This is a genomic window from Modestobacter sp. DSM 44400, assembly GCF_900107175.1.
Classification (GTDB): Bacteria; Actinomycetota; Actinomycetes; order Mycobacteriales; family Geodermatophilaceae; genus Modestobacter.
The window spans coordinates 1-57,199 of the sequence record NZ_FNOZ01000012.1; the positions used below are offsets into that span (position 1 = coordinate 1).

General features: G+C 72.1%; 51 protein-coding genes and 1 riboswitch. Of the genes, 31 read left to right on the forward strand and 20 right to left on the reverse strand.

Features of this window, described 5'->3' with window-relative positions; translation table 11 throughout:
• The 6 genes from BLW04_RS09830 to BLW04_RS09855 form a co-directional block, all read left to right on the forward strand.
• On the forward strand, positions 1–322 hold a 322-nt coding region (locus tag BLW04_RS09830), incomplete at its 5' end, for a transposase (RefSeq protein WP_139306795.1).
• Between the two features lie 18 nt (positions 323–340).
• The gene (locus BLW04_RS09835; RefSeq protein ID WP_254781233.1) at positions 341–661 is read left to right on the forward strand and encodes a beta-ketoacyl-[acyl-carrier-protein] synthase family protein; all 321 of its coding nucleotides are present in this window, start codon (positions 341–343) and stop codon (positions 659–661) included.
• The gene (locus tag BLW04_RS09840; RefSeq protein ID WP_091539490.1) at positions 661–2,448 is read left to right on the forward strand and encodes a feruloyl-CoA synthase; all 1,788 of its coding nucleotides are present in this window, start codon (positions 661–663) and stop codon (positions 2,446–2,448) included. Before BLW04_RS09835 ends, BLW04_RS09840 begins: the two co-directional genes overlap by 1 nt.
• A 3-nt stretch (positions 2,449–2,451) precedes the next feature.
• Complete coding sequence (locus BLW04_RS09845) at positions 2,452–3,990, forward strand: AMP-binding protein (RefSeq protein WP_091539495.1); 1,539 nt, start codon at positions 2,452–2,454, stop codon at positions 3,988–3,990.
• Positions 3,990–4,763, forward strand: coding sequence for a TIGR03084 family metal-binding protein (locus BLW04_RS09850; RefSeq protein WP_091539498.1), 774 nt, complete (start codon positions 3,990–3,992; stop codon positions 4,761–4,763). Before BLW04_RS09845 ends, BLW04_RS09850 begins: the two co-directional genes overlap by 1 nt.
• Before the next feature lie 324 nt (positions 4,764–5,087).
• Positions 5,088–5,783: an ISAs1 family transposase gene (locus BLW04_RS09855; protein WP_139306796.1), complete on the forward strand. Its 696-nt coding sequence runs from the start codon at positions 5,088–5,090 to the stop codon at positions 5,781–5,783.
• 208 nt (positions 5,784–5,991) lie between these two features.
• Here the strand turns inward: BLW04_RS09855 and ligD are convergent, their stop codons facing one another.
• From ligD to treZ, 6 genes are all read right to left on the reverse strand, one after another.
• Complete coding sequence (ligD, locus tag BLW04_RS09860) at positions 5,992–7,059, reverse strand: non-homologous end-joining DNA ligase (RefSeq protein WP_091539505.1); 1,068 nt, start codon at positions 7,057–7,059, stop codon at positions 5,992–5,994.
• Between the two features lie 40 nt (positions 7,060–7,099).
• Positions 7,100–8,671 (reverse strand): alpha/beta hydrolase, encoded by a 1,572-nt coding sequence (locus BLW04_RS09865; RefSeq protein ID WP_091539508.1) that lies wholly within the window; start codon positions 8,669–8,671, stop codon positions 7,100–7,102.
• Between the two features lie 45 nt (positions 8,672–8,716).
• A complete protein-coding gene (locus BLW04_RS09870) occupies positions 8,717–9,802 on the reverse strand; it encodes an ATP-dependent DNA ligase (RefSeq protein WP_091539512.1) in 1,086 nt (361 codons plus the stop codon).
• Between the two features lie 30 nt (positions 9,803–9,832).
• Complete coding sequence (locus BLW04_RS09875) at positions 9,833–10,336, reverse strand: GNAT family N-acetyltransferase (RefSeq protein ID WP_139306797.1); 504 nt, start codon at positions 10,334–10,336, stop codon at positions 9,833–9,835.
• Between the two features lie 268 nt (positions 10,337–10,604).
• Positions 10,605–11,354 carry a dihydrofolate reductase family protein gene (locus tag BLW04_RS09885; RefSeq protein ID WP_091539519.1) on the reverse strand — a complete coding sequence of 250 codons (750 nt, stop codon included), beginning with the start codon at positions 11,352–11,354 and terminating at the stop codon, positions 10,605–10,607.
• Positions 11,355–11,356: 2 nt separating this feature from the next.
• Positions 11,357–13,111, reverse strand: a complete 1,755-nt coding sequence (gene treZ, locus BLW04_RS09890) for a malto-oligosyltrehalose trehalohydrolase (protein ID WP_091539522.1) — start codon at positions 13,109–13,111, stop codon at positions 11,357–11,359.
• Positions 13,112–13,293: 182 nt separating this feature from the next.
• Here treZ and BLW04_RS09895 point away from each other — a divergent pair, with 182 nt between their 5' ends.
• Together BLW04_RS09895 and BLW04_RS09900 are read left to right on the forward strand one after the other, a co-directional pair.
• On the forward strand, positions 13,294–13,824 hold the full coding sequence (locus tag BLW04_RS09895) for a hypothetical protein (protein WP_139306798.1): 531 nt from the start codon (positions 13,294–13,296) through the stop codon (positions 13,822–13,824).
• 252 nt (positions 13,825–14,076) lie between these two features.
• Positions 14,077–14,481, forward strand: coding sequence for an FtsX-like permease family protein (locus BLW04_RS09900; RefSeq protein WP_091539530.1), 405 nt, complete (start codon positions 14,077–14,079; stop codon positions 14,479–14,481).
• A 43-nt stretch (positions 14,482–14,524) separates the two neighbouring features.
• Here the strand turns inward: BLW04_RS09900 and BLW04_RS09905 are convergent, their stop codons facing one another.
• Positions 14,525–15,103: a LysM peptidoglycan-binding domain-containing protein gene (locus BLW04_RS09905; RefSeq protein ID WP_091539531.1), complete on the reverse strand. Its 579-nt coding sequence runs from the start codon at positions 15,101–15,103 to the stop codon at positions 14,525–14,527.
• Between the two features lie 3 nt (positions 15,104–15,106).
• Positions 15,107–15,267, reverse strand: a riboswitch (cyclic di-AMP (ydaO/yuaA leader).
• A 231-nt stretch (positions 15,268–15,498) separates the two neighbouring features.
• On the opposite strand from BLW04_RS09905, the gene BLW04_RS09910 reads away from it, so the two are divergent.
• Positions 15,499–16,434, forward strand: coding sequence for a phosphotransferase (locus tag BLW04_RS09910; RefSeq protein WP_091539755.1), 936 nt, complete (start codon positions 15,499–15,501; stop codon positions 16,432–16,434).
• 47 nt (positions 16,435–16,481) lie between these two features.
• On the opposite strand, the gene treY is transcribed toward BLW04_RS09910, so the two are convergent.
• Both treY and glgX read right to left on the reverse strand, forming a co-directional pair.
• Positions 16,482–18,836, reverse strand: a complete 2,355-nt coding sequence (treY, locus tag BLW04_RS09915) for a malto-oligosyltrehalose synthase (protein ID WP_091539533.1) — start codon at positions 18,834–18,836, stop codon at positions 16,482–16,484.
• Complete coding sequence (glgX, locus tag BLW04_RS09920; protein ID WP_091539537.1) at positions 18,833–20,944, reverse strand: glycogen debranching protein GlgX; 2,112 nt, start codon at positions 20,942–20,944, stop codon at positions 18,833–18,835. Before glgX ends, treY begins: the two co-directional genes overlap by 4 nt.
• A gap of 252 nt (positions 20,945–21,196) precedes the next feature.
• On the opposite strand from glgX, the gene uvrB reads away from it, so the two are divergent.
• Entirely contained in the window at positions 21,197–23,323 is a 2,127-nt protein-coding gene (uvrB, locus tag BLW04_RS09925; protein WP_091539540.1) for an excinuclease ABC subunit UvrB, read from the forward strand.
• 261 nt (positions 23,324–23,584) lie between these two features.
• Entirely contained in the window at positions 23,585–24,601 is a 1,017-nt protein-coding gene (locus BLW04_RS09930; RefSeq protein ID WP_091539544.1) for a TerC family protein, read from the forward strand.
• A gap of 12 nt (positions 24,602–24,613) precedes the next feature.
• On the opposite strand, the gene BLW04_RS09935 is transcribed toward BLW04_RS09930, so the two are convergent.
• Positions 24,614–25,588 carry a TerC/Alx family metal homeostasis membrane protein gene (locus tag BLW04_RS09935; RefSeq protein ID WP_091539547.1) on the reverse strand — a complete coding sequence of 325 codons (975 nt, stop codon included), beginning with the start codon at positions 25,586–25,588 and terminating at the stop codon, positions 24,614–24,616.
• A gap of 395 nt (positions 25,589–25,983) precedes the next feature.
• Here BLW04_RS09935 and BLW04_RS09940 point away from each other — a divergent pair, with 395 nt between their 5' ends.
• Positions 25,984–27,042, forward strand: coding sequence for a TerC family protein (locus BLW04_RS09940; protein ID WP_254781235.1), 1,059 nt, complete (start codon positions 25,984–25,986; stop codon positions 27,040–27,042).
• Here BLW04_RS09940 and BLW04_RS09945 read toward each other — a convergent pair.
• Positions 27,026–28,270, reverse strand: a complete 1,245-nt coding sequence (locus BLW04_RS09945; protein ID WP_091539552.1) for a metal-dependent hydrolase family protein — start codon at positions 28,268–28,270, stop codon at positions 27,026–27,028. The two genes, BLW04_RS09940 and BLW04_RS09945, sit on opposite strands and share 17 nt — an antisense overlap.
• A gap of 75 nt (positions 28,271–28,345) precedes the next feature.
• Here BLW04_RS09945 and BLW04_RS09950 point away from each other — a divergent pair, with 75 nt between their 5' ends.
• The 5 genes from BLW04_RS09950 (at position 28,346) to BLW04_RS26635 (ending at position 33,690) form a co-directional block, all read left to right on the forward strand.
• Positions 28,346–30,454, forward strand: coding sequence for an alpha/beta hydrolase family protein (locus BLW04_RS09950; protein WP_091539560.1), 2,109 nt, complete (start codon positions 28,346–28,348; stop codon positions 30,452–30,454).
• Positions 30,451–31,458, forward strand: a complete 1,008-nt coding sequence (locus BLW04_RS09955) for a DUF2891 domain-containing protein (protein WP_091539562.1) — start codon at positions 30,451–30,453, stop codon at positions 31,456–31,458. The genes BLW04_RS09950 and BLW04_RS09955 overlap by 4 nt, the downstream gene beginning before the upstream one ends.
• 24 nt (positions 31,459–31,482) lie before the next feature.
• Positions 31,483–32,496 (forward strand): acetamidase/formamidase family protein, encoded by a 1,014-nt coding sequence (locus BLW04_RS09960; RefSeq protein ID WP_091539566.1) that lies wholly within the window; start codon positions 31,483–31,485, stop codon positions 32,494–32,496.
• A gap of 21 nt (positions 32,497–32,517) precedes the next feature.
• Entirely contained in the window at positions 32,518–33,267 is a 750-nt protein-coding gene (locus BLW04_RS09965) for an SDR family NAD(P)-dependent oxidoreductase (RefSeq protein ID WP_091539570.1), read from the forward strand.
• A 267-nt stretch (positions 33,268–33,534) separates the two neighbouring features.
• The gene (locus tag BLW04_RS26635; protein WP_175483984.1) at positions 33,535–33,690 is read left to right on the forward strand and encodes a hypothetical protein; all 156 of its coding nucleotides are present in this window, start codon (positions 33,535–33,537) and stop codon (positions 33,688–33,690) included.
• A 111-nt stretch (positions 33,691–33,801) separates the two neighbouring features.
• Here BLW04_RS26635 and BLW04_RS09970 read toward each other — a convergent pair whose 3' ends face one another.
• Together BLW04_RS09970 and BLW04_RS09975 are read right to left on the reverse strand one after the other, a co-directional pair.
• Positions 33,802–34,761, reverse strand: coding sequence for a class I SAM-dependent methyltransferase (locus BLW04_RS09970; protein ID WP_217630964.1), 960 nt, complete (start codon positions 34,759–34,761; stop codon positions 33,802–33,804).
• Between the two features lies 1 nt (position 34,762).
• Positions 34,763–35,026, reverse strand: coding sequence for a hypothetical protein (locus tag BLW04_RS09975; protein ID WP_091539574.1), 264 nt, complete (start codon positions 35,024–35,026; stop codon positions 34,763–34,765).
• 49 nt (positions 35,027–35,075) lie between these two features.
• Between BLW04_RS09975 and BLW04_RS09980 the strand changes: the two genes are divergently transcribed.
• Positions 35,076–35,381: a hypothetical protein gene (locus BLW04_RS09980; protein WP_091539576.1), complete on the forward strand. Its 306-nt coding sequence runs from the start codon at positions 35,076–35,078 to the stop codon at positions 35,379–35,381.
• 481 nt (positions 35,382–35,862) lie between these two features.
• Here the strand turns inward: BLW04_RS09980 and BLW04_RS27515 are convergent, their stop codons facing one another.
• Complete coding sequence (locus tag BLW04_RS27515) at positions 35,863–36,225, reverse strand: hypothetical protein (protein WP_217630965.1); 363 nt, start codon at positions 36,223–36,225, stop codon at positions 35,863–35,865.
• Between the two features lie 336 nt (positions 36,226–36,561).
• Positions 36,562–37,377, reverse strand: coding sequence for a PP2C family protein-serine/threonine phosphatase (locus BLW04_RS09990; RefSeq protein WP_091539580.1), 816 nt, complete (start codon positions 37,375–37,377; stop codon positions 36,562–36,564).
• Here BLW04_RS09990 and BLW04_RS09995 point away from each other — a divergent pair.
• Positions 37,376–37,549 (forward strand): DUF1059 domain-containing protein, encoded by a 174-nt coding sequence (locus BLW04_RS09995; protein ID WP_091539583.1) that lies wholly within the window; start codon positions 37,376–37,378, stop codon positions 37,547–37,549. The genes BLW04_RS09990 and BLW04_RS09995 overlap by 2 nt on opposite strands.
• A 266-nt stretch (positions 37,550–37,815) precedes the next feature.
• Here the strand turns inward: BLW04_RS09995 and BLW04_RS10000 are convergent, their stop codons facing one another.
• A complete protein-coding gene (locus BLW04_RS10000) occupies positions 37,816–38,478 on the reverse strand; it encodes an MBL fold metallo-hydrolase (protein ID WP_091539588.1) in 663 nt (220 codons plus the stop codon).
• Positions 38,479–38,526: 48 nt separating this feature from the next.
• Here BLW04_RS10000 and BLW04_RS10005 point away from each other — a divergent pair, with 48 nt between their 5' ends.
• Together BLW04_RS10005 and uvrA are read left to right on the forward strand one after the other, a co-directional pair.
• Positions 38,527–39,966: an amidase gene (locus BLW04_RS10005; RefSeq protein WP_091539592.1), complete on the forward strand. Its 1,440-nt coding sequence runs from the start codon at positions 38,527–38,529 to the stop codon at positions 39,964–39,966.
• A 107-nt stretch (positions 39,967–40,073) separates the two neighbouring features.
• On the forward strand, positions 40,074–42,965 hold the full coding sequence (gene uvrA, locus BLW04_RS10010; RefSeq protein ID WP_091539595.1) for an excinuclease ABC subunit UvrA: 2,892 nt from the start codon (positions 40,074–40,076) through the stop codon (positions 42,963–42,965).
• Positions 42,966–43,162: 197 nt separating this feature from the next.
• On the opposite strand, the gene BLW04_RS10015 is transcribed toward uvrA, so the two are convergent.
• Positions 43,163–43,738 carry a GNAT family N-acetyltransferase gene (locus BLW04_RS10015; protein WP_091539599.1) on the reverse strand — a complete coding sequence of 192 codons (576 nt, stop codon included), beginning with the start codon at positions 43,736–43,738 and terminating at the stop codon, positions 43,163–43,165.
• Between the two features lie 14 nt (positions 43,739–43,752).
• Entirely contained in the window at positions 43,753–43,935 is a 183-nt protein-coding gene (locus tag BLW04_RS10020) for a hypothetical protein (protein ID WP_139306799.1), read from the reverse strand.
• 252 nt (positions 43,936–44,187) lie between these two features.
• On the opposite strand from BLW04_RS10020, the gene uvrC reads away from it, so the two are divergent.
• The 10 genes from uvrC to BLW04_RS10070 all read left to right on the forward strand — a co-directional run bounded on the left by uvrC (position 44,188) and on the right by BLW04_RS10070 (position 55,177).
• Complete coding sequence (uvrC, locus tag BLW04_RS10025; RefSeq protein WP_091539607.1) at positions 44,188–46,188, forward strand: excinuclease ABC subunit UvrC; 2,001 nt, start codon at positions 44,188–44,190, stop codon at positions 46,186–46,188.
• A complete protein-coding gene (gene rapZ / locus BLW04_RS10030; RefSeq protein ID WP_254781237.1) occupies positions 46,185–47,093 on the forward strand; it encodes an RNase adapter RapZ in 909 nt (302 codons plus the stop codon). Before uvrC ends, rapZ begins: the two co-directional genes overlap by 4 nt.
• Positions 47,093–48,136: a gluconeogenesis factor YvcK family protein gene (gene yvcK, locus BLW04_RS10035; RefSeq protein WP_254781239.1), complete on the forward strand. Its 1,044-nt coding sequence runs from the start codon at positions 47,093–47,095 to the stop codon at positions 48,134–48,136. The genes rapZ and yvcK overlap by 1 nt, the downstream gene beginning before the upstream one ends.
• A 163-nt stretch (positions 48,137–48,299) precedes the next feature.
• Complete coding sequence (gene whiA / locus BLW04_RS10040) at positions 48,300–49,280, forward strand: DNA-binding protein WhiA (RefSeq protein ID WP_091539611.1); 981 nt, start codon at positions 48,300–48,302, stop codon at positions 49,278–49,280.
• A gap of 88 nt (positions 49,281–49,368) precedes the next feature.
• Positions 49,369–50,373, forward strand: coding sequence for a type I glyceraldehyde-3-phosphate dehydrogenase (gene gap, locus BLW04_RS10045; protein ID WP_091539615.1), 1,005 nt, complete (start codon positions 49,369–49,371; stop codon positions 50,371–50,373).
• A gap of 8 nt (positions 50,374–50,381) precedes the next feature.
• Complete coding sequence (gene pgk, locus BLW04_RS10050; protein WP_091539769.1) at positions 50,382–51,581, forward strand: phosphoglycerate kinase; 1,200 nt, start codon at positions 50,382–50,384, stop codon at positions 51,579–51,581.
• A gap of 11 nt (positions 51,582–51,592) precedes the next feature.
• The gene (gene tpiA / locus BLW04_RS10055; protein WP_091539618.1) at positions 51,593–52,408 is read left to right on the forward strand and encodes a triose-phosphate isomerase; all 816 of its coding nucleotides are present in this window, start codon (positions 51,593–51,595) and stop codon (positions 52,406–52,408) included.
• 38 nt (positions 52,409–52,446) lie between these two features.
• Complete coding sequence (locus tag BLW04_RS10060) at positions 52,447–54,201, forward strand: ABC transporter substrate-binding protein (protein WP_254781241.1); 1,755 nt, start codon at positions 52,447–52,449, stop codon at positions 54,199–54,201.
• Between the two features lie 251 nt (positions 54,202–54,452).
• Complete coding sequence (secG, locus tag BLW04_RS10065) at positions 54,453–54,683, forward strand: preprotein translocase subunit SecG (protein ID WP_091539622.1); 231 nt, start codon at positions 54,453–54,455, stop codon at positions 54,681–54,683.
• Positions 54,684–54,835: 152 nt separating this feature from the next.
• A complete protein-coding gene (locus BLW04_RS10070; RefSeq protein ID WP_091539776.1) occupies positions 54,836–55,177 on the forward strand; it encodes an RNA polymerase-binding protein RbpA in 342 nt (113 codons plus the stop codon).
• 66 nt (positions 55,178–55,243) lie between these two features.
• Here the strand turns inward: BLW04_RS10070 and pgl are convergent, their stop codons facing one another.
• Positions 55,244–56,026 carry a 6-phosphogluconolactonase gene (gene pgl, locus BLW04_RS10075; RefSeq protein ID WP_217630966.1) on the reverse strand — a complete coding sequence of 261 codons (783 nt, stop codon included), beginning with the start codon at positions 56,024–56,026 and terminating at the stop codon, positions 55,244–55,246.
• Positions 56,023–57,165 (reverse strand): glucose-6-phosphate dehydrogenase assembly protein OpcA, encoded by a 1,143-nt coding sequence (locus BLW04_RS10080; RefSeq protein WP_091539626.1) that lies wholly within the window; start codon positions 57,163–57,165, stop codon positions 56,023–56,025. The genes pgl and BLW04_RS10080 overlap by 4 nt, the downstream gene beginning before the upstream one ends.
• Positions 57,166–57,199: the final 34 nt, after the last annotated feature.

The following is a 57,199-nucleotide window of genomic DNA, read 5'->3' on the forward strand; positions in this document are numbered from 1 at the left end:
CGACACCGGCGCGTTCCGGCTGCTGGCGGACAAGGCGTACTCCCATCCCAGTACGCGGGCGCACCTGCGGGCGAAGAAGATCGCTCACACGATTCCCGAACGCAGCGACCAGATCGCACGCCGCAAGGCCAAGGGCTCGGCCGGTGGGCGACCACCGGCCTGCGATGCCGAGCTCTACAAGGACCGCAACACCGTCGAACGCGGGTTCGGCCGGCTCAAGCAGTGGCGCGCTATCGCCACCCGCTACGACAAATACGCCACCACCTACCTCGGCGGTGTCCTCCTCGGCTGCATGATCATCCATCACCGCGTCCGCAGTTAGCAGACACGCTCTAGCCGGATGCCGCAGGCGCCGGTGCCCGCCGCACTGTCGGCACTGGCGGCGGCGGGCCGCTCGATCGCCGACGTGCAGGCAATCACCACGCACAACCCGTTCGCGGTCAACGATCTGTACTTCGCCCGCGAGACCGGGATCAAGGCCGAGGACATGAACGCGTTCGGCTGCAGCCTGATCTTCGGGCATCCCCAGGGCCCGACCGGCCTCCGATCCATCGCCGAACTGATCGAGACGCTGCGCCTGCGCGGCGGCGGGGCCGGGCTGTTCACCGGCTGCGCCGCGGGCGACACCGGTGCCGCCATCGTCCTGGAGGTCACGGACTGATGACCGGCGACACCTTCGCCCCACCGTCGATCGAGGCCGAGGGGCTGCCCGACGGCCGGCTGCTGCTGCGCTCGACAGAGCGGCTGGCCCCGCACCCGGTCAGCGTCGTGCACTCCTTCCGGGCCGGAAGCGAGGCGCATCCGGATCGGCTGCTGATCGCCGAGCGGGTGGACGGGGAATGGGCCCGGCTCACCTGGGGAGAGGTCCGCGAGCAGGCCGACCGCCTGGCCCAGGGCCTGCTCGACCGCGGGCTGGCCGACCGGCCGGTCCTGGTGCTCTCGGGCAACAGCCGGCTGCACCTGGTGGTGATGTTGGCCGCGATGACGGTGGGCGCCCCCGTCGTCCCCACCAGCGTCGCGTACTCGTTGCAGAGCGCTGATCACGCCAAGCTGCAGGCGATGGTCGAACTGGTCGACCCCGGCCTGGTCGTCGCGGAGAACGCCTCCTTCGCCCGCGCGGTCGCTGCTCTGCGCGAGGACCGGACGGTGCTCAGCCGGGACGGCGACCTCCCCGGTTCGATCGCCGCCGCGGAGTTCGGTGCCGACCCGACCGAGGAGGTGGACCGCCGCTGCGCCTCTCTCGGGCGGGAGGACGTCGCCAAGATCCTCTTCACGTCGGGATCGACCGGCACCCCGAAGGGCGTGCTGACCACCCACGGCATGCTCTCGGCCAACCAGCAGCAGATGCGGCAGGTCTGGCCGTTCCTCTCGGTGGAGCCACCGGTGCTGCTGGACTGGTTGCCCTGGAGCCACACCTTCGGTGGCAACCACGACCTCAACATGGTGCTGGTCAACGGCGGCACGCTGTGGATCGACGACGGCCGCCCGGCGCCCGGGCTGGTTGAGCGGACGGTGCGCAATCTGGCCGATGCACGCCCGACGGTGTACCTCAACGTGCCCGCCGGCTACGCCGCCCTCCTGCCGCACCTGGAGCGGGGCCCTGCAGCGGCGCGGGCCTTCCTGTCCCGGTTGCGGCTGGGCTTCTTCGCCGCGGCCGCCCTCCCCCAGGAGCTGTGGGACCGCCTCGGGAAGCTCGCCGCCGACCACGGTTCCGGGATGCAGATGACCACCTCGTGGGGGCTGACCGAGACCTCCCCGGCGGCGACGTCCGCGCACTTCCCGATCACCCGCAGCGACGTCCTGGGCGTCCCGCTGCCCGGGCTGGAGCTGGCGGTCGTACCCGTCGGGGAGAAGACGGAGGTGCGGGTACGAGGTGCCAACGTGACGCCCGGCTATCACCGCCGTCCCGACCTGACGGCGGGGGCCTTCGACGAATACGGGTTCTTCCGCACCGGAGACGCCGTGGTCCTCGCCGACCCCGACGACGTCGCCGCCGGCCTGCTGTTCCGCGGCCGCATCGCGGAGGACTTCAAGCTGATGACCGGCACGTTCGTCAGCGTCGGCACACTGCGGCCCAAGCTGCTCTCGGCCTCCCGTGGGTTGCTCACCGACGCCGTCATCTGCGGGCAGGACCGCGAATTCGTCACCGCGATGGTGTGGCTGCACCCCGAGCACACCGGCCGCGTGGACGCCGACGGCGTGCCCGAGGCGTCGCTGCGCGCGGAGCTCGTTGCGACCCTGGGGCGACTGGCGGCCGAGGGGGGCGGCTCTTCTCACTGCGTGGAGCGGCTGCTCGTACTCACCGAGCCGGCGCAGCTCGACGCCGGCGAGATCACCGACAAGGGGTACGTCAACCAGGCAGCCGTCCGGGACCGACGGGCCGCCCTGGTCGCTCTCCTCTCCGTCGAGCCGACGCCACCGCGGGTGGTCGTGAGGGCGGTGGACTGAGACATGGGGCAGCAGGTGGTCTCCTGGATCGAGCACCACGCCCGTCGTACCCCTGACAGCGTCGCCCTGGTGGACCTGCACCGCGGGCGCTCGGCCCGATACGCGGAGCTGGCTGGCCGGGTGAGCGCACTCGCCCGGTCGCTGGCCGATCGGCACGGTGTGCGGCCCGGTGACAGGGTCGCGGTGCTCTCCCGTAATGACACCCGCGTGTTCGAGGTCGTCTACGCCTGCGCGCTGCTCGGCGCCGTGGTGGTGCCCCTCAACTGGCGGCTGTCGGCCAACGAGCTGGCCGCCATCGGCGGCGACGCCGAGCCCGCGGTCCTCGTGTCCGAGAGCGCGTCGGCCGCGGTGGCCGCCGGGGTGGCGGCCGCGGCCGGCATCCCGTCGACCGTCGTCTGGGCCAGCGAGGACGGCGAGGACGACGGGTACGAGGAGCTGGCCACTGCTCCCGTGCCGGAGGGGTGGGCGCCGGAGCCGGTCGACGAGGACGCGATCTGGATGATCATCTACACGTCCGGCACGACGGGTCTGCCGAAGGGTGTACAGGCCACTCATCGTGGAGTCCTCGCGAGCATGCTCGGCATCCTGGTGGCGCACAGGGTGGGGGCGGACTCTCGCTGTCTGACGGTGCTGCCGACCTTCCACGTCGCCGGCCTGAACCTGTTCGCCAATCCCGTGCTGTTCGCCGGCGGCACCGTGCTGGTCGCGCGCGTGTTCGATCCGGCGCAGGCCGTTGGTCTGCTCACCGACGGCGCCGCGCCGGTGACCCACTTCTGCGGGGTGCCCGCGAACTACCAGTTCATGGACCAGTTGCCGACGTTCGACGACACACCGCTGCCGCCGTTCGTCGCCGCCATCGGCGGCGCTCCGGTGCCGTCGGCACTCGTGGAGACATGGGCGCGGCGGGGCGTTGCCCTCACCACCGTCTACGGCATCACCGAGGCCGGCGCCTGCGTGACGGCCGTGCCGCCGGGCCAGGAGGTGAGCCACAACGGCACGATCGGCTTGCCGCTTCTCTACGCGCGTTGCCGGGTGTACACCGCCGAGGATCGGCCGGCTGCTCCGGGGGAGACGGGGGAGCTGCAGCTGTCCGGGCCGCTGGTGACATCGGGCTACTGGCGCAACCCCGCCGCCACTGCTGAGGCGTTCACCGGCGACGGTTGGCTGCGCACCGGTGACGCGGCCTCCGTGACCGACGACGGCCACCTGGTCCTGGTCGACAGGTGGAAGGACATGTACATCTCCGGCGGGGAGAACGTGTACCCGGCCGAGGTGGAGAACGCCCTGCACGCCCACCCGGCCATCAACCAGGCCGCCGTCGTGGGGGCGCCGCACCCACGCTGGGGTGAGGCAGGTGTCGCCTTCGTCGTCCTCGTCCGGGATGCCGAGGCCGCACCGGACGAATTGCGGACCTGGTGCCGTGAGCGGCTGGCCGCCTACAAGGTGCCCGTCCGGGTCGTCGTCGTCGACGAGTTGCCACGCAACGCGACGGGCAAGGTGCTCAAGGGGCCGCTGCGGAACTCTGCCAGGAGCGGGACCTGATGCCTGTCGACATGGCAGCGCTGATCGACGACCTCGCAGCCGAGTCAACGGAGCTCGACGCCGTGCTCGCGACCCTGCAGCCCGCCGACTGGAAGCGCCCCACACCCGCCGTCGGCTGGTCGGTCCAGGACCAGGTCACCCACCTGGCGTTCTTCGACGAGGCCGCGGTGACCGCAGCGACCGAGCCCGACCGCTTCCGGGAGGAGATCGCCCGACCGGGCGCCGGGGGCGGCGACGTTGCCGACTGCGTGGCGGCGCGGTACCGGTCGATGCCGCCGGGCGAGGCGATGGCCTGGTTCAGCGCGGCCCGGCGCCGCTACCTCGAGATCTTCGTCGGCCTGGACCCGACCACGCCCCTGCCCTGGTACGGGCCTCCGATGAGCGCGGCCTCGTCGGTGACCGCACGGCTGATGGAGACCTGGGCGCACGGCCAGGACGTGTTCGATGCCCTCGCCAGGGCCCGTCGGCCCACGGCGCGGTTGCGGCACATCGCCCACCTCGGGGTGCGGACCCTCGGCTGGAGCTTCCAGGTCAACGGTCGTCCCAGACCCGACGTCCCGGTCCGCGTGGAGCTGACCGCCCCTGAGGGAGGCACTTGGACGTGGGGGCCTGCGGACGCCCCCGACCGGGTCTCGGGCCCAGCCGAGGACTTTTGCCTGCTCGTCACCCAGCGGCGCAACCGCGACCGCACGGCGCTGCGCGCCCGCGGCCCGGTCGCCAACGCCTGGCTGGACCTGGCGCAGGCCTTCGCTGGACCTGCTGGCGGTCGTTGACCACCCGAACAGGGACAACCTGAACCGGCGCGGTCTCTGCGCCGGTCACTGGCCGCCGTCCCCATCCGGAACCTCCCAAGGCATGCCGTAAGTGGAACGGAACATCTTCGAGAGGTGTGAGGCGCCCACCTGTGTCAACGGTTGAGCCCGCAGCTCACCGCGACTCCTTCGCGGCGAGCGGAACTGGCCGCAGGGGTTCTGACCGACAGGGCTTCCCGGCGTGACGCCGCCTCCTCTCCCGGAGCCGAGTGTCCCCGTGCCGGGTCTCATGGAGGCTCTCAATCCACCTGAGGATGAGAGTCATGGCGGCACACCGCCGACGCCCTGCACACCCAGCGCGAGCATGCGACCTACCTGCACGGCCGCGGCGCGCACTACCTGTTCACCGTGAAGCGGAACCAGCCGACCCTGCACGCCGCGCTCGCCGGGTTGCCCTCGTCGGCAGTCGATCGGCAGGTGAGCAAGCAGTTCGGGCACGGTCGGGGCGAGCCCCGTTCGATCGCCGTCCTTGACGTCGCTGGCGCCCCCGGCATCGACGGCCTGTTCCCGTACGCCGCCCAGGTGATGCGCGTGATCCGCCCCCGCACGCACACCGCGACCGGCAAGCGCTCCCCGGAGGTCGTCTATGCGATCACGTCCCTGGACCACCGCCGGGCCGACCCCGGCCTGCTGGCCGGCTGGCTGGAGGGCCACTGGGGAATCGAGAACCGCGTGCATCACGTGCGCGATGTGACCCGGGGTGAGGACGGATCCCCGACTCGCACCGGCGACACGGCGCAGCATACGTCCGCAGGGGACAGAACATGCACGTCGCAACGGGACGTCCGCCCCGGCTGGCCTCGGCACGGGTGCCGTGACTGGATGGTCGTTCGCGCCCCGCGGATGGTGTCAGGCACCGGGTTTGATGAAGGCCTGGAACTCCCGGTCGGCGGGTCGCTGATCGGGGGCGGTGCGGTTGTTGATCTCGTACTCCACCGGCGGGACCGGCCCGAGCTCGCCGGTGGAGGCGTCGGTGGCTGAACCAGTCGATGTGCTCGGCCACGGCTCGGGGCCTGTTGCCCCGAGGCGCTTCGGTGCCCGCGAGTTGACCCTCCTCTACCCGAGGGCGAGTGAGCCCACCGGCTGCGCCGAGATCGTTCACGACGGTGTGGCAATGACCGGGCCTTCAGCGCGCCTGGGAGGTCGCCCGGAGAAGAAGGCCTTCAAGTGATCGCCTGATGTGGCCCCGTCAGGAGTCTTCGCTTATCACCCTCCTGGCTCGGCTCGGCTGCACCCTCATCGGCTCTCCCGGCATCTTCGGGTAGTCCGGGGGATAGGGCATCTCGCCCAGCCCGAGGTCGTGCTCCTGCCGCTCGGCCAACTCGATCAGCGGCTCGATGCCGAAGGCGTGGTCGGCCAGGCCGGCGTGCTTGTCACCGACCGCGGCGAAGCGAGCCGGCATGGTGCGGACGTCGAAGTCGAATGGCGTCACGTCAGGCAGCTCGTCCCAGTCCAGCGGGGCGGAGACGGGCGCGTGTGGCTTGGGCCGGATGGAGTACGCCGAGGCGATCGTGCGGTCCCGGGCCATCTGGTTGTAGTCGATGAAGATCTTCTCGCCGCGCTCTTCCTTCCACCAGTTCATGGTCACCCGGTCGGGGATGCGCCGTTCCAGTTCCCGTCCGAACGCGATCACCGCGCGCCGCACCTCGGGGAACGTCCACCGCGGCTGGATCGGCACGTACACGTGCACCCCGCGGCCGCCGGAGGTCTTCGGCCACCCCTCCATGCCCAACTCGTGCAGCAGCTCCCGCACGTGCGGCGCCACCGAGACGGCGTCAGAGAAGTCGGTGCCCGGCTGCGGGTCCAGGTCGATGCGGATCTGGTCAGGCTGCTCGACGTCGGACTTCGACACCGGCCACGGGTGGAACGTCAGCGTGCCGAGGTTGGCCGCCCAGGCAACGACGGCGACCGAGTCCGGCGCGATCTCGTCCGCCGTCCGCCCGCTGGGAAAGGTGATGTGCGCGGTCTGCACCCAGTCGGGGGCGTTCTTGGGTACCCGTTTCTGGTAGAACGCGTCCCCGGTATTGTCGACCCGGGTCGAGATCCGGGCTCCCTCGAACACCCCCCTGGGCCAGCGCTCCAGCGTCGTCGGCCGGTCCCGCAGGGCGAACAGGATGCCCTCACCGACGGAGATGAAGTACTCGACGACGTCGATCTTGCGGATGCCCCGGTCGCCGAAGTACGGCTTACCCGGGCTGCTGACGCGCACGTCGTGCCCATCGACCTGCAGCACCACGGCGTCCTTGCTGCTGGTCATGTGGGCTCCGTTCGTCCGAGCTGACCGGCCGGCTGCGCGGTCAGGCGGGGCAGGTGAGCCCGTCCAACGGCGCAACCAGGTCGATCAGGTACGCGTCGACCGCCGCGGTCACGCAGTCGGTCTTGGGATAGGCAGTGTGCCCGGTGCCCTGCCAGGTGAGCAGCACCCCGCTCGTGAGGTCCTGGGCCATGTCCACCGCGCCGGGCAGCGGCGTCACCGGGTCGCCCTGCGTCCCGACCACCAGGATAGGGGCGCTGCCCTCGGCGTCCCGGTCGGGCAGTGGAGTGCGCGGGGCGTCCCAGACCGAGCAGGTGTACAGGCTGGTCGCGGCGCCGGCGCCGAACAGCGGGTACTTCACGTTCCAGTCGGCCACCAGGCCGCGGACCGTCGCGGCGCTGAACTCCTCATCGGTGTCAGCGCAGTTCACCGTCACGTTCGCGTCGATCACGTTGCTGTACGTGCCGTCCTCGTTCCGCCCCGTGTAGGTGTCGGCGAGGGTGAGGATGCCGGCGGAGTCGCCGTTGCGGGCGCTGGCCAGCGACTGGGCCAGCTGCGGCCACGCGCCGGGCTGGTACAGCGCCGACTGGACGCCGGTGAGCACCAGTCCCGGGGTTGCCTGCCGGGTCTCCCCGGCCCGGCTGCTGGGGATGGGCCTGGTCGCAGCCTGGGCCAGCACGTCGTTCAGGAACTGCCGCGGGTCTCCACCGACCGGGCAGCCGCCGACCAGGCCGGTGCAGTTGGCGGCGAACGCATCGAAGGCCGCCTCGAAGCCCTGCGCCCGCGACTCGGCCGCGGCCTGCTCGTCGGCGTCGGGGTCGACCGCTCCGTCGAGCACCAGGGCCCGCACGCGGTCCGGGAACAGCTCGGCGTAGGTGGAGCCCAGCGTGGTCCCGTAGGAGTAGCCGAGGTAGGTCAGCTGCTCGTCGCCGAGCGCCTGCCGGACGCGGTCCAAGTCCCGGGCGGTGGCAACGGTGCTGAAGGCGCCCAGCGCGTCCTGGTACTTCTCGCTGCACCCGTCGGCCAGGTCCTGCGCCTGGGTGAAGACGGCGTCGAGCTGTGCGGGGGTGGTGGGCCGCGGCTCCGCGGCGGTGATCGCGTCCTTCTGCTGGTCGGAGATGCACTCGACCGGCGTCGACAGGCCAACCCCGCGCGGGTCGACCCCGACCACATCGAAGTGCTGCAGGACGTCGACCGGCAGCGTCAGTGCCGACTGGATCGCCGCGTCGGTGGCCGAGATGCCCGGACCGCCGGGATTGACCATCAGCGACCCCCGGCGGTCGGTCTGCCCGGCGAGCACGGCCCGGACCAGGAACAGCTGCAGCGTGGGCCCGGCGGGGTCGTCGTAGCTGACCGGCACCGTCGTCGTCCCGCAGGAGAAGGTGAGCGCACGGTCCGAGCCCGGGCGGTTCGCGATGATCGGCTGGATCTGACCGTTGCAGTCGGTCCAGTCGATGACGTCGGCCGCGGGCGCGGTCGTGCCGCTGGCCGAGGTCGAGCTGGCCGCGGGCTCGGAGTCGTCGGCGGAGGTGCAGCCGGCGAGGGCCAGGACGGCGGACAGGAGGCCGGCCAGAGCCAGGCTGACGGGAGTGGGGCGGCGACGGTGCAACATCATGATCACTCCAGGGTAGGAGGCGGTGCCGCCGCCCGCCCGGGGCGCTCAGCCCCCGAGGACCTCGGCGAGGTCGTACTTCACCGGCACGTCGAGCTGGTCGTAGGTGCAGGAGCGGGCGTCCCGGTCGGGCCGCCAGCGCTGGAAGTGGCCGGTGTGCCGCAGCCGGCTGCCCTCCAGCTGGTCGTACTTGACCTCCACCACGAGCTCGGGCCGCAGCGGCACCCAGGAAAGGTCCTTGCCGGCGTTCCAGCGGCTCGTGGCGCCGGGCATGCGGTGCTCGCCCGCACCCTCGGCCCCGGTAGAGGTGTCGGCGTTCGCCCAGTCCTGCCACGGGTGCCCGGACAGCGCGCTGGCCCGGTAGGCGGCCAGCTCCTCGACCAGCTCGGCCCGGCGCTTCATGGTGAACGAGGCCGCGACGCCGATGTGCTGGAGTGTGCCGGCGTCGTCGTAGAGGCCCAGCAGCAGCGACCCGACCACCGGGCCGCTCTTGTGCCAGCGGAACCCGGCGACTACGCAGTCGGCCGTGCGCACGTGCTTGACCTTGGTCATCAGCCGCTGGTCGGGGGCGTAGAGCAGGTCGGCCCGCTTGGCGATCACGCCGTCCAGCCCGGCGCCCTCGAACTCGGCGAACCAGCGCTGGGCCAGCTCAGCGTCCTGAGTGACGGTGGTGACATATACCGGCGCCCGGGCGCCGGCCAGCGCCTGCCGCAGCCGCGCCTGCCGCTCGCCGAACGGTGTGCTCAGCAGCGACTCATCGCTCAGGGCGAGCAGGTCGAAGGCGACGAAGGACGCCGGTGTCTCCGCGGCAAGCTTGCTGACCCGGGAGGCGGCGGGGTGGATGCGCTGCAGCAGCGATTCGAAGTCCAGCCGGTCACCCCGCGGGACGATGATCTCCCCGTCGACCACGCAGCGCTCGGGGAGCTGTGCCTTCGCTGCCTCGACCACATCGGGGAAGTAGCGGGTGAGCGGGCGCTCGTTGCGGCTGCCCAGCTCGACCTCGTCGCCGTCGCGGAAGACGATGCAGCGGAAACCGTCCCACTTGGGCTCGTAGTAGAGGCCGTCGCCGGTGGGCAGGCTGGCCGCGGGCTTGGCCAGCATCGGTTTGACCGGCGGGAGCACGGGCAGGTCCATGAGCTCAGTCAAGCAGCAGGTGCCGACAGGTCACAGCTGCAGCAGCCCGGCCTGCGTCGGCCGGAAGCCGCAGGCGTCGAGGTAGAAGGACGCCAGGTCGTCGTCGAAGTCGACGTGCAGCCACTCGCACCCGGCCGCCCGCGCACCGTCGCGGGCCGCCGCCACGATCTGCCGGCCGATCCCGAGGTGGCGGGCATCGGCGGCCACCATCACGTCCTGCAGCCAGGCGTGCACCAGCCCGTCCCACACCACGTTGACGAACCCGACGAGCCGGCCGGTGTCGCCCACGGTGACGTTGCGTGCGGTGACGTCGCGTGCGGTGACGTCGCGTGCGGTGACGTCGCGTGCGGTGACGTCGCGTGCGGTGACGTCGCGTGCGGTGACGTCGCGTGCGGTGACCCAGCCCAGACTGTGGTCGGCGACCAGCCGGCGCCAGTCCCATTCAGAGACGTCGAAGAGCCGGGTGCCGAAGGCCTCTGCGTGCAGCAGGTTGACCTCGTCGCTGGTGAATACGCCGCGCCACGTGATGTCCATCGGCGCATCCTCGCCGGGGGCGCGAGCCACCGGCGGCAGACACGGCGATGCCGCACGGCGAGCCGGGGACGGTCCAGGCAAACACCAGGCACCCGGCTGGACCCACACCCTGCGACTCGACGGCACCCTCACCGTGACCACCCGCACCGGACTCACCGCCTCCACCCGAGCACCACGCCTGGACGACCGGAAGGACCCCCGGCCGGACGAGGCCGTGCCCTTCTGAGGGCGGTTCGGCCGCCAAGGAGGGCGTAGTGGAAGGGGTCAGTCAGCCGGCTGACAGGCGGTAGCGGGTGAACAGGTAACCGTCCTCCTCGAGCACCTGGACCAGCCGGCCGGAGACGGGGACCGGCAGCGCATCGGCGCCCAGCATCCCGGGGGCCCCGCCGGCCAGCAGCGGTGCGATCGACAGGTCGAGCTCGTCGACGACCCCGGCGCCCAGGGCCGCGGAGAACAGCGACGGGCCTCCCTCGCAGAGCAGCTGGGACAAGCCGCGCTCGGCGAGGGCATCCACGGCGGCGCCCAGGTCCACGTCGTCGTCCCCGCAGACGAGCACCTGCACACCCGCATCAGTGAGCGCGGCCCGGTGGCCGGCGTCCGCGGCGGCGCAGGTGACCAGCACGGTGGGGGAGACCGCATCGGTCACCAGCTGGTCGGCCGGGGCCAGCGACGCCCGCCGCGAGACCACGACGACCGGCGCGGTGGACACTCGCCCCAGCCCGGCCCGCAGCCGGCCCACCGCGGAATCGGCGAGCACCGGCCGGTAGCCCTCTGCCGCGGCGGTCCCGTGCCCGACCAGGACCGCGTCGGCCAGCGCCCGCAACACGCGGAAGACCCGCCGGTCGCCGTCCGAGCCCAGCCCGCCGCTCCGCCCGGCGACGCTCGTCGCGCCGTCCAGCGCCGCGACGAAGTTCACCCGCAGGTGCCGCCCGGCCGGCACCCGGTACGCCTCGGCCAGGGCCGCGTCGTCCAGCCCAGCGTCATCGACCGGGCCCGGGCCGGGCAGGAGCCGCCGCACCGTCAGCGGGTCGCGACGATGGCGGCGCTCTCCGCCGGCACGGTGATCGTCTCCCCGTCCAGCGTGGGCACCTCGCCGGTGGCGAACAGCACCTCCGACGCCGGAACGTCGAGGTCCACCTCACGCGGCTGGTCGGACAGGTTGGCCACCACACGCAGCGACCCGCGGGTGACGACCAGCCAGCGGTCGGCGTCGTCCCAGCTGACTGCCATCCCGGACAGGTCGGGGTCCACCAGGTCGGGGTGCGCGTGCCGCAGCGCGATCAACGCCTTGTACACCGCGAACAGCTGTGCGTGCGGCTCCTCGGCGAGCTCGGCCCAGTCCAGCTTGGAGCGGGCGAAGGTCTCCGGGTCCTGCGGGTCGGGCACGACTGCGGCGTCCCAGCCGTGCTCGGCGAACTCACCGATCCGGCCCTCGGCGGTGGCCTTGCCCAGCTCCGGCTCGGGGTGGCTGGTGAAGAACTGCCACGGCGTCGAGGCGCCCCACTCCTCGCCCATGAACAGCATCGGGGTGAACGGGGCGGTCAGCACCAGGGTGGCGCCGACGGCCAGCAGTCCAGGGGACAGCGAGGCGGAGATCCGGTCCCCCACGGCCCGGTTGCCGATCTGGTCGTGGTTCTGCAGGTAGCCCACGAATTTCCAGCCCGGCAGCATCGCGGTGTCCACCGGCCGGCCGTGGTGCCGCCGGCGGAAGCTGGACCAGTCGCCGGCGTGGAAGAAGGCGCCGGTCAGCGTCTTGGCCACCGCGCCGATCCCGGCGGCGGCGAAGTCGGCGTAGTAGCCCTGCCCCTCGCCGGTGAGCGTGGTGTGCAGCGCGTGGTGGAAGTCGTCGCTCCACTGCGCGTCCAGGCCCCTGCCGCCGGCCACCCGGGGGGTGACCATGCCCGGGTCGTTGAGGTCGCTCTCGGCGATCAGCGTCAGCGGCCGGCCCTCGGCGACCGACAGCTTCTCCACCTCTGCGGCCATCTCCTCCAGCAGGTGGGTGGCGCGCTCGTCGACCAGCGCGTGCACGGCGTCCAGCCGGAGCCCGTCGACGTGCATGTCGCGCAGCCACATCAGCACGTTGTCCAGGATGTAGCGGCGGACCTCGTCGGAGTCGGGCCCCGACAGGTTGATCGAGTTGCCCCAGCTGTTGGCGCCCCCGTCGGTGAAGATCGGGAAAAACTCCGGCAGGTAGTTCCCCGACGGCCCGAGGTGGTTGTAGACGACGTCCTGGATCACCCCGATGCCGCGCTGATGGCAGGCGTCGACGAACCTCTGGTAGCCCGCCGGCCCGCCGTACGTCTCCTGCACCGCGTACCAGGCGACCCCGTCGTAGCCCCAGTTGTGCGTGCCGTTGAAGCCGTTGACCGGCAGCAGCTCCACGAAGTCGACCCCCAGCTCCACCAGGTGGTCCAGGTTCCGGAGCGCCGAGTCGAAGGTGCCGTCGCGGGTGAAGGTGCCCACGTGCAGCTCGTAGACCACGCCGCCGGCCAGCCGGCGCCCGGTCCAAGCCCCGTCGCCCCAGACGTACGCCGCGGGGTCGAAGCGGCGGGAGAGCCCGTGCACCCCGTCGGGCTGCCGGCGCGACCGCGGGTCGGGCCGGGCGGCCTCGGTGTCATCGAGCAGGAAGCCGTAGTCGGCCTCCGGCCCGGCCGCGACCTCGGCGCACCACCAGCCGGCGTCGTCCCGCTGCATGTCGTGTACCGCGCCGTCGACGGTCAGACGCACCCGCTCCGGGAGGGGGGCCCAGACGGCGAACTCGACGGGGTCGGACATGCGGGGGCCTCCGGGGCGCTGCGGAAAGGGGGGACGGACGGGCGCTGCAGATCATGCCCGCGCGCCCGCCGATCAACCGTCGTGGTGGACACGCCGGGGGGAACTCCCCACGGAGGGCTCCGGACCACTACTTGGCCGCCGCCGGCAGCGGCCGGGCCTGGCCGGAAGGGGGCGCTGGCATCGTGGTCCGGAGCCTGGTCCTGCCTGTCCTGCGACTGCTCGTGTGGGCGGTGATCGCGGTCGCCCTGGTCGTGCTCGCCTTCCGTGGCGGCGGGGGAGGTGATCAGCCCCAGGACGACGTCGCGCAGCCGGCCCCGGTCTCGCTGGAGAGTCCCCAGGTGTCCGTCTCCCGGGGCACCGTGCAGAACGCCGTCACGGTCACCGGCACCGTCGTGGCCGACTCCGCCGTCCCGGTCAAGGCCACGGCCGCCGGAAAGGTGAAGAAGCTGCCTGTCGCCCGGGGCGCGGCGGTCACCGCCGGGCAGGGTCTGCTGCAGGTCACCGTGACCACCGAGCGCGAGCCCATCACCACCACCGACGCCGACGGCAACCCGGTGGTCGCCCCGCGGAACCCGCTGGTCACGACGGTTACCGTCAACGTGCCCGCCGGGGCACGCTCACCGCCCCGGACGCGCTCGTCGACCAGGTGGTCGCGGTCGGGGACGCCGTCGGCTCCGTTTCCCCGGGCACCCTGTCGGCGACGGCGCCGCTGAGCCAGGCCGACCAGTTCCGGCTGCTGACCGCGCCGGCCACCGCCGACGTCACCGTGCAGGGCGGCCCGGCCCCGTTCGGCTGCACCGGGCTCACGCTGGGCGCCGCGCCGTCGACGGGCAACGGCACCGACCCGGCCGCCGACCCGAACGCCAGCACCGCGACCGGCGGAACCACGGCCCGCTGCGCCGTCCCGCCGGGCACACCCAGGTGTTCGCCGGGATGTCTCGCCCGGGCTGGCCGAGACCCTGGACATGCTGCGGCTGGTGGTGCGCGGCGCCGGCGCCGTGGTGCTGCTCGGCGGGCTGGGCGCGTTCAACGTAGGGATGATGGCGGTTCGTCAGCGGATCCGGAGGATCGGCATCCGGCGCAGCTTCGGCGCCACCTCGGCCCGGGTCTTCGGTGCGATCATGCTGGAGAGCGTGGTGGCCACGGTGCTCGCCGGCCTGGCGGCGGTCGCGCTGGCGGTGGTCGTGGTGCGCAACCTCCCGCTGGCCGACTGGCTCAACAATGGGGTGCCGATCGCCGACGCACCCGGCTTTCCGGTGCAGGCCGCCGTCGAGGGGCTCGTGGCGGCCGCCGGCGTCGGCGCACTGGCCGGCCTGCTGCCCGCGCTGCTGGCGGTACGGGTGCAGGTGATCGACGCGATCCGGTTCTGATCGGGGGCAGCCGCGGCGCGGCGGCCGCGGCTGCCCCGACACGTCAGAGGACCAGCTGTTCGCCGACGTAGATCACGTTCGGGTCGGCGACAACGCTGCGGTTGTTGTCGTACAGCGCCTGCCAGCCACCGACCACGCCCTGCGCGGCGGCGATCTTCGCCAGCGTGTCGCCCGACTGGACCGTGTAAGAGCCGCCGGTGGCCGGTGCCGGTGCCGGTGCCGGCGCGGGTGCCGGTGCCGGTGCCGGGGTGCTGGTCGAGCCGGCGGTCAGGTACTGACCACAGACCGGCCACGCCCCGACGCCCTGGCCGACGAGGACCCGCTCGGCGATGTCGACCTGCTGGGCGGGCGTGGCCAGGTCCGCGCGCGGCGCGTAGCTGCCGCCGCCGTAGCCGAGCCACGTGGATGAGCTGAACTGCAGCCCGCCGTAGTAGCTGTTGCCGGTGTTGATGCTCCAGTTGCCGCCGGACTCGCACTGCGCGACGCCCGACCAGTCGTGCGTCGGTGCCGCCGAGGCCGGGGCGGCGAAGACGCCGATCCCGACGGCTGCGGCGCCCAGGGCGACCGCCCCGCCCCGCACGGTGCGGCGGGCGCGGGCGTGCTTGAGGGACTTCTTGTACATGGGTGATCCTCCGATCACCGCCTGCGAGGTGAGCTGTCGGGTTCGGGCGAATCGGTGCCCGGCCGCCCGTGCTCGGGAGCACGGCGCGGCTTCACCCCAAGACGCGCATGCGCGTCGGGAACGTGGGTCCCCCGCCCCCGTCCTGGATGGGTCGGAGTCAGGCAGCCGGCGGACGGGGTTGGGCGGTCCGGTGCGTCGCGCCCGGCCGGTATGGCCCGAGCGCTCCTCCAGGGTGAGTGAGACCGGGCAGTTCCGCTTGCCCGCCCGGGAGCCCGCGTGCATATGCCCAGGACGCCGTGCGACAGGCCGGGCCGAAGGCGTCCACCTGTGGCTTTCCGACGACCGTGCGTGAGCACCGGCGGCGGCACGACGACGACCGATGCCAGACTTCCGACATGCCGAGCGCCCGCGAGTGGACCGCCGAGCGCACCGTCTCGGCACGACGAGCCGCAGAGCTCATCAGCCACGCCTTTCCGCAGCTGCGCGGCGCTCCCGTCGCGGCGCTGTCCGAAGGGTGGGACAACACCGTCCACGTGGTCTCGGGGAAGTGGGTGTTCCGCTTTCCCCGGCGCGCGAGCGCGCTCCCCGGCTTCCAGCGTGAACTCGTGGTGCTGCCGCGGGTGGCGCACCTCCTTCCGCGGCCGGTCCCGGTTCCGGAGTTGGTCGGCATGGACGACGACCCGGAGTGCCCGTGGCCCTTCACGGGTTCGCGGTTGTTGCCCGGCACTGATGTCGCCGAAGCGGCCCTGTCGGAGGATGCCCGGGTGCCGGCCGCCGCCGGGGCGGGAGCCTTCCTTCGGGTGCTGCACGCGCCGGCCACCTGGGCGGCGGTCCGCGAGGGGCTCGTCGCCGAGGTTCCCGTGGATCCGCTCCAGCGCGGCTGGCCGGGTGCGCGGATGGACCGCACCCGGGAGTCGCTGCGGCGGCTGGTGGACGACGGGGTATGGGCGGCCGATGTCGGCGTGGCAGCGCTGCTGGCCGAGGCGGCGCGTCTCGGAGCGCCGTCCGGGGAGCCGGTGCTGGTGCACGGCGACCTGCACGTGCGCCACCTGCTGGTCGACGGAGCCGGCGACGTGGCGGGGGTGATCGACTGGGGGGACGTGTGCCTCGCTGACCCGGCCGTGGACCTGGCGCTGGGCTACGCCGCCTTCAGCGGGTCGGCCCGGACCGCCTTCCTCGCCGCGTACGGCGACGTGGATGCCGAGCGGGAGCTCCGCGCCCGCGCACTGGCGATACGGCTGAGCGCGCTGCTGGCCGACTACGCGGCCGGTGACTCCCGGCCCGTTCTGCTCGCCGAGGCGCTCGCCGGCCTGCGCCGCGCGGTCGCCTGACCGCGACGGTGGCGGTGCCGCCCGTCGCCGGGCGGCACCGCCGTCGTTCAGTCGCGGACGAGGAGGGCCACCGGCAGCTGGGCGAGCAGCTCGGCCAGCGGCGCACCGGCGGCGTCGGAGACGACCCGGGTGCCGGTGAACAGGTCCCGCCAGGCACCGGTGGGCAGCTGTAGCGCGGTGTCGCCCCAGCCGGTCACGGCCAGCCGGACCGGCAGCCGCGTCGCCACGGTCACCACCCCACCGCGGTCGAAGGCCACGACCGAGTCGGCGGCACTGCCGGAGGCCTCGACCGGCGTGTAGCCCGCGAAGGCCTCAGGGACGTCGCGGCGATGCCGCAGCACCCGGGAGACGACGAGCAGCTTCGCGGCGCCCGTGTCGTCCACCGGCGGCACCCAGCCCTCGTCGAGCCGGGACAGCTGCGACCGGCGGAGGTCGTAGTCGACCGGGCGGCGGTTGTCCGGATCGACCAGCGACAGGTCCCACAACTCGGTGCCCTGGTACACGTCCGGAACGCCGGGCATGGTCAGCTGCAGCAGCTTCTGGGACAGCGAGTTCGACCGACCGAACGGCGCGATCCGGGCCACGAAGTCCTCGATCTCCGCCGCCGTCGTCGGGTCGTCGTACGCCCCGTCGGCCAGCGCGTGCAGCTCGTTCTCGAACTCCTGCACCGGGTCGGTCCAGGTCGTCGAGGTCCCGGCTTCCCGGGCGGCCTTCTCCACGTAGGCGTGCGCCCGCTCCCGCGACAATGGCCACGCGCCGACCAGGTTCTGCCACACCAGGTGGGCCAGCGACCGGTCGCCCAGCGGGTGCCGCGCCAGCAGACCGCGGACCAGCTGCGCCCACTCGCTGGGCAGCTCCGCCAGCACGGCCAGCCGGGCGCGGACGTCCTCGCTGCGCTTGGTGTCGTGCGTCGACAACGTTGTCATCGACTGCGGCAGCCGTTCGGCCCGGATCTGCTGCGCCTCGTGGAAAGCCGCCACCGTCGTCCCGAACCGGGCCGGGTCGCCGCCCACCTCGTTGAGCGCGACGAACCGCGCCCAGCGGTAGTAGGCGCTGTCCTCCACGCCCTTGGCCATCACCGGGCCGGAGGTCTGCTCGAACCGGGTGGCGAGCTCCGTGCCCGCCGTCGCCAGCAGCGGGTGCAGTGCGTCGACCGCGGCGGTCAGGTCGGGACGGCGCTCGCGGACGGCGGCCACCGTGGCGTCCAGGTGCTCCCGGCCGTCGGGCAGGTAGCTCCGGTAGACCGGGAAGCTGGCGAGCAGCTCGGCCAGCCCCTCCACGACCTGCTCGGCGGGCACCCCCGGCAGCTCGCCGACGATGCGGGTCAGCCGGGCGACCTCCGCGCCGAGGATGCCGTCGGTCACCTCGCGCTTGCACATCCGCACGAGCTGCGCGTAATCGACCCGGTGGCCGGCCAGCTCGGTGTCCAGCGCGGTGACTGCGGGCTCGCCGGCGGGGTCGACCAGGACGTCGTCGACCTCGGTGAGGGCGTCGTATCCCGTCGTCCCGGCGGTCTGCCAGCTATCGGGGAGCACCTCCCCGGGCTCGAGGATCTTCTCCACGACCGTCCACCGGCCGCCCGTCGCACCGGCCAGCCGGTCGAGGTAGCCCTTGGGGTCGGCGAGGCCGTCGGGGTGGTCGATGCGCAGCGCGTCGACCGCCCCGGACTCGACCAGCTGCACGATCAGGGCGTGCGTGGCGGCGAAGACCACCGGATCCTCGGCGCGCAGCCCGGCCAGGGTGTTGATCGCGAAGAACCGACGGTAGTTCAGCTCGGAGTCCGCGCGCCGCCAGTCGACCAGCTCGTAGTGCTGTCGGGCGTGCACGGCGACCGGGTCGTCGCCGGCCTGCGCGGTACCGGGTGCCACCGGGAACCGGTTGTCGTAGTACTGCAGCTCGGACTCGCCGTCGGCCGTGACCAGCTCCAGCTTCGCCAGATCGTCGGCCGACCCGAGCACCGGCAGTCGGACCTTCCCGAAGCCCGCGTCCCAGTCGACGTCGAAGGCATCGGCGTGCGCGCTGTCCCGGCCTCGCTTCAGCAGGTCCCACCACCAGCCCGATTCGTGCGCGTCGGCGACGCCCATGTGGTTGGGCACCAGGTCGAGCACCAGGCCGAGGCCGTGCTCGTGCAGCGCGGCGACGAAGCGGTCGAAGCCGGCCCGGCCGCCCCGCGGCTCGTCGATGTGCGCGTGGTCGGTGGTGTCGTACCCGTGGGTGCTCCCGGCCGCCGAGCGCAGTAGCGGGGAGGAGTACGCGTGGGTCACCCCGAGGTCGGCGAGGTAGTCGGCCACGGCCGCCGCGTCGTCGAGGGTGAAGTCGGCGGTGACCTGCAGGCGGTACGTGCTGGCGGGCGTCCCCCGGCGGCGGTCGCCGCCGGGGGAACCTGCGGTGGACTCGGTCATGAGGCCGCGCAGAGCACGACCATGGCGCGGGCGCGCAGCGTGATCGTCTCGCTCGCCTTCACCTCGGTCGGTTCCACCTCATCGAAGTCGGCCGTGTCGACGAGCACGGTCCATCCCTCGGCGTACTCCGCTGGCGGCACGGTGAACTCGATGTCCTCGTGCCAGGCGTTGAACGCCAGGTAGAAGCAGTCGTCGACGACGGGCACGCCGCGCTCGTCGGTCGAGCGGATGCCGTGTCCGTTGAGGTACACGCCGATCGACTTGGCGAAGGCGGCGTCCCAGTCGTCCTCGGTCATCAGCTCGCCGGCGTGGGTGAACCAGGCGACGTCCTGTACCGGGTCCCCTTCCGCGCGGCGTACCGGGCGGCCGTGGAAGAACCGGCGCCGCCGGAACGTCGGGTGGTCGGTGCGCAGTTTGGTCACCAGCTTGGTGAACTCGAGCAGGCCCTCGTCGATGTTCTCCCAGTCGATCCAGGTGAGCGGGGAGTCCTGGCAGTAGCCGTTGTTGTTGCCACCCTGGCTGCGGCCCAGCTCGTCGCCGTGCAGCAGCATGGGCGTGCCCTGAGAGAGCATCAGCGTGGTGATGAAGTTGCGGCGCTGCTGCGCGCGCAGCGCGAGGACCTGCGGGTCGTCGGTCTCGCCCTCCACCCCGCAGTTCCAGCTGCTGTTGTGGCTCTCGCCGTCGTTGTTGCCCTCACCGTTGGCCTCGTTGTGCTTCTCGTTGTAGGAGACCAGGTCGTTGAGGGTGAAGCCGTCGTGGGCGGTGACGAAGTTGATGCTGGCCACCGGCCGGCGCCCGGAGTGCTGGTACAGGTCGGGAGACCCGGTGAGCCGGCTGGCGAACTCGCCGATGGTGGCGTCCTCGCCGCGCCAGAAGTCGCGCACGGTGTCGCGGTACGTGCCGTTCCACTCGGTCCACAGCGCCGGGAAGTTGCCGACCTGGTAGCCACCCTCGCCGATGTCCCAGGGCTCGGCGATCAGCTTCACCTGGCTCACCACCGGATCCTGGTGCACGAGGTCGAAGAACGCGGACAGCCGGTCGACCGAGTGCAGCTCACGGGCGAGGGTCGAGGCGAGGTCGAACCGGAAGCCGTCGACGTGCATCTCGGTGATCCAGTAGCGCAGCGAGTCCATGATCAGCTGCAGCGACTGCGGCTGCCGGGCGTTCAGCGAGTTCCCGGTGCCGGTGTAGTCCATGTAGAACTGCTTGTCGTCCTCGACGAGGCGGTAGTACGCCTGGTTGTCGATGCCCTTGAACGACAGCGTCGGGCCCATGTGGTTGCCCTCGGCGGTGTGGTTGTAGACCACGTCGAGGATTACCTCGATCCCCGCGTCGTGCAGGGTCTTGACCATGCCCTTGAACTCCTGCACGTGCTGTCCGCCGTCGGTGTTGCTGGCGTACTCGTTGTGTGGTGCGAAGAAGCCGATGGTGTTGTAGCCCCAGTAGTTGCGCAGGCCCTTCTGCTGCAGGGTGTCGTCCTGCACGAACTGGTGCACCGGCATGAGCTCGATGGCGGTGATGCCCAACTCGAGCAGGTAGTCGACGACGGCCGGGTGGGCGATGCCGGCGTAGGTGCCGCGTAGCTCCTCGGGCACCCGGGGGTGGGTCATCGTCAGGCCCTTGACGTGGGCCTCGTAAATGACGCTCTTGTGGTAGGGGGTGCGCGGCGGTCGGTCGTGGCCCCAGTCGAAGTAAGGATTCACGACGACGGACTTCGGCATGTGCGCCGCCGAGTCGTCGTCGTTGCGCTCCTGGGTCTCGAAGTCGTAGCCGAAGACGGACGGGTCCCAGTCGATGTCGCCCTCGATCGCCTTGCTGTACGGGTCCAGCAGCAGCTTGTTGGGGTTGCAGCGCTGTCCCTCCGCGGGGTTGTACGGGCCGTGCACCCGGAAGCCGTAGCGCTGGCCGGGCTGCACGCCGGGGATGAAGGCGTGCCAGACGAAGGCGTCCATCTCGGGGAGCCGGATGCGCTCCTCGTTGCCGGCCTCGTCGAACAGGCACAGCTCGATCTTCTCGGCCACCTCGCTGAAGATCGCGAAGTTCGTGCCGGTGCCTTCGTAGGTAGCTCCGAGGGGATAGGCGGAACCGGGCCACACCTGGGTGGTCATGGGTGGTGTCTTCCTCCAGGACTGGCGGCCCCTGTGCGGGGCCGGGAGAGCACGCCGCGTTGTGCGGCGGGACGGGACTCGCTCGGCCACTGCCCGGCCGGGGGACCCGGCACACCTGGAGAGCTCCGGTATGGGCACTGTCACGTAGGTCTGAAGTCTGCCAAGGAGCCCCGTCAGCTGCGCAAGCCGCGTCCACGGGCTGGGACGGCGTTCGGAACCCGTTCTGTCACACCCCCGTCGTACCGTCGTCCCGTGCGCACATCCACCGACATCCGGCCGACGCGGGGGCGGTTCCGCGTCGTCAGCGAGTTCCAGCCCTCCGGTGACCAGCCGACCGCGATCAAGGAGCTGGCCGAGCGGGTGGACGCCGGCCAGCAGGACACCGTGCTGCTGGGTGCGACCGGCACGGGCAAGTCGGCGACGACGGCCTGGCTGATCGAGCAGGTGCAGCGCCCGACCCTGGTGATGGCGCCGAACAAGACGCTGGCCGCTCAGCTGGCCAACGAGTTCAAGGAGCTGATGCCCGACGCCGCGGTCGAGTACTTCGTCTCCTACTACGACTACTACCAGCCCGAGGCGTATGTCCCGCAGACCGACACCTACATCGAGAAGGACTCCTCGATCAACGAGGAGGTGGAGCGGCTGCGGCACTCGGCGACCAACAGCCTGCTCACCCGGCGCGACGTGATCGTGGTCAGCACGGTCTCCTGCATCTACGGCCTCGGCACGCCGGAGGAGTACGTCGAGCGGGCGCTGAAGGTCAAGGTGGGAGAAGAGCGGGACCGCGAGGAGCTGCTGCGCACCCTGGTCACCGAGCAGTACACCCGCAACGACCTCTCCTTCACCCGCGGCACGTTCCGGGTGCGCGGCGACACGATCGAGGTCTTCCCGGTCTACGAGGAGCTCGCCTGCCGGATCGAGATGTTCGGCGACGAGGTCGAGCGGCTGTATTACCTGCACCCGCTCACCGGCGAGGTCATCCGTGAGGTCGACGAGCTGTTCGTCTTCCCGGCCACCCACTACGTCGCCGGGCCCGAGCGCATGGAGCGGGCCATCCGCACCATCGAGGCCGAGCTGGAGCAGCGGCTGGCGGAGTTGGACAAGCAGGGCAAGCTGCTGGAGTCCCAGCGGTTGCGCATGCGCACCACCTACGACATCGAGATGATGCGGCAGGTCGGGTTCTGCTCGGGCATCGAGAACTACTCGCGGCACATCGACGGCCGCGCGCCGGGCTCGGCCGGAGCCTGCCTCATCGACTACTTCCCGGACGACTTCCTGCTCGTCATCGACGAGTCGCACGTGACCGTGCCGCAGATCGGCGGCATGTACGAGGGCGACATGAGCCGCAAGCGCACCCTGGTCGAACACGGCTTCCGGCTGCCCTCGGCGATGGACAACCGGCCGCTGCGCTGGGAGGAGTTCACCGACCGGATCAAGCAGACCGTCTACCTGTCGGCGACCCCGGGGCACTACGAGCTGGGCCGCACCGGTGGTGAGTTCGTCGAGCAGGTCATCCGGCCGACCGGCCTGATCGACCCGTTGGTCGTGGTCAAGCAGACCAAGGGCCAGATCGACGACCTGGTGCACGAGATCCGGGTCCGCACCGAGAAGAACGAGCGGATCCTGGTCACCACGCTGACCAAGAAGATGTCGGAGGACCTCACCGACTACCTGCTCGAGCTCGGCATCAAGGTCCGCTACCTGCACTCGGAGGTCGACACCTTGCGCCGGGTCGAGCTGCTGCGCGAGCTCCGGCAGGGCGAGTACGACGTGCTGGTCGGCATCAACCTGCTGCGCGAGGGCCTCGACCTGCCTGAGGTGTCGCTGGTGGCGATCCTGGACGCGGACAAGGAGGGCTTCCTCCGGTCTGGGACCTCACTGATCCAGACCATCGGCCGCGCCGCCCGCAACGTGTCCGGCGAGGTGCACATGTACGCCGACAAGATCACCCCGTCGATGGCGCTGGCGATCGAGGAGACGGCGCGTCGGCGGGAGAAGCAGATCGCGTACAACACCGAGCGGGGCGTCGACCCCCAGCCGTTGCGGAAGAAGATCGTCGACATACTCGACGGCATCTACGCCGCGGCCGAAGACGCCGAGGCCTCGACCGAGCTGCTCGGCGGGTCCGGCCGGCAGCAGTCCCGAGGCAAATCCCCGGTGCCCGGGCTGTCGTCGCGCACGCAGAAGAACGGGGCGAAGTCCGGCTCGATCGACGTCCAGGGGCTGCCGCGCAACGAGCTGGCCGACATGATCAGCTCGATGAACGAGCAGATGCTCTCGGCGGCCCGGGAGCTCAAGTTCGAGGTGGCTGCCCGGCTGCGTGACGAGCTCAACGAGTTGAAGAAGGAGCTGCGGCAGCTCGACGCCGCACACGCCTGACGCGAGCAAGGGAGGCGTCCTGCCGCGCGGCAGGCGCGCGGCAGGGAACCCTTCCGGCAGGCACGTCGTTCCACGCTGTGGGTCCCCACCACGGGCAGCTGCGCTGGCCGCTGGTGGCCGGATCCGTGGAGGGGAGTATCCCCACTCGGCACCGTCGTCAATACGAGGTCCCATGACCTCCGGCGCTGCCGGTCGGCCAGGTAACGGTCGGCGGGAGAGACCTCCGGGTACTGACACGCCACTGTCAACCGGAGGAACAGCATGGACGTCCCGTTCTGGATCTGGGCGGTCACGGTCGCCGCGATCGTCGGCATGCTCTTCTTCGACTTCGTCGGCCACGTGCGCACCCCGCACGCGCCCTCGCTGCGTGAGTCCGCCACCTGGTCGGCCGTCTACGTCGGCATCGCCGTCGTCTTCGGCCTGCTGGTGCTCATGCTCGCCGGCCCGCAGTTCGGCGGTGAGTACTTCGCCGGCTACATCACCGAGAAGAGCCTCTCGGTCGACAACCTGTTCGTCTTCGTGCTCGTCATGGCCAGCTTCGGCGTCCCGCGGGAGCTGCAGCAGAAGGTGCTGCTGTTCGGCATCACCTTCGCGCTCGCGCTCCGCACAGTCTTCATCCTCATCGGCGCCGCGGCCATCGAGAACTTCAGCTGGGTCTTCTACGTCTTCGGCGCGATCCTGCTCTACACCGCCTACGTGCAGGCCAAGAGCGGTGGGCACAGCGGCGAGGAGGAGTACGAGGAGAACGCCGTCCTGCGGTTCACCCGCAAGGTGCTGCCGACCACCGAGGAGTTCCACTCCGACCGGATGACGGTCAAGCGGCAGGGCAAGCGCTTCATCACCCCACTGGCCATCGCGCTCATTGCCATCGGCAGCGCCGACGTGATCTTCGCTGTCGACTCGATCCCGGCGATCTTCGGTCTCACCGAGGAGACCTACCTCGTCTTCGCCGCCAACGCGTTTTCCCTGCTGGGGCTGCGCCAGCTGTTCTTCCTGATCGACGGGCTGCTCGACCGGCTGGTCTATCTCGCCTACGGCCTGGCGGTCATCCTGGGCTTCATCGGCGCCAAGCTGGTCATCCACGCGCTGCACACCAACGAGCTGCCGTTCCTCAACGGCGGCGAGCACATCACCGTGATCCCGGAGATCCCGACCTGGCTGTCGCTGGCCGTCATCCTCGTCACGCTGCTGGTCACCACCGTGCTGAGCCTGCGCCGGGACCGCCGGGACCGCCGGGACCGCGCCCGTGCACGGGCCCTGCCGGCGGCTGCCGAGTGAGGACCGCCGGCCTCAGTCGGCCCTGCGGAGGTCCAGACGGTTCTTCGCGAGGCTCGCCGCCGTCGTGACCACCAGCGTGATGATGATGAACGCCAGGGATGCGGCGATCCCGATCTCGGGCAGGTGCACGGGCCCGAGCGCGTCGATGTGCGAGCCGTGCAGCGCCTCGATGATCAGCTTGACGCCGATGAAGGCGAGGATCACGGACAGGCCGATGTTGAGGTAGATGATCCGCTCCAGCAGCCCGCCGATGAGGAAGTACAGCTGACGGAGACCCATCAGGGCGAAGGCGTTGGCCGTCAGGATGATGTAGGGGTCCGAGGTGAGGCCGAAGATCGCCGGGATCGAGTCCAGCGCGAAGACCACGTTGGCCACGCTGATGGCTGCGATCACGATCACCATCGGGGTCACCATCCGCCGCTCCGCCGTCCGGGTCGTCAGGGAGGAACCGACGTAGTCGGGGGAGATGGGCAGGATGCGCCGCATGCCGCGCAGGACGGCGTTTTCCTGGTAGTCCGTCTCGTCGTTCTCACCCTCGAGCGCCAGCCGGATGGCCGTGTAGATCAGGAACGCGCCGAAGATGTAGAACACCCAGCTGGCGGCGGCGATGGCCGCGGCGCCCGCCGCGATGAAGATGGCCCGCAGCAGCAGGGACACGACGATGCCGATGTAGAGCACCTTGTCCACCGCCAGCGGGGGGACCGCGAACCGGGACATGATGATGACGAAGACGAAGAGGTTGTCGACGCTGAGGCTGTACTCGGTGATGTAGCCCGCGACGAACTCGCCGCCGGCGGTGCCGCCCCGCAGAGCGAACATCAGGCCGGCGAACACAGCGGCCAGCCCGACGTAGAAGACGACCCAGAGTGTGGCCGACCGGATCGACACGGTGGTGTTGCGGCGGGCGATGACAGCCAGGTCCAGCACCACGATGGCGAGGAACCCGACACAGGTCAGGATCCAGACGAGCGGCGAGACAGCAGTCATCAAGGAATTCTCCGAAAGGGTCGACGACGAGAGAGCCGAAGGTCTCTTCCGTCCGCACGTCGGGACCAGCAGCACCGGGTCCGCCGACGGGGCGTTCCGTGTTGACGACACTGCTGCGAGGGAGTACTCCCCTTCACTGGCGCGCCACTGTAACCCAAGAAAGTTCGCCCGCCGGGAACCGGCCGGGCAGTCTGTGCGTTTGGGTGGGCGATTCCGGGGCTGCGGTCGGCTGATGTTCGCCCGCTCCCGGATTTGTACGTGGAGGGGAGTATCCCCCAGCGGCGGTGTCGTCATCACGAGGTCACGTGACCTCCGGCGCCGTCGGTCGCCGGCGTGCAGCCAGCGGCGGGAGAGACCTCCGGCGCTGACGACTGCCAGTCTCCGGAGGCTTGCCCATGAACGTCCTGTTCTCGCCCGACCACCTGACCCAGCTGGCCGCTGAACAGTCGAGCTCCCTGGGGATCCCCGGGTGGCTGCAGATCACGACCTTCGTCGGACTGACCGTCCTGCTGCTCGCCGACCTCGCCCTCGTCGTCCATCGCCCGCACGAGCCCTCCGCCAAGGAGGCCAGCCTCTGGGTCAGCTTCTACGTAGCGCTGGCGCTGCTCTTCGGCGTCCTGCTGCTGGCGGTCACGGACGGCGACCTGGCCACGCAGTTCTACGCGGGCTGGCTGACCGAGTACTCGCTGTCGGTCGACAACCTCTTCGTCTTCGTGATCATCATGGCGCGCTTCCAGGTGCCCCGGAAGCTGCAGCAAGAGGCCCTGATGGTCGGGATCATCATCGCGCTGGTGCTGCGCGGCATCTTCATCCTGCTGGGCGCCGCGGTGATCGAGCGCTTCACCTGGGTCTTCTACATCTTCGGCGCGTTCCTCGTGTACACGGCCATCAACCTGGTGCGGAACCGCAACGAGGACGAGGACTACGAGGAGAACGCGTTCATCCGCCGGATGCGCAGGGTGCTGCCGATGACACCGGACTTCCACGAGAGCAACATCCGGGTCACCCAGGGCGGCAAGAAGCTGTGGACGCCGATGATCGTGGTGTTCCTGGCGCTGGGGACGACCGACCTGCTGTTCGCGTTGGACAGCATCCCGGCGATCTTCGGGCTGACCCGGGAGCCGTTCATCGTCTTCACCGCGAACATCTTCGCGCTGATGGGGCTGCGCCAGCTCTACTTCCTGCTGGGCGGCCTGCTGAAGCGGCTGGTCTACCTGTCCCTGGGCCTGGCAGTGATCCTCGCGTTCATCGGCGTCAAGCTGGTCTTCGAGGCCGTCCACGACAACAGCCTGCCGTTCATCAACGGCGGCCAGTCGATCGAGAGCGTGCCGGCCATCCCCATCTGGCTGTCCCTGTCGGTGATCCTCGGCGTGCTGGTCGTCGCCACGGTGGCCAGCCTGCTGAAGACCCGCGGAGAGACCGACGAGGACGCCGAGGTCACCGCGGCGGGATGACCCCCGGCTCGACGACGGCACCGCCGGCGGCGACCAGTTCGCCGTCCCGGTAGACCTCCCGGATCCGGCCGGACAGTGCGGTCAGGTCCGTGGGGTCGCCGTCCAGGACGACGACGTCGGCCCGCTTGCCCGGCTCCAGGCTGCCCAGCTCGCCGGCCACACCCAGCAACTCGGCCGCCGACAGCGTGGTGGCGTGCCAGGCCTGCTCCGGGGTCATCCCGCAGCCGGCCATCAGGCCCAACTCGACCAGGTTGTCCCCGTGCGGGCCGACGCCGCTGTCGGTGCCCATCGCGACCTTCACGCCCGCCGCGATGGCCTTCGCCACCGAGGCGTCGTGCACCGCCTGCACGTTCCGGGCCTTCTCGATGACCGCCTCGGGCAGCGAGGCCCCGGCGGCCGCTGCGGCCAGCACCGCCCGCGGCGCGGCCAGCGTGGGCACGAGCCAGGTGCCGCGCTGCAGCATCAGGTCGATGGCCTCGTCGTCGAGGTAGATGCCGTGCTCGATGGAGCGGATGCCCGCCCGGACGGCGGCCTTGATGCCCTCGGCGCCCTGTGCGTGGGCCATCACGGCCACCCCGGCGGCATTGGCCTCCTCGACCAGGACGTCGAGCTCGGCGGGGCGGAAGTGCGGGTGCCGCGGGTCGTCCCGCGCCGAGAGGACGCCGCCGCTGGTGGCCACCTTGAGCACGTCCGCGCCGGCCCGCAGCAGCTGGCGGACGGTGCGCCGCATCTCGTCGGCGCCGTCGACGATCGTGTCCGGGCGGCCCGGGTGCGGCCCCATCAGCGGGATCTTCGAGCCGCAGACGTGCCAGCCGTCGCCGTGGCCCCCGGTCTGGGACAGCATGCTGATCGCGATCTGCATGCGCGGACCGGCGATCAGCCCGTCGCGGACCGCCTGCGCGACGCCGAGGTCGGCCCCACCGGCGTCCCGCACCGAGGTGATGCCCAGGGCGAGGGTGCGGCGCAGGTTGTGCACCGCCTCGTAGAACCCGTAGCTGAACGGCGTCTGCAGCTGCCGGAGCGTGTCGACGCCGCTCATCATCACGTGCACGTGGGCGTCGAACAGGCCCGGCAGCAGCGTCGCGCCGCTGCAGTCGACCGACTCGTCGCCGTCCAGGCCGGGGCCCACCTCGACCACGCGGCCGTCCTGCACGGCGACGTCGGCGGGCGCCGCCCGGCTGCCCGTGCCGTCGAGGACCTGGCCACCGGTGAACACGCGTCGGGTCATGCGCGCACCCTAGGGCCTCACCCGTTAGCGGTGCTCACCATCTACGCAGTGGTGTGACTGGGCTAGCGTGCGCACATGCGGCCGACCGACCTGTCCCTGCTGCGCGTCCCCGGTGTGCCGACGGTGTCCCCGGACGGGCAGACGGCCGTCGTGGCCGTCACCCGGCTCGACCTGGAGTCCGACGAGTACCGCAGCCAGCTCTGGACGGTGCCCACCGACGCCTCCTCCCCGGCCCGTCCGCTGACCCACGGCCACGCCGACTCGGCGCCGGCCTTCTCCCCCGACGGCCGGTGGCTGGCCTACCTGTCCGCCGAGCCCAAAGGCCGGCCGCAGCTGCACGTGCTCGCCGTCGGCGGCGGGCAGTCCCGGCGGTTGACCGACCACCATCTCGGCGCCGGCGTCCCGGTGTGGTCGCCGGACTCGACGCGGCTGGCCTACACCGCCCGGGTGCCCGAGCCGGGCCGCTACGGCACCGCGGACGACGTCCCGCCGGCCGCCGAGGCGCCGCGGCTGATCACCACGCTGAAGTACCGACAGGACGCCCTCGGCTTCACCACCGACAAGCGCAGCCACGTCTTCGTCGTCGACCTCCCGGCCGAGGACGACGACGACGCTGTCCCGGCGGCTCCGCCGCTGCAGGTCACGACCGGGGACGTCGACGACTCCGACGTCGCCTGGAGCCCGGACGGCGCGGAGCTCGCCTTCGTCTCCGCCCGGCACGACGGCGCCGACGCCGACCTGGTGAGCGACGTCTACCTGGTGCGCACCGACGGCTCGCAGCTGCGCCGGGTCACCGCGGGCCGGTCGTCGGTCGCGCAGCCGGCGTTCACCCCCGACGGCCGCACGATCTACGTGACGGCCCAGGTCGACCTGGGGAAGAGCGGACGGGACTTCGTCGGCCGGAACTCGACCCTGGCCCGGGTCGGCGTGGACGGCGGCGAGCTCGAGGCGGTGCTCGACCCGGAGTGGCACGACAGTGGCGACGAGACGCCGACCACCATCATCGCCGCGGACGCGGTGTTCTTCGGCAATCAGCGCAAGGGCGCCGTGGAGCTGCTCCGCGTGCCGCTGGACGGCGGTGAGCCCGAGGCGCTCGTCGACGGACCGTTCACCGTCCGCGGCATCGGGGTCGGCGGTGGCGTGGTCGTCGCGACCGTCGCGCACGACCGCTCCGCCGGGGAGCTGATCGCGATCACCCCCGGCCGGCGGCGGCTGCTGACCGGCTTCGGCGGCCCGCTGCAGAGCACCGGGCGGCTGCACCGGATGCGGGAGCGCACGGCGACCGCGCCGGACGGCTACCCGGTGCACGGCTGGGTCACCACCCCGCCCGGTCCGGGGCCGCACCCGGTGCTGCTCACCGTGCACGGCGGCCCGTTCGCCCAGTACGGCTGGACGTTGTTCGACGAGACCCAGGCCTACGTCGACGCCGGCTACGCGGTGCTGCAGTGCAACCCGCGCGGCTCGTCGGGCTACGGCCAGGCGCACGGCCGGGTCATCAAGGAACACATGGGCGAGTTGGACGCCGCCGACGTGCTCGCCTTCCTCGATGAGGCGCTGCTCGACCCGGCGCTCGACTCGTCGCGCGTGGGTCTGATGGGCGGCTCGTACGGCGGGTTCATGACCACGCTGCTGCTCGGCCGCACCGACCGGTTCACCGCGGGGATCAGCGAGCGGGCGTTCAACGACCCGGTCAGCTTCGTCGGGTCCTCCGACATCGGATTCTTCTTCGCCGACGAGTACGTGGGCACTGACCCGGCACGGATCGCCGCCCAGTCGCCGATGGCCTCCGCGCACCGGATCACCACGCCCACCCTGGTCGTCCACTCCGAGGAGGACTGGCGCTGCCCCCTGGAGCAGGGCACCCGGCTCTACGTCGAGCTCAAGCGCCGCGGCGTCCCGACCGAGCTGCTGCTGTTCCCCGGCGAGGGGCACGAGCTGTCCCGCTCCGGGCGCCCGAAGCACCGGCTGGCCAGGCTGGAGCACGTGCTGCGCTGGTGGGCCCGGTGGCTGCCCACCCAGCAGAACTCGGCCGCGATGGCCGAGCTGCCGGCCGCGGCGCCGACGCCGGACGGCGCCGAGGCCGCTCCGGAGCCGGTGCCCGTCGGGGCCGCGGTGGACGGCGAGGCATCCGGACGGCGGGCGGACACCCTCACCGTGCCGGCCACCCGGCTGCCGGCTAGATGACCTCCCCGCAGTTGCTGGCCGCCGCCCCGGAGCTCGCGGCGACTGCGCTGCGGACCGTGCGGGCGGAGTTCCCCAACGGGCTGTACGTGCACTACGCCCAGCCGGGGGACGCGCCGGTGCGCCCGCGCGACCGGCACCCGGCGTTCTACGGCAGCTATGACTGGCACTCCGCGGTGGAGATGCACTGGGTACTGCTCCGGCTGCTGCGGCTCGCGCCCGGGCTCGTCCCCGCCGCGGAGATCGGCGCGGTGTTCGACGAGCACTGGACCGCCGACGCGATCGCCACCGAGGTTGCCTTCTTCGCGTCGTCCCCGGGGGCGGAGCGGCCCTACGGCTGGGCGTGGGCGCTGACCCTGGCCGAGGAGGCGGCCTCCTGGGCCACCGCGGACGGCGGGCCGGACGTGCGCCGGTGGGCCGCGACGCTGCAGCCGCTGGCCGAGCACTTCCTGGGCGCCTTCGAGCGCTGGCTCCCGGCCGCGACCTACCCGGTGCGCTCCGGTTTGCACCCCTCCAGCGCGTTCGGGCTGCTGATGGCTCTGCCGGCCGCCCGGCGGGCCGGCCGGGCGCAGCTGCTCACCGACACCGCGCTGCGCTGGTTCGCCGAGGACGTGGACGCCCCGGTGCGCTGGGAGCCCTCCGGGTCGGACTTCCTGTCCCCGGCGCTGACCGAGGCGGTGCTGATGGCTGAGGTCGTGCCGGACGTCGCCGGGTGGCTCGCGGCCTTCCTCCCGGCCCTGGCCGCCGGGCCGCTCCTCACCCCGGCGGTGGTCAGCGACGCCAGTGACGGGCAGACCGCGCACCTGCACGGCCTCAACCTCAGCCGGGCGTGGGCGATGCGCCGGCTGGCTTCCCGGCTGCCCGACGGCGACGCCCGCGTGCCGACGCTGGGCGCGTCGGCGGCGGAGCACGCGGCGGCAGCGATGCCACACGTCAGCGGTAGCGACTACATGGTCGAGCACTGGCTGGCCGCCTATGCGCTGCTGTACCTCGACCCGGCGTACTGACCGGCGCCGCCCTTAGAGTGCAGCATGGACGTCATCGAGGTCACGCCCACTCCTCAGCAGTACGCGTTCACCTTCGGCGGGGTCGCCCCGTTGACGCGGGTGCCCCCGGGGACGGCGCTGCGGCTGTGGTCGGACGACGCATTCTCCGGGGCGCTGCGGTCGGCCACCGACCTGTCCGCCGAGAAGGTGAATTTGAATGCGGTCAACCCGCAGACCGGGCCGTTCTTCGTCGAGGGCGCCGAGCCCGGTGACACCCTCGCGCTGCACTTCGTCGCAATGGAGCCGGCCCGCGACTGGGGCGCCTCGGCGACGATCCCGTTCTTCGGCGGACTGACCAGCACCGACCGGACGGCGACCCTGCAGGCCGCGCTGCCCGACACCACCTGGATCTACGAGCTGGACCGGGCCCGTAACACCGTCACCTTCGCCGCCCGGCATGGCGACCTGCGGATCGACCTGCCCGTCGAGCCGATGCTGGGCACGGTCGGCGTCGCACCGGCCGGTCGCGAGGTGCGCAGCTCACTGGTGCCGGACGCCTTCGGCGGCAACATGGACACCCCGATGATGCGGCCAGGCGCCACCTGCTATCTGCGGGTCAACGTCGAGGGCGCGCTGTTCTCCCTGGGCGACGGGCACTACCGGCAGGGGGAGGGCGAGGCCTGCGGCACCGCGGTCGAGGGCGCGATGACCACGACGGTCATCGTCGAACTGGTCAAGGGCGGTGCGTCCGGTGGGGGACCGGCGTGGCCGCGGATCGAGGACGACACCCACTGGATGACCGTGGGCTCGTCGCGGCCGCTCGAGGACGCCTGGCGGATCGCACAGACCCAGCTCGTGTCCTGGTTCCAGGACCTCTTCGGCCTCGACGCGATGGACAGCTACCAACTGCTGTCGCAGATCACCGAGGCGCCGCTCGCCAACGTCGTCGACGTCAACTACTCCGCCGTCGTCAAGGCCCGCAAGTCGCTGGTGCCGGCGGCCGCGGCCTACGGCGGGCTGCACGCCGACCTGCGTGCCCGCGCCGCCACCCTGCGCTGACCCCTTCCGGAAGGAACTCCCGTGGACCTGCAGCTGACCGGCTCCCGCGTGCTCGTGACCGGGGGGACGCGCGGCATCGGCCGGGCGATCGTCGAGGCGTTCGTCGCGGAGGGGGCGGAGGTGGAGTTCTGCGCCCGCAGCGCGGACGTGTGCGTCTCGACGGCGGCGTCCCTGGGCCCGTCCGCCACCGGTACGGCGGTCGACGTCGGCGACGGCCCGGCGCTGACCGCGTGGGTCGGCGCGGCTGCGGAACGGCTCGGCGGCATCGACGCGGTGGTCTCCAACGTCAGCGCGCTGGCCATCCCGGAGAGCGAGGAGAACTGGCGGTCGTCGTTCGAGGTGGACCTGATGGGGACCGTCCGGCTGGCGACGGCCGCCCTGCCGCACCTGACCCAGAGCCTCGGGTCGATCGTGGCCATCTCCAGCGTGTCCGGGCGGGAGATCGACTTCGCCGCCGGTCCCTACGGCGTCATGAAGGCGGCGATCGTGCACTACGTGCAGGGCCTGGCGCATCAGCTCGCCGCGACCGGCGTCCGGGCCAACACCGTCTCCCCGGGCAACACGTACTTCGAGGGCGGCGTGTGGAACCAGATCGAGGGCGGGCAGCCCGAGCTCTACGCCAGCTCGCTCGCGCTGAACCCGACGGGCCGGATGGGCACCCCGGAGGAGATGGCGGCGGCGGTGGTCTTCCTGTCCAGCCCGGTCTCGAGCTTCACCACCGGCACGAACCTCGTGGTCGATGGAGCCCTCACCCGCGGCGTCCAGCTCTGAGGCGCCGGGTACGAAACGGACCCGTCGCCCGCCCGTCGGCGGCGCCGTCACAGGGAACGCTGCGATCTCGTCGCGCGATGTCCGCCGTTCCGCGCCCACGCCCGCGCCCCCGCCCGGCCCTGGCCGGAGAACTCGCCCTGGTGGCTTCCTGCTGTTCGGCTACGACCGGGTCGCCTCCGCTGCAAACGTGCAGTGGACGACCGGGGTGAGCAATGCCTGGGCCGTCCTGGCCCTCGAGAGCTCCTCCACCTGTCCGTCGAACGGACGATGGACCTCGCCCTCGCGGCGCACCACCGTCTCGGCCAGGTGCTGTCGGTGTACTACGACTACGCCCACGGAACCGTGACCTTCGGCGTGCTGCTGGTCCTGTACCTGACCACGCCTCCGGCTACCGGCGGGCGCGGAGCGCGATGGTCGCCGTGAACGGGATCGCATTGCTCGTCTTCGTCGTGTTGCCGGTCGCGGCGCCGTAGCGGGACCTCGCGCCGGCGGTGCTGCGCCGTCCGCCGGCCCTGCGCAGCACCGTGCCCACACTCAGCCCCGTCGAGTCCGCCCGGTCCGGCCCGCCGTCGGGTGCTCAGCTCGTGGGGTCCCCGATGGCGGCGGAGTTCCCGCGGCCACGGTGACGATCTCCGTGCTGTCCGGCTCCAGGGGCTGACCCGACCACCCGCCGAACTGCGCCCGGACGGCGAAGCCGGCCTCGGCAAGGAAGCCGGCCAGGGCCGCACCGTCGAGGAAGCGCAGGCTCGCCGGGTCGGTGCGCAGTGCTGTGCCGTCGACGTTCCGTGTCGTCTCGGTGAAGGAGACGACGCCGCCTGCCACGGACAGCACCTCGTAGGCGATCTGGAGCGGGCGTCCCGCGGGGTCGACGACGTGGGCGGGCGGGGCGGACGCCCACTGTTCCCAGGCGCGGGCTGCCGGGTTGCGGGTCTCGAAGGCGAACCGGCCCCCGGGGACGAGGGCGCGGTGGACCGCGGCGAGCGAGGCGCGCAGCTCGTCGTCGGTGACCAGGCACTGGAAGGCGTGGCCGGTCATGATCGCAAGCTCGAACTCCCGGTGGTGCGGGAGCGACGCCGCGGTGCACTCGATCCACTCGACGTCGTTCTGCACCCGAGCGACCCGCAGGGCCGCGCGGTCCGGGTCGATGCCGACCAGGCGGCCGGGATGTCCCGCGGCCCGTGCCGCCTTCAGCACGGTGCCCGTCCCGCATCCCACGTCGAGGACGGACGCTGCCTCCATCACCAGGGACAGGTAGAAGTCGTCGCTGGGGTGCCAGGGGTTGAGGACGTCGTAGAGGGCGGCTGCGTCGGCGTCCGAGTACATCCGGCCATCGTCGTCCCAGGGCGGACTCAGGAGCAGTCGCCGGCCGCGCAGACGTAACGGCGAGGGGTCGGAGGCGACGACGGTGGGCTGGACCAGGCGCCACCAGGACGCCGGCTCGGGCCGTGCCGTGCCGTGGGAGCCGGTGCCCAGCCCGGCCTGCCACGCGCTCACCTCAGCAGGTCCCGGCCATGGCGGCGTCGTTGGTCAGGGTGGCGGTGAGCGGGCTGTTCGCCTGACCGCTGGTGGCGATGACCAACGCCGTGGTCCGGGTGTGGCTGCTGCCCGACGTCCCGGTGGCGTAGCGGTAGGTGACCTCGCTGCTGGTGGCGGTGCTCGTGGCGTCGCAACCGGCGGTCGGTGTGCCGTTGAGCGCGCTCGTTGGGTAGGCCGCGGCGTACGTGGTGCTCGTCGGCGGGTTGAGAGCGGTGAGGGTCACCCGGGAAGGAGTTGGGGCGCCCGCCCCACCGGGCAAACTGCGCGCTCAAGTGCTGACCGACCTGGTGCTGCGGCCGTGGGACACCAGCCGGGAACCGGTGACCGCCCAGCTGACCGTCCTCGCACCGCTGACCGCCCTCACGACTCGTCCGGCCCAGGGCTTCGCGAGGCAGGCGAGCGGGCCGGTGGCAGCGGACGCGGCGTCGGTGGACCAGCAGCCGATCACAGCCGGTCAGCTGCGGGAACTGCTCGCCCAGCTGGACGCGGTCTGCCCCGGCGGCCTGCAGGCCCCGGCCGGCGGCAGCCTGGACATCTCCCTGGTCGACCCGTCCACCGGGGCCCTGCGGGCACGGTGACCCGCGCGGAGTTGGAACGGCTGGCCCGCCGCGGCTGCCCGGACCATCCTGGCGTCGACATGTCGACAGGGCTCCCGGCCGACATGTCGACACGTTGCAGCCGTGCGGTGCTGGACAGCCGCCTCCGGTCGACCGGTATGAACCGACGCCGGCGCAGCGCCGGTACATCCGCGCCCGGGACCGCACCTGCCGGCATCCCAGCTGCCGCCGCCCCGCGGCCAGGACCGACGCCGACCACGTCCTCGCCTGGTCCGCCGGCGGGACGACGGCGTGCGAGAACCTGTGCTACCGCTGCCGCTGCCGACGCCATCACCGGCTCAAGACCCACGCGCCCGGCGGGCGGTTCACCATGACGCCCGACGGGGAGCTGCGGGTCACCACCCCCGGCGGCGTCACCCGCACCACGCGGCCACCGGGCGTTGGAGGTCCGGCGCCATCTGCGGACGACGCCCCGCCGCCGTTCTGAGCAGGAGAGGAGGGCTCAGCTCGCCAGCCACGCTCGCGAACTCCGCCAGGCGCGGCCGCTCGGCGCCGAGGGTCGTGTCCTCGCCGTGGCCGGGTAGCCCCACGTCTCGTCCGGCAGCGTCCCGGGCAGTCGGGACTCGACGTCGGCGAGGAGGCTGGCGAACCGGTCGGCGTCCTTCTGGGTGTTGCCCACGCCCCGGGGAACAGGCTGTCGCCGGGCGCGCACGTGCGTGCCGGCGCACTCACCCGGACCGGCCGCCCGGCGGGCCTGCCTGGGTCGCCGGGCCGCGCGGCACGGTGGCGCTGTCACCGCCGAGGGAGTGCAGGGCCGCCCGGCCGCGGCGGCGGCGAAGCGGGGCCAGCGACGCTCAGCGGTCATGTCGGAGATGCCGCCATCTTCTGCTTCCGCATGGCCCGCGGACAGGGACCTTGGTCGAGCTGGTCTGGCGACTTGCCCAGCGCGGCCGGGCGGTCGCTGGTGGCCGCGCCGGCCTCGATCCGGGACCGGCCGACCACGGATCCCAGCGTCCTCGGCGCCGGGAACGGCGGCAACGGCGGCGGCGGCGATCGCGTTCAGGGGCTACCAGGTTCAGGTGGAAGCTCTCCCAACCGACCCGCGGTCGGTCTTGCCCCGGGCGCAGCGCCCCGGCCCAGCTGGATGTCAGCGGAGGAGGAGACGGGCAATACGGCGGCTACCCCACGACCCCATGTGACATCAGGCTGGCGAATCCGAGCCGACGGCTACATCAGGATCGACGGCGGATCGAGGCTGAAAGGTCAGCACACTGATGATCACGTCGTCGGTCAGAGCGGCGACCTGGCGGACATGCTCGTACGTCTGCAGCACCGTCTCGTAGCTGGACAGCGGCGGCAGCAGCTGGGGGAGGTATTCCTGGAACGGCCCGTCGCCGAACTGCTGTCCGCTGGCCAGTCGCGCCTCGGTCAGCCCGTCGGTGAACAGCATGAGCATGTCCGACGCCTCGAGCTGGAGCTCCACGGACTCCCAGCGATCGTGGATTCGCGGGCCGAGGACGCTGTTGGGCGGTGCGGCCACCTCGACGAACTGGCCGTCGTGGCGGAGCCACGGGGCGGGGTGTCCGGCGAGCACAACGCGCACCCGGCCTTCGCCCGGAATCAGCTCGACCAGGCACAGCGTGGCGAACGAGCCCTGGAACTCGTCGGCCAGCGCGTGCTCGAGGATGGGTAGCGCAGCGGCCGGGTCTTGGGTGATCCAGGTGATGCCCTTGAGCGCCTTTCGGATGCTCATCGCCAGCGCGCCGGCCAGCGGGCCTTTGCCGGACACGTCGCCGACGAAGAACAGGATGTGCCCGTTGGGCAGGGTGAACCAGTCGTAGAAGTCGCCACCGACCAGCACAGCCTCCCCGGCCGGCTCGTACAGCGCTGCCATTGCCCAGTCGGGAACGTCCGGCAACCCCGCCGGCAGTAGCACCCGCTGCAGCGCGGTCGCAAGGCTGTGTGAAATCGGCTCCAGCCTGCCGGCGCTGCGGAGAGCAGGCGAGACTGGGGGCATGACAAAGATTCTGTACTGTCGGGATGCGGGCTTCGATTGCGACGCCACAGTCCGGGGAGAGAGCACCCAGGAGATCCTCGATCAGGTCCGCCCGCACGCCGCACACGCCCACCACGTCGAGGTCGACGAGCCGATGGCCAAGCAACTGGAGGGCCTGATCGTCGAGGCGTGAGGCTCGCCCGGCGTCAAGGTCGCGTTCCTGCAGCAGTCGCTCACCGATGATGCTGGGCCCGAACCGGTCGTACCGGGACCGAGCGTTTCCTTCGCCCGACGCTCGGTCCGCCGAGCCGTTTCCGGCGGCATCCTCAGCGCGGCCCGGGAAGTCGGGGCGCGGTCAGGCGGTCCACGTCCTCGCTCAGGACGTGGCGCAGGGCGTTGGCCAACTTGCGTCCGGGGTCCCGCTGCGGGGCCATACCAGCGGGATCGTCGAGTCGGGACTCACCATCCGCGCTCGCGCCACTCGCCGAGATGTGGGCGCTCGGCTCCGAGCGTCGTGTCCTTTCCGTGGCCGGGGTAGATCCACGTGGCGTCATCCAGTGGCCCGAAGATCCGCTCTTCCAGGTCGTCCATCAGCGAGTTGAAGTGCTGCGGGGATGTTGTCCTCCCAAGCCCCCCCGGAAAGAGACTGTCGCCCGTGAACACGTGCGTGCCGGCCCCGTCACGACCGTGCCACACCAGCGCGATGCTGCCCGGGGTGTGCCCGCGGAGGTGGACCACCTCGAGGGTCTGGTCGCCGACGGTCACGGTGTCGCCGTGCTCGACCGGGCGCGTCACCGGGACGGGCAGGTCACCGGAGTCGGCGGGATGCGCCACCGTCGTCGCGCCGGTCGCCGACGCGACATCCGGCAGCGCGCGGTGGTGGTCCCAGTGGCCGTGCGTCGTCACCACGGTGCGCACGTCGGCGTCGCCGATGAGGGCGAGCAGGGCGGGGGCCTCGGCCGCGGCGTCGACGAGCAGCGCTTCCCCGGTGGCCGTCGAGGTGAGCAGGTAGGCGTTGTTCGCCATCTCGCTCACCGCCAGCTTGGTGATGGTGAGTCCCGGCAGCTCGCGGGTGTCGGCGGGGCCGCCCACCTCGACGTCGCCGGTGTAGGTGCTGCTCATCCCGCTCCGATCTGAGAACTGTCGGTGCGCCCGGATAGGTTCGACGGCATGGACGCTAGTGCAGCTCTGACCGGCTCTGCTCCCGTCGGTTCCGCCCCGGCGTCCGGCATCGTCGGGCTGCCGGCCACCGAGCTCTCGGCGCGCGTCCGGTCCGGGGAGTTGTCCGCGGTCGACGTGGTGCGCGCCCACCTCGACCACCTCGCCGTGGTGGAGGGCAGGATCGGGGCCTTCCGGGTCATCCGCGCCGATGCGGCGCTCGCCGAGGCGGCCGAGGTCGACGCCTCGCCGCGGCGGGCGGAGCTGCCGCTGGCCGGGGTGCCGATCGCGGTGAAGGACAACGTCGCCGTCACCGGGGAGACCTGCACCGACGGCTCAACGGCGCACCGCCCCGCGCCGGCGACCGTCGACCACCCGGTGGTCGCCCGGCTCCGGGCCGCCGGCGCGGTGGTCATCGGCATCACCCGGGTGCCCGAGCTGTGCATCTACTCCGCCACCGACGGTCCGGGCACCGTGACCCGTAACCCCTGGGACACCGCCCGCTCCTGCGCCGGCTCCTCGGGCGGCAGTGCCGCTGCCGTCGCGGCCGGCATCGTGCCACTCGCCCAGGGCAACGACGGGATGGGCTCCCTCCGGCTGCCGGCCGCGGCCTGCGGGCTGGTCGCCCTCAAGCCCGGCCGGGGCGTCGTCCCCGCCCAGATCGGCGCCGACGACTGGTCGGGCATGGCCGAGAACGGTGCCCTGACCACCACCGTGGCCGACCTCGCCCTCGCCACGGCGGTACTCAGCGGGACGACGCCGGCCGACCCTCCTGCCCCCGGACGCCCGCTGACCGTCGCCGTGTCCACCCGTTCTCCGGTCCCCGGCGCCCGGCTCGACGCACCGGGCCGAGCCGCGCTGAACGCCGTCGTGGCGCAACTGGAGGTCGCGGGGCACACCGTCGTCCGCCGCGAGCCGGTGGTCACTCCCGCAGCGGCGCTCGGCACGGTGGTCCGCTGGCTCGCCGGGGCCGACGACGACGCAACGGCCCTCGGGCTGGACCGCCGCGCGATGCAGCCGCGCAGCCGGGTGCACGCCCGGCTCGGCCGGCTGGCCCGTCGGGCCGGTCTGCTCCGGCCCCGGACGGCGGAGGCCTTCCGCGCCCGGATGGCCGACTTCTTCGCCGACGTCGACGTTCTGCTGAGCCCGGTGGTCACCGGTGCACCTCTGGCCGCCCGGCCATGGCACGAGCGCAGCTTCCTTGCCAACATCGGCGCGAACGCGCGGTGGGCACCGTGGACCTCAGCCTGGAACTTCGCCGGTCTGCCTGCCCTCGCGCTGCCCGGCGCGCCCCGGCCCGACGGGACCCCCACGTCGGTGCAGCTGGTCGGACCGGCCGGGTCCGAGACGCGGCTACTCTGGCTGGCCGGGGACCTCGAACGCCGGCTGCCCTGGCGTCGGCACGCACCTGTCTTCGACCCACTCGAACCCGCCGGCACCCCGGCGGGCTGATCGGGCACCGTCGCGTCCGGCACATCCGGGAAGCGGCCCGGCCGGCGCCCCGTTCCGCCCAGCAACGAATCACTGCAGCTAGAACCACTGCGACCGACAGGGATCACATGGACCGGCTCGTCGTCCGCGGCGCCCGCGAGCACAACCTCAAGGATGTCCACCTCGACCTGCCCCGCGACGCGATGATCGTGTTCACGGGACTCTCCGGCTCGGGCAAGTCCAGCCTGGCCTTCGACACGATCTTCGCCGAGGGCCAGCGCCGCTACGTCGAGTCGTTGTCGGCCTACGCACGGCAGTTCCTCGGCCAGATGGACAAGCCGGACGTGGACTTCATCGAGGGGCTCTCCCCGGCGGTCTCGATCGACCAGAAGTCGACCAACCGGAACCCGCGGTCGACCGTCGGCACCATCACCGAGGTCTACGACTACCTCCGCCTGCTCTACGCCCGCGCGGGTCAGCCGCACTGCCCCAACTGCGGCAAGCCGATCTCCCGGCAGACGCCGCAGCAGATCGTCGACCAGGTGATGGCCATGGCAGAGGGCACCCGCTTCCAGGTGCTCGCCCCGGTGGTCCGCGCCCGCAAGGGCGAGTACGTCGACCTGTTCAGCTCGCTGCAGACCCAAGGCTTCTCCCGGGTCCGGGTCGACGGCACCATCCACCAGCTCACCGACCCGCCGAAGCTCAAGAAGCAGGAGAAGCACACGATCGAGGTGATCGTGGACCGGCTGACGGTCAAGGAGACCGCCAAGCGCCGGCTCACCGACTCCGTCGAGACGGCGCTCGGCCTGGCCGGCGGCCTCGTCGTCCTCGACTTCGTCGACCTTCCCGAGGGCGACCTGGAACGCGAGCGGACGTTCTCCGAGCACCTGGCCTGCATCGACGACGGGTTGTCCTTCGAGGCCCTCGAGCCGCGGTCCTTCTCCTTCAACTCCCCGTTCGGCGCGTGCCCCGAGTGCACCGGCATCGGCACCCGCAAGGAGGTCGATCCCGAACTCGTCGTCCCCGATCCGACCAAGAGCCTCGGCGAGGGTGCCGTCGCCCCGTGGGCCGGCTCGATGAGCAACGAGTACTTCCTCCGCCTGCTCTCCGGCCTCTCGGACATGCTCGGCTTCTCGATGAAGACGCCCTGGGAGGACCTCCCGGCGACCGTGCAGAAGGCGGTGCTGCACGGATCGCCCGACCAGGTGCACGTCCGTTACAAGAACCGCTACGGCCGTGAGCGCAGTTACTACGCCGCCTTCGAGGGCGTGCTGCCCTTCCTCGAGCGCCGCCACGAGGACACCGACAGCGACTTCATGAAGGACAAGTACGAGGGCTACATGCGCGACGTGCCGTGCCCCATCTGCCACGGCACCCGGCTCAAGCCGGAGATCCTCGCCGTCAAGATGAACGGCCGCTCCATCGCCGAGGTCACCAACCTCTCGATCGGCGATGCCTCGGAGTGGCTGGGCGCGCTGGAGCTGGGCGACCGGGAGCGGGCGATCGCCGACCGGGTGCTCAAGGAGATCCAGGCCCGGCTGTCCTTCCTGGTCGACGTCGGCCTGGACTACCTGTCCCTCGACCGCCCCGCCGCCACCCTCGCCGGCGGGGAGGCTCAGCGCATCCGGCTGGCCACCCAGATCGGCTCCGGGCTGGTCGGCGTCCTCTACGTCCTCGACGAGCCGTCCATCGGGCTGCACCAGCGCGACAACATCCGGCTGATCGAGACCCTCGTCCGGCTCCGCGACATGGGCAACACGCTGATCGTCGTCGAGCACGACGAGGACACGATCAAGCAGGCCGACTGGATCGTCGACATCGGCCCGGGTGCCGGCGAGCACGGCGGCGAGGTTGTCGTCAGCGGCACCTACGCCGACCTGCTGGCCAGCGAGCGCTCGCTCACCGGCGCCTACCTGTCCGGGCGGATGGAGATCACCATCCCCGAGGAGCGGCGACAGCCGACCCCCGGTCGCGAGCTCGTCGTCAGAGGCGCGCGCGAGCACAACCTGCGGGGCGTCGACGTGACGTTCCCGCTGGGCTGCCTCGTCGCGGTGACCGGGGTGTCCGGCTCGGGCAAGTCGAGCCTGGTCAACGACATCCTCTACACCGTCCTGGCCAACGAGCTCAACCGCGCCCGGATGGTGCCCGGCCGGCATCGCACCATCACCGGCCTGGACCAGCTGGACAAGGTGGTCGGTGTCGACCAGTCGCCGATCGGCCGCACCCCGCGGTCCAACCCAGCGACCTACACCGGCGTCTGGGACCACGTCCGCAAGCTGTTCGCCAGCACCACCGAGGCCAAGATGCGCGGGTACCTCCCCGGCCGCTTCTCCTTCAACGTCAAGGGCGGTCGCTGCGAGGCCTGCTCCGGTGACGGCACGTTGAAGATCGAGATGAACTTCCTGCCCGACGTGTACGTGCCCTGCGAGGTCTGCAAGGGTGCCCGGTTCAACCGGGAGACCCTCGAGGTCCACTACAAGGGCAAGACGGTCGCCGAGGTCCTGGACATGCCGATCGAGGAGGCGGCCGACTTCTTCGCCGCCATCCCGGCGATCGCCCGCTACCTCCGCACCCTCACCGAGGTCGGTCTCGGGTACGTCCGGCTCGGCCAGCCGGCCACCACGCTGTCCGGCGGTGAGGCACAGCGCGTCAAGCTGGCCAGTGAGCTGCAGAAGCGGTCCAACGGCCGCACCATCTACGTGCTCGACGAGCCCACCACCGGGCTGCACTTCGAGGACATCCGCAAGCTCCTGCTGGTCGTCCAGGGCCTGGTCGACAAGGGTAACTCGGTGATCGTCATCGAGCACAATCTCGACGTGATCAAGAGCGCCGACTGGCTGATCGACATGGGGCCCGAGGGCGGCTTCCGCGGTGGCACGGTCGTCGCCGAGGGGCCGCCGGAGTTCATCGCCTCGGTGCCGGAAAGCCACACCGGCCGGTTCCTGGCCAACGTCCTCGACCCGGCGGCCGTCGAGGCGGCCGCCGCACCCAAGAAGCGGGCCCGCAAGAAGGCCAGCTGACCGCTCGGGAGCAGCCGGGCCCGAGCGGCGGCTCGGTGTCAGCGATCCCCGCGGGGACGTGCATCGCGTACCTCGACCAGCCGGGCACCCGCCGGTGCCGGTATGCGCTGCGCACGCACGGCGTCCACCACGGCGTCCTGCGGCTTCGGGGCCGGCCGTGGTCCAGTTGGCGGCCCGCTCGGGCCCGTCGCGGGCCATCAGCTCCACCGGTGCCACGGGCGGCCGCCTGCATGGTGCCCGGCTAGCTCCAGGGCGGCCAGCATCGGGACGTTGAGCACGTCGACGTCGGGGAGCAAGCCCCGGAAGCCGCGGTCCCGCGCGAGCACGTTGAGCGTGACCAGCAGCTCGTGGACGTACCCTCGGCCGCGCTCCTCGGGGACGACCCCGATGTGGGAGATGGTGCCGGTGGCCTCCTCGTCGCAGGCGCTGAGCCCGACGAAGCCGACCGGGTCGCCGGCCCAGGTCTCTACGAGCACCCAGGAGCGGGCGTCCTGCGGAGTGACGTAGTCGGTGAGCTGGATGTCCGCCCAGCCCCGCGTGCCGTACTCGGCGACCTTGACCTCGTCGATCCGGTCCAGGGTGCCGATCATGCACCGGGCGATGACCGAGGCGAACGCGTCGTTGCCGACCTCGGGAAGCGGCCGCAGCCGGACCCGATCGGGCAGCTCCATCGGGTGGCCGTCGTCCTCCCACCAGACGCCCTCTTTCTTCTGCAGCAGTTCGAACCCGCATTCGACGGCGAGCCGGCACCGCTCGGCGAACTGCTCGTGCACCTCGCTGTCGACCGTCAGGTGCAGGACTGCGCCGGCCGGTGCCGACCGGACGACGGCGGAGACGGCAGCGGCGTGGTGCCCGTCGTTCCAGGCGAGTGGCCCCAGGAGGTGCCCGGCGACATGGTGCGGATGTGGAGCCGGGTGAGCCCGGCCCCGGCGACCTGCACGCCGTCGTCCTCAGCGACGAAGCGCGCCACGAGCTGAGGGTCGGCTGCCACCTCCGCAGCGGGGGCGAAACCGCCGTGGTGATCCTCCGCACGCGGAGGCCCGCCGAGGGGGCAGCCGCCTCGTCGCTGGCTGGCGGTCCGCTGGCTGTTCACGGGGGTCGGGCATCGACGAACGTTGGCACGGAGTGCAAGCGGTTTCTGCGACCAGGTGGGACTGGTCGATGTTCACCGCAGTCCTGGCCGCGCAGCGAAGCCGTCAGTGGCCCCGCCTAACCTGGAGCCATGCCCGACCCGTCCACGTACCGCCCAGCGGTCGGCAGCATCCCCGAGGGCCCGGGGGTCTACAAGTTCCGCGACCCGGCCGGCCGGGTCATCTACGTCGGCAAGGCCAAGAGCCTGCGCCAGCGGCTGAACAGCTACTTCGCCGACGTCTACGGGCTCCACCCGCGCACCCGCCAGATGGTGACCACGGCGGCCAGCGTCGAGTGGACCGTGGTCGGCACCGAGGTCGAGGCCCTCCAGCTCGAGTACAACTGGATCAAGGAGTTCGACCCGCGGTTCAACGTCCGCTACCGCGACGACAAGAGCTACCCGAGCCTGGCCGTGACGCTGAACGATGAGTTCCCGCGGCTGCAGGTCATGCGCGGCCCCAAGCGCAAGGGCGTCCGCTACTTCGGTCCCTACGCCCACGCCTGGGCCATCCGGGAGACCGTCGACACCCTCACCCGGGTCTTTCCGGCCCGCACCTGCTCGGCCGGGGTCTTCAAGCGGGCCAGCCAGATCGGCCGGCCCTGCCTGCTCGGCTACATCGGCAAGTGCAGTGCACCCTGCGTCGGCCGGGTCACCGCCGAGGAGCATCGTCGGATCGTCGACGACTTCTGCGACTTCATGGGTGGCCGCACCGACCAGATGATCCGTCGGCTGGAGGCCGAGATGGCCCAGGCGGCGGTCGATCTGGAGTACGAGAAGGCCGCCCGGCTCCGCGACGACCTGGGCGCGCTGCGGCGGGCGTTGGAGAAGCAGGCCGTGGTTCTCGGCGACGGCACCGACGCCGATGTCGTCGCCTTTGCGCAGGACGAGCTGGAGGCCGCCGTCCAGGTCTTCCACGTCCGTGGCGGGCGGGTCCGCGGCCAGCGCGGCTGGATCGTCGACAAGGTCGAGGACGTCACCACCGGCCAGCTCGTCGAGCAGTTCCTGCTGCAGGTCTACGGCGGCGTCGACGAGCAGACCGGCACCGGCGAAGTGGGGGAGGCCGTGCCCCGCGAGGTGCTCGTGCCCGAGCTGCCCGACGACGCCGACGTCTACGCCGAGCTGCTCTCCGAGCTGCGCGGCTCCCGGGTGTCCCTGCGGGTGCCCCAGCGCGGCGACAAGCGCAGCCTGATGGAGACCGTCGAGCGCAACGCCAAGGAGTCCTTCGCCCGGCACCGGGTCAAGCGGGCCAGCGACCTCACCGCCCGCTCCCTGGCCCTGTCGGAGATCCAGGAGGCCCTCGACCTCCCCGACGCCCCGCTGCGCATCGAGTGCATCGACATCTCCCACGTGCAGGGCACCAACGTGGTGGCCAGCATGGTCGTCTTCGAGGACGGCATGGCCAAGAAGTCCGACTACCGCCGGTTCGCCGTCGCCCAGGGCACCGACGACACCGCCGCGATGGCCGAGGTCGTCCGCCGCCGGTTCGCCCGGCATCTCAAGGACGAGGCCGACCGCCGCGACGAGCAGGGTGTGGCCGCCGAGGAGGGCCGGCCGCGCCGCTTCGCCTACCCGCCCAACCTGCTGGTCGTCGACGGCGGCGCCCCGCAGGTGGCCGCGGCCAGCCGGTCGCTGTCCGAGCTGGGCATCGTCGACGTCGCGATCTGCGGGCTGGCCAAGCGGATGGAGGAGGTCTGGCTTCCCGACGATCCCGACCCCGTCATCCTGCCGCGCACGTCGGAGGCGCTGTACCTGCTCCAGCGGGTCCGTGACGAGGCCCACCGGTTCGCGATCACCTACCACCGGCAGAAACGATCCAGCACGATGCTGGTGTCACTCCTGGACGACGTCCCGGGGCTCGGGGGAACACGGCGAAAGGCGCTGATGAAGCAGTTCGGGTCGCTCAAGCGGTTGCGTGCCGCCACCATCGAGGAGCTCACGGCCGTGCCGGGCATCGGCCGGCGCACCGCCGAGGCGGTGCTGGCCGCCGTATCCGAGTCGGCGGCGGACGACGCGCCCGGCCCCGGCCCGGGGTCGGCCGGCGACATCGCCGAGGTCGGCCGCGTCCACCCGGTCGCCGGGGCGGGCGCGTGAGCAGCACCGAGCCGGCCCCCGGTGCGGACGGCGCTCCCACCGAGGTCGCGCCGCTGGACGTCGTGGTGGTCACCGGCCTGTCCGGCGCGGGCAAGAACTCCGCCGGGCGGGTGCTGGAAGACCTCGGTTTCTTCGTCGTCGACAACCTGCCGCCGGCCCTGCTGCAGCCGATGGTCGAGCTGGGCGCCCGCGGCGACGTGCGCCGGTTCGCCGCCGTCGTCGACGTCCGCAGCCGGGCGTTCTCCACCGACCTGCAGGAGTCGATCCGCCAGCTCGCCGAGGCTGGGCACCGGCCCCGCGTGGTCTACGTGCACGCCCGTAACGAGGTGCTGATCCGGCGCTACGAGTCGGTACGCCGCGAGCACCCGCTGCAGGGCAACGGCCGGCTCATCGACGGCATCGACGCCGAGCGCGCTCTGCTCACCGGCATCGCCGGTGAGGCCGACCTGTGGGTCGACACCAGCGAGCTCAACGTCCACCAGTTGCGCGCCACGCTGGAGGCTGCGTTCGTCGAGCAGGACGCGTCGCCCCAGGTCGTCGCCACCGTGCTCAGCTTCGGCTTCAAGTACGGCCTGCCCCTGGACGCCGACCTGGTGGTCGACGCCCGCTTCCTACCCAACCCGCACTGGGTGCCCGAGCTCCGCGCGATGACCGGCCGTGACCCCGAGGTGCGCGACTACGTGCTGGGACAGGACGACGCCGATGCGTTCCTGGACCGCTACACCGAGGTGTTGCGGCTGCTGGTGCCCGGCTACCGACGGGAGGGCAAGCGCTATCTGACCCTCGCCGTGGGCTGCACCGGCGGCAAGCACCGTAGCGTCGCCATCGCCGAGGAGTTCGCCCGCCGGCTCACCGCCGAGGGCGTCCCGGCCACTGCCCGCCACCGCGACCTGGGCCGCGAGTAGTGGCTCCGGAGCACCCGGACGACCTGCCGGTGCGGATGGCGGCGCCGCCGCCCGTGCCGGCGCCGCTGACCGTCGAGCGCCGGCCACCGCTGGGCCCCGAGGGGCCGCGGGTGGTCGCTCTGGGCGGTGGCCACGGGCTGGCGGCATCGCTGACCGCGTGGCGGCAGCTGACCGCCCGGCTGACCGCCGTGGTCACCGTCGCCGACGACGGTGGTTCCTCCGGCCGGATCCGCCGCGAGATGCCCGTGCTGCCCCCCGGCGACCTGCGGATGGCGCTGGCCGCGCTGGCCGGCCCCAGCCCACGCACCCAGGAGATGGCCGCACTGTTGCAGCACCGCCTGGGCGGCACGGGCGCCCTGGCCGGGCACCCGGTCGGCAACCTCGTGCTCACCGGGCTCACCGAGATGTACGCCGGGGACGCCGTGCGCGCCCTGGGCGCGCTCGGCCACCTTCTGGGCGGCTCGGGCCGGGTCCTGCCGATGGCCGAGGTCCCGCTGGACCTGGTGGCGACCGTGGCCAGCGTCGACCCCGACGACCCGGTCGGCTTGCGACGGATCCGCGGACAGGTGGCGATCGCCTCCACGCCGGGCCGGGTCCGCGAGATCCGGGTGTCCCCGGCCGACCCGCCGGTGCCGGCCGCCGTCCTGCACGCCCTCGAGGCGGCGGACGTGGTGAGCCTCGGACCCGGCTCCTGGTACACCTCGGTTCTGCCGCACCTGCTCGTACCCCGGCTGCGGGCGGCACTGGCCGCGACGAAGGCGAAGGTGGTGGTCGTGCTGAACCTGGAACCGCAGGCGGGGGAGACCGACGGCTTCTCCCCGGCCGAGCACCTGGAGGTTCTGCTCGCCCATCTGGGAGGCGTGTCGCTGCACACCGTGATCGCCGATGCGTCTGCGGTTGTTGACCGGCGTGGTCTGCTGTCTGCTGTGCAGGGATGCGGTGCGGAACTGGTCCTGGCACCGGTGGCGGCGCCCGACGGCGCGCCGCGGCACGACCCTTCGCGGCTCGCTGCCGCACTGGCCTCCGTGGTCGGTGCGCGGTGACCGGTCGGGGGACGACGGGGAGGCTCCGGGACACCGGGGCGTCGGCCAGCACAGACGGGGCCGGCACACAGGGGAAAGACCAGCACACAGGGGGAAGGCCGCTCATGGGTAGGACACACAGCTCGCCGGGCGGTCGCCCCGGGCGGTTCTGGGGGTGGATGACATGGCGATGACGGCGATGGTCAAGGACGAGCTCTCCCGGGTGGAGTGCACCAAGACCTCCGAGCGCAAGGCCGAGGTGACGGCGCTGCTGCGCTTCTCCGGCGGCCTGCACATCGTGGGGGGCCGGGTGGTGATCGAGGCAGAGCTCGACACCGGCTCGGTGGCGCGACGGTTGCGCCGCGACATCAGCGAGGTCTACGGCTACACCAGCGGGGTGAGCGTGCTGGCCGGCGGCAACATCCGCCGTGGCGTCCGCTACCTGGTCCGGATCGCCAAGCACGGTGAGGGCCTGGCCCGGCAGACCGGCCTGGTCGACCAGCGCGGCCGGCCGGTCCGCGGCCTGCCTCCGGCGGTCGTCTCCGGTGGCATCGGCGACGCCGAGGCGGCCTGGCGCGGCGCGTTCCTCGCCCACGGGTCGCTCACCGAGCCCGGCCGCTCCTCCTCGCTGGAGATCACCTGCCCCGGCCCGGAGGCGGCGATGGCGCTCGTCGGCGCCGCGCGCCGGCTGGGCATCGCAGCCAAGGCCCGCGAGGTCCGTGGCACCGACCGGGTCGTCGTCCGGGACGGCGACGCGATCAGCGCGCTGCTGACCCGGATGGGCGCCTACGACGCGGTGCTGGCCTGGGAGGAGCGGCGGATGCGCCGCGAGGTGCGGGCCACGGCCAACCGACTGGCCAACTTCGACGACGCCAACCTGCGCCGCTCCGCGCGGGCCGCGGTGGCCGCCAGTGCCCGCGTCGAGCGGGCGCTGGAGATCCTGGCCGACGAGGCGCCCGAGCACCTGCTGGTCGCCGGGCGCCTGCGCCTGGAGTTCGGTCAGGCCTCGCTGGAGGAACTCGGCCAGCGCGCGGACCCGGCGATGACCAAAGACGCCGTCGCGGGCCGGATCCGGCGGCTGCTCGCGATGGCCGACAAGAGGGCGAAGGACCTCGGGATCCCGGACACGGAGTCCGTCGTCACCGACGACATGCTGGCGCAGTAGGGCCCGAGCGCGGCCGTTAGGCTCGCACCGACATGTGGCCGCGCGCACGCGCGGCCGCCGGTGTGCACTGGGCTTCTGGAGGTCAGCTGTGACGGTACGGGTCGGCATCAATGGTTTCGGGCGGATCGGGCGGAACTTCTACCGGGCAGCGGCGGCCAGCGGCGCTGACATCGAGATCGTGGCGGTCAACGACCTGACCACCCCGGAGACGCTCGCCCACCTGCTGAAGTACGACAGCATCCTGGGCAAGCTCCCCGAGGACGTGTCGGTCGTCGGTGACGGCATCAAGGTCGGCGGCGCCACCTTCAAGGTGCTCGCCGAGCGCGACCCGGCCAACCTGCCCTGGGGCGATCTGGGCGTGGACGTCGTCGTGGAGTCCACCGGCTTCTTCACCAAGGCCGACGACGCGCGCAAGCACGTCGACGCCGGCGGCGCCAAGAAGGTCGTCATCTCCGCGCCGGCCACCGGTGACGACCTGACGATCGTCATGGGCGTCAACCACGAGCAGTACGACGGCTCGCAGACGATCATCAGCAACGCTTCCTGCACCACCAACTGCCTGGCCCCGCTGGCCAAGGTGCTCAACGACTCCTTCGGCATCGAGCGTGGCCTGATGACCACCATCCACGCCTACACCGCCGACCAGAACCTGCAGGACGGCCCGCACAAGGACCTGCGCCGGGCCCGCGCGGCCGCGATCAACATCGTCCCGACCAGCACCGGCGCGGCCAAGGCCATCGGCCTGGTCCTGCCCGAGCTCAAGGGCAAGCTCGACGGCTACGCGCTGCGCGTCCCGGTGCCGACCGGTTCGGCCACCGACCTCACCGTGACCGTCTCCCGGGACGTCACCGTCGAGGAGGTCAACGCCGCCTACCAGGCCGCCGCTGCGGGGCCGCTGGCGCCGTACCTGGTCTACACCGACGCGCCGATCGTCTCCTCCGACATCGTCACCGACCCGGCGTCGTGCATCTTCGACTCCGGCTTGACCAAGGTCTTCGGCAACCAGGTCAAGGTCGTCGGCTGGTACGACAACGAGTGGGGCTACTCCAATCGGCTGGTCGACTCGGTCGTCCTGGTGGGCTCGAAGCTCTGATGCGTCAGATGCGCACCGTCGACGAGCTCATCGCCGAGGGCGTCGCCGGTCGGCGGGTGCTCCTGCGGGCGGACCTGAACGTCCCGCTCGACGACAGCACCGGCACGCCGATCATCACCGACGACGGCCGGATCCGGGCCAGCCTCCCCACGCTGCAGGCGCTGCGGGAGGCCGGCGCACGGGTGCTCGTGGCCTCGCACCTGGGCCGCCCGAAGGGCGCCCCGGACCCGCGGTACTCCCTGGCCCCGGTCGCGGCCCGGCTCGCCGAGCTGCTCGGGGCGCCGGTTCCACTGGCCGCCGACGTCGCCGGCCCCGACGCGCAGGCCAAGGCCGGTGCGCTGACCGACGGCGGCGTCCTGATGCTGGAGAACGTCCGGTTCGAGCCGGCGGAGACCAGCAAGGACGACGAGGCGCGGGGGGCGCTGGCCGACCGGCTGGCGGCCCTCGCCGACCTCTACGTCGACGACGCCTTCGGCGCAGTGCACCGCCGGCAGGCGTCGGTCTACGACGTCGCCACCCGGCTGCCGCACGCGGCCGGCCGGCTGGTGACCCGCGAGCTGGAGGTGCTCGACCGGCTGACCCAGGACCCGGAACGGCCCTTCGTCGTCGTCCTCGGCGGCTCCAAGGTCAGCGACAAGCTGGCCGTCATCGAGGCCCTGCTGCCCAAGGTCGACCGGCTGCTGGTCGGCGGCGGGATGTGCTTCACCTTCCTGGCCGCGCAGGGCCACGGCGTCGGCGGCTCGCTGCTGGAGGCCGACCAGGTGGAGACCTGTCGCCGGCTGCTCGACGAGGCCGGCGACCGGATCGTGCTGCCCGTCGACGTCGTCTGTGCCGAGGCGCTCGTCGCCGATGTGCAGGTCACCGTGGCGATGGTCGAGGCCATCCCCGAGTCGCTCAAGGGCCTGGACGTCGGGCCGCGCACCGTCGAGCTGTTCAGTGAGGTGCTCGCCGGGGCCCACACGGTGTTCTGGAACGGCCCGATGGGCGTCTTCGAGCTCGCCCCGTTCACCGCGGGCACCCGGGGCGTGGCCCTCGCGGTGGCGGCGGTCGACGGGCTGTCCGTGGTCGGTGGCGGCGACTCCGCGGCCGCCGTCCGGCAGCTCGGCCTGGACGAGGACGCCTACGGCCACATCAGCACCGGTGGCGGCGCGTCCCTGGAGCACCTGGAGGGCCGGGAGCTCCCGGGCCTCGCGGTGCTGGCGGACTGAGGGCGGCTGGGATGGCACGCACGTCGAAGACCGCCAAGGCGCCCCGGGTGGGGCGCCGGCCGCTGATCGCCGGCAACTGGAAGATGCACCTGACGCACCTGGAGGCCATCGGTCTGGTGCAGAAGCTCGTCTTCTCCCTCACCGAGGCCCAGCTCGACGCCGCCGAGGTCGTCGTCCTGCCGCCGTTCACCGCACTGCGCAGCGTGCAGACGCTGGTCAACGGCGACAAGCTGGAGATCGGCTACGGCGCCCAGGACCTGTCCGCCCACGACTCCGGTGCCTACACCGGCGAGGTCAGCGGGGCGATGCTGTCCGCGCTGGCCTGCCGCTACGTGGTGGTCGGCCACTCCGAGCGGCGCGCGCTGCACGGTGAGGACGACGCGGTGGTCGCGGCCAAGGTGCAGGCCGCCCTGCGGCACGGGCTGGTCCCGATTCTCTGTGTGGGGGAGGGGCTCGACGTCCGGCAGGCCGGCGGGCACGTCGAGCACTGCAACGCCCAGCTGGAAGCCGCCCTGGTCGGGCTGTCCGCCGAACAGCTGCAGGAGCTCGTCGTCGCCTACGAACCGGTCTGGGCCATCGGCACCGGGGAGGTCGCGACGCCGGCTGATGCGCAAGAGGTCTGCGGTGCGTTGCGGGCACGGCTCGCCGAGCGTTTCGGGCCGGAGACGGGCTCGATCGTCCGTATCCTCTATGGCGGGTCGGTCAAGGCCGGCAACACCGCCGGCATCCTCGCCGGGCCGGACGTCGACGGCGCTCTCGTCGGAGGCGCCAGCCTGGACGCCGACGAGTTCGCGTCCATCTGTCGGACCGCCGCCGACGGCAGCTGAGCTGCCGCCGGCCCTGACCGGGGCGGAGCAGCACCCTGTTGGAACACCGCGCCACCGCACGCCGGCCGTACCCGTCCCGGGTGCGGCCGGCGGCAGCGCTCCTCGTGCTGCTCGCCCTGCTCACCGCCTGCGGCAGCGGCAACAGCGGGGCCGCCGGGGTCCCCACCCAGGCGGGGAAGCCCGACGCCGGCGTCACCGGCGTTCGCTCCCCGTCCACCGAGCCTGGCGGGACGCTGCGCCTGGTCTCCGGGCCCGTCGACAGCCTGGACCCGCAGCGCTCCTACGTCTCGGGCATGTGGAACCTGATGCGGCTCTACACCCGCACGCTGGTCACCTACGCAGCCGAGCCCGGCCACACCGACGAGCTGGTGCCCGACCTCGCCACCGACCTCGGCACCTCACCCGACGGTGGTCGGACCTGGACCTTCACCCTCCGCGACGGCGTCCGGTTCGAGACCGGGGCGCCGATCACCTCCCGCGACGTCAAGTACGGCATCGAGCGGTCCTTCGCCTCCGACGTGATCGTCGGGGGCCCCACCTACGTCGTGGACCTGCTCGACGACCCGGCCGACCAGTACGCCGGCCCCTACCAGGACGAGACCGACGGCCGCCTCGGGCTGGCCTCGGTGGCCACGCCGGACGACCGGACGATCGTGTTCACCCTGACCACCGCCACGCCGGACTTCCCGTTCGTGATGGCGCTGCCCTCCTCCAGCCCGGTGCCCTCCGACGCGGACACCGGCGCGGGCTACGGCAGCGACCCGGTCTCCTCCGGTCCCTATGCGATCACCTCGGTCGACCCCGAGGCCGGGATCGTGTTGGACCGCAATCCGCAGTGGGACCCCGCGACCGACGACGTCCGCAGTGCCCTGCCCGACCGGGTCGTGCTGCACCCGGGGCTGTCGGGGGTCGCCCGCGACCAGGCGCTGCTGGCCGGCTCGGCCGATGCCGACCTCTCCGGCACCGGCGTGCAGCCGGCGACCACCAGCCGGATGGCCGACACCGGCATCGCCGGCCGGATCGACGACGTGACCACCGGCGCGGTGCGGCTGCTGGCCCTGCCGACCACCGTGGCGCCGATGGACAACGTCGACTGCAGGGCGGCGGTGGCCGCCGTCGTGGACCGCGCCGCCGTCCAGGACGTGCTCGGCGGCGCCGGGAGCGCCGTCCGCTCCTCCCAGCTGTGGCCGCGTGCCCTCACGGGCGCCCCCCAGGACCCCGACGTGGCGCCGGACCTGGACGCCGCCCGCGCCGCCCTGACCAGATGCGGCAAGCCCGACGGCTTCAGCACCGTGCTCGCCGTCGCCGACGCGCCCAGCATCGTCAAGGTGGCCCGGTCCATCGCCGACGACCTGGCCCAGGTGGGCATCCAGGCCGAGGTGCGCCCGCTGGACCCCACCACCTACTACGCCGCCGACGTCGGTAAGCCGGCCAACGTGACCGGCCAGGGCTACGGCATCGTGCTGGCCACCTGGACGGCGGACTTCCCGACCGCTGCCTCGTTCCTGGTACCGCTCGTCGACGGCCGCTCCGTGCGGGACGTCGGCAACACCAACTACGCCCGGCTGGCCGACCCCGCGGTCGACGCCGCCGTCGACGCCGCGCGGGCCGCTCCGGACCCCCCTGCCGCGAGCGAAGCGTGGCGACAGGTGCTCACCGCCGTGTCGGCGACCTCCGCCTACGTGCCGCTGGCCGAGAACCGGGTGCAGCTGCTGGCCGGGCAACGGCTGCGCAACGGCGTGGTCATGCAGCCCTACGGTGGCTACGACGTCGCCACCGCTGGGGTCAGCTGACAGCCTCGGGAGCATCGCAGCGAGCGACGGAGCCGACAGGGAGTGAGCATCGCAGCGAGCGCCAGCGAGCGAGGAGCGGAGCGACCGCGGAGGCGACCCGGGCGCGCAGCGAGCGAGGAGCGGACCGGGGCGCGGAAGCTGACGGGTGACGGAGTCGACTGAGCCGCGTCGGTTAGGCTGGAGCGTCGAGAGCCCCCGACCGTCCGGGTGCGGAACCCACACCCCGTGGTCCACGGGACAGGAGACTGACAATGGAGCTCGTCCTCAACGTGCTGCTGGTGCTGACCAGCGTGCTGCTCATCGTGCTGATCCTGCTGCACCGCGGGAAGGGCGGCGGTCTGTCGTCGATGTTCGGCGGCGCGGTGTCCTCCCAGCTGTCCGGCTCCTCGGTGGTGGAGAAGAACCTCAACCGGCTGACCGTGTTCGCCGGGCTGGTCTGGGCCGTCTGCATCATCGGTCTGGGCATCCTGATCAAGGCCTGAGGACCAGTACGTCCCTCCCTCGCGTTTCTGTACGTAGGGTGTCCGCGTCGTGACCTGTGACCGGGCTGAAAGGCCCTAGACTGCCGGGGCGGTGATCAACTCCGGCACCGCAGGACGCAGCCGCAGCTACGCGGCCATCAGGGGGAGTGATCGTGTCTGGTGGGAACGCGATCCGGGGAAGCCGGGTCGGCGCGGGTCCGATTGGCGAGGCCGAGCGCGGCGAGTCAGCACCCCGTCGGCGGGTGGACTTCTGGTGTGCGAACGGGCACGAGTCCCGCATCGCGTTCGCCATGGAGATCGAGATGCCGGAGACGTGGGACTGCCCGAGGTGTGGCCTGCCGGCCGGCACCGACCAGCAGAACCCACCGCCGGCGCCGCGCTCGGAGCCGTACAAGACGCATCTGGCCTACGTGCGGGAACGGCGGAGTGACGAGGACGGGGACGCCCTGCTCGAAGAGGCCCTGACCAAGCTGCGGGCCCGCCGGGGCGCCTAGAGAAAGGCCCCCTCCTGGGTCCCCTCGCACGCTCGAGGACGCCATGGAGGGGGCCGGAGCGCGGGTTCAGGCGTCCGACACGGGCAGCTTGCTGGCCGCCGCGGCGTCGAGCAGCCAGCGGGTGGCCCGCACGCCGCGGGCACCGGCCGCCGGCACCCGCATCGGCTCGGCGCCGGACAGCGCCCGCGCGACCGCATCCGCCTTGCCCTCGCCGCTGACCAGCAGCCATACCTCCTCGGCGGAGGTGATCGCCGGGAAGCCGAGACTGACCCGGGTCGGCGGCGGCTTGGGGCAGTTCCGGACGGCGACCACCGGCCGCTCGTCGCGCGCCGCCGGTGACTCCGGGAAGATCGAGGCAACGTGCCCCTCCGGGCCCATGCCCAGCAGCAGGACGTCGAAGCGGGGGAGCGGGCCCCCGTCCCCGGCTGCGGCGGCCAGCTCCTCGGCGTACCAGGCCGCGGCGTCCTCCGGTTCGTCGAACCCGGCGTCGGACGAGGGCATGGGGTGCACCCGCTCCGGGTCCGTGACGACCCGGTCGAGCAGGGCCTCCTTCGCGCCGAGCTCGTTGCGCTCCGGGTCGTCGACGGGCACGAACCGCTCGTCGCCCCACCAGACGTCCACCCCGGACCAGTCGACCACCGCGTGCTCCGGCTCGGCGGCCAGCTCGGCCACCCGCTGCAGCACTGCGGTGCCGATGCCGCCACCGGTCAGCACCACCGACGCCGTCCCGTGCACGGCCTGGGCGGCAGCCAGCCGAGCGACCAGCGCGGCGGCGACCGAGCGGGCCAGCTGCTCGGCGTCCGGCTCGATCACCACGTCCGGGATCTGCTCGTCGGCGCCCGAGGTCACCGGGTCACCGCCTGCTCCGCCGGCGGCGCGGACGGGTCCCCGGCCAGGTCGACGTCGTGCTCGCCGTTCAAGGCCACCTCGTCGTCGTCCTCGGAGTCGGCCGGCACGGTGGGCGCCGGCGTGTCCGGCTCGTCCGGCTGGGTCTCCGGCGCCATCGGGTCGTGCCAGATGTGGTCGCGGCACGCCGTTCGCTGCGACAGACCCGACGTGCCGGTGACTGCCTCCAGCGCCTCGCTGTAGGGCTCGTCGGGGTCCAGCCGCCGCAGCTCCTCGCCGACCAGCTCGCCGAGGGTGCGGTCGGGGAGGGCCACCACGGCGTCCGGCCGGTAGGGCTGGGTGATCACAGCGCCGCCCTTGCGGTCGTCGTGCAGTCGGACCTCCTCGTCCTGGTCCAGCCGCAGCTGGATGCTGTCGATGCCGGCCTCGTCCGGGACGCGGTTGCTCGGCACCACCTCGATCGGGCACCCGCACCGGGAGGACAGCCAGCCGGCGACGAGCGTGGCGGTGGCGTTGGCCGTGTCCCCCTCGACCTGGCCGCCCAGCACCCGCACGGCCTCGCCGCGGCGGCCGGAGACCGAGTCCAGCGTCGAGGCCAGCGTCGCCCGCCACGGGGTGCTGCGGGTCCACGCCAGGTCGGTGTCGCCGGGGGCGTAGTCGGTGGCCCGAACGTGCAGCGCGTGGACGGGGTCCCCGGCCATCGAGGAGTCGGTGATCCGCCGGTCGGCGATGACGCCCAGGGCGTCGGTGGAGATCCGGTCCAGCGGCGCACCGTGCCACCAGGTCACCACCGGCGCGTCGGCGGCGAGCAGCGGCAGGACGACGGACTCGGCGTGCAGCCCGAGCCGGCCGTACATCCGCATCACCACGGCCTCGCCGGGGCCCAACCGGCCACCGACGAGGACCTCGGCGTCCAGCCGGGGGTCCGGCGCCTCGATGTGCCGGCGGACGACGATCAGCAGGCGACAGGGGTGGACCTCGGCGGCCGCGGTGGCGGCCTCCTCGGCCTCGGCGACCCGGGCCTCGTCGACGACGACGACCAGGGTCAGCGCCACCCCGCTCATCACCGCGCCGCCGGTGTGCCGCTGGGCGGCGAGCTCCTTGACCACCGCAGAACCGGTGGTGTCCCACAGCGTGGTCACGTGTCCTCCTCGCTTGCGCTCGTCGGACCCGTGC

Excerpts from the sequence above, each read along its gene's own strand:
- BLW04_RS09835 (WP_254781233.1), top strand. The coding sequence starts at position 341 with ATGCCGCAGGCGCCGGTGCCCGCCGCACTGTCGGCACTGGCGGCGGCG.
- BLW04_RS09840 (WP_091539490.1), top strand. The coding sequence starts at position 661 with ATGACCGGCGACACCTTCGCCCCACCGTCGATCGAGGCCGAGGGGCTG.
- BLW04_RS09845 (WP_091539495.1), top strand. The coding sequence starts at position 2,452 with ATGGGGCAGCAGGTGGTCTCCTGGATCGAGCACCACGCCCGTCGTACC.
- BLW04_RS09850 (WP_091539498.1), top strand. The coding sequence starts at position 3,990 with ATGCCTGTCGACATGGCAGCGCTGATCGACGACCTCGCAGCCGAGTCA.
- ligD (WP_091539505.1), bottom strand. The coding sequence starts at position 7,059 with ATGACCAGCAGCAAGGACGCCGTGGTGCTGCAGGTCGATGGGCACGAC.
- BLW04_RS09865 (WP_091539508.1), bottom strand. The coding sequence starts at position 8,671 with ATGATGTTGCACCGTCGCCGCCCCACTCCCGTCAGCCTGGCTCTGGCC.
- BLW04_RS09870 (WP_091539512.1), bottom strand. The coding sequence starts at position 9,802 with ATGGACCTGCCCGTGCTCCCGCCGGTCAAACCGATGCTGGCCAAGCCC.
- BLW04_RS09875 (WP_139306797.1), bottom strand. The coding sequence starts at position 10,336 with ATGGACATCACGTGGCGCGGCGTATTCACCAGCGACGAGGTCAACCTG.
- treZ (WP_091539522.1), bottom strand. The coding sequence starts at position 13,111 with ATGTCCGACCCCGTCGAGTTCGCCGTCTGGGCCCCCCTCCCGGAGCGG.
- BLW04_RS09900 (WP_091539530.1), top strand. The coding sequence starts at position 14,077 with ATGCTGCGGCTGGTGGTGCGCGGCGCCGGCGCCGTGGTGCTGCTCGGC.
- BLW04_RS09905 (WP_091539531.1), bottom strand. The coding sequence starts at position 15,103 with ATGTACAAGAAGTCCCTCAAGCACGCCCGCGCCCGCCGCACCGTGCGG.
- BLW04_RS09910 (WP_091539755.1), top strand. The coding sequence starts at position 15,499 with ATGCCGAGCGCCCGCGAGTGGACCGCCGAGCGCACCGTCTCGGCACGA.
- treY (WP_091539533.1), bottom strand. The coding sequence starts at position 18,836 with ATGACCGAGTCCACCGCAGGTTCCCCCGGCGGCGACCGCCGCCGGGGG.
- glgX (WP_091539537.1), bottom strand. The coding sequence starts at position 20,944 with ATGACCACCCAGGTGTGGCCCGGTTCCGCCTATCCCCTCGGAGCTACC.
- BLW04_RS09930 (WP_091539544.1), top strand. The coding sequence starts at position 23,585 with ATGGACGTCCCGTTCTGGATCTGGGCGGTCACGGTCGCCGCGATCGTC.
- BLW04_RS09935 (WP_091539547.1), bottom strand. The coding sequence starts at position 25,588 with ATGACTGCTGTCTCGCCGCTCGTCTGGATCCTGACCTGTGTCGGGTTC.
- BLW04_RS09940 (WP_254781235.1), top strand. The coding sequence starts at position 25,984 with ATGAACGTCCTGTTCTCGCCCGACCACCTGACCCAGCTGGCCGCTGAA.
- BLW04_RS09945 (WP_091539552.1), bottom strand. The coding sequence starts at position 28,270 with ATGACCCGACGCGTGTTCACCGGTGGCCAGGTCCTCGACGGCACGGGC.
- BLW04_RS09950 (WP_091539560.1), top strand. The coding sequence starts at position 28,346 with ATGCGGCCGACCGACCTGTCCCTGCTGCGCGTCCCCGGTGTGCCGACG.
- BLW04_RS09955 (WP_091539562.1), top strand. The coding sequence starts at position 30,451 with ATGACCTCCCCGCAGTTGCTGGCCGCCGCCCCGGAGCTCGCGGCGACT.
- BLW04_RS09960 (WP_091539566.1), top strand. The coding sequence starts at position 31,483 with ATGGACGTCATCGAGGTCACGCCCACTCCTCAGCAGTACGCGTTCACC.
- BLW04_RS26635 (WP_175483984.1), top strand. The coding sequence starts at position 33,535 with ATGGACCTCGCCCTCGCGGCGCACCACCGTCTCGGCCAGGTGCTGTCG.
- BLW04_RS27515 (WP_217630965.1), bottom strand. The coding sequence starts at position 36,225 with ATGACCGCTGAGCGTCGCTGGCCCCGCTTCGCCGCCGCCGCGGCCGGG.
- BLW04_RS09995 (WP_091539583.1), top strand. The coding sequence starts at position 37,376 with ATGACAAAGATTCTGTACTGTCGGGATGCGGGCTTCGATTGCGACGCC.
- BLW04_RS09990 (WP_091539580.1), bottom strand. The coding sequence starts at position 37,377 with ATGCCCCCAGTCTCGCCTGCTCTCCGCAGCGCCGGCAGGCTGGAGCCG.
- BLW04_RS10000 (WP_091539588.1), bottom strand. The coding sequence starts at position 38,478 with ATGAGCAGCACCTACACCGGCGACGTCGAGGTGGGCGGCCCCGCCGAC.
- BLW04_RS10005 (WP_091539592.1), top strand. The coding sequence starts at position 38,527 with ATGGACGCTAGTGCAGCTCTGACCGGCTCTGCTCCCGTCGGTTCCGCC.
- uvrA (WP_091539595.1), top strand. The coding sequence starts at position 40,074 with ATGGACCGGCTCGTCGTCCGCGGCGCCCGCGAGCACAACCTCAAGGAT.
- uvrC (WP_091539607.1), top strand. The coding sequence starts at position 44,188 with ATGCCCGACCCGTCCACGTACCGCCCAGCGGTCGGCAGCATCCCCGAG.
- whiA (WP_091539611.1), top strand. The coding sequence starts at position 48,300 with ATGGCGATGACGGCGATGGTCAAGGACGAGCTCTCCCGGGTGGAGTGC.
- pgk (WP_091539769.1), top strand. The coding sequence starts at position 50,382 with ATGCGCACCGTCGACGAGCTCATCGCCGAGGGCGTCGCCGGTCGGCGG.
- tpiA (WP_091539618.1), top strand. The coding sequence starts at position 51,593 with ATGGCACGCACGTCGAAGACCGCCAAGGCGCCCCGGGTGGGGCGCCGG.
- secG (WP_091539622.1), top strand. The coding sequence starts at position 54,453 with ATGGAGCTCGTCCTCAACGTGCTGCTGGTGCTGACCAGCGTGCTGCTC.